The sequence below is a fragment of the Dietzia sp. NPDC055340 genome (assembly GCF_053645335.1).
In genome coordinates, this window is the sequence record NZ_JBSHML010000008.1 from 1 (window position 1) to 56,829 (window position 56,829).

The following is a 56,829-nucleotide window of genomic DNA, read 5'->3' on the forward strand; positions in this document are numbered from 1 at the left end:
CGCATGAGCCGGACCGACTCACGAAGGCGAGCGAAACGCTCCTTGAACGCCGGCCACTCACCCTGATGGCCCGTGGCGATCTCATTCAGGGCCTCACCCGTGCCCACGCCGAGGAAGACCCGGCCCGGGTACAGGCACGCCATGGTCGCGAACGCCTGCGCCAACACCGCCGGGTTGTAACGGAACGTCGGCGTGAGCACCGACGTGCCCAACTGCAGCCGCTCGGTGCGCTCACCGACCGCGGTCAGCCACGACAACGAAAACGGCGCATGCCCACCATCGTGACGCCACGGCTGGAAATGATCCGACACCGTCGCCGAATCCATCCCCGCCCGCTCAGCCAGAACCGCAAACTCCACCAGATCACGCGGACCGAACTGCTCGGCCGAGGCCTTATAACCGAGCTTGAGGGGTGCGTTGTCAGTCATTCGGGACTCCTGAGGGGCGATAGTTGTGAGTGTTGATCAGGGTCAGGCGGTGATGTACTTCTCGCCGAAGCGGGCGAGGGACTCGCGCTTGACCTCGAGGGGAGCGTCGTACCCGTGGCCCTCGATCAGCCAGGGGATGACGATGACGTCCGTGACGCCCGCGTCGGCGAGCTCGGCAAATCCACGGGTGCCGTACTTGTCGATGCACGCCACCTGGATGGCGAACGGCTGGCCGTCGCCACGGTCCGCCAGCGAGCGCCCGTCGGCCTCGAGCAGCTCACCGAGGCGCCCGATCGTGCTGACGATGTCGTCGAACTTCATCATCGCCGACGTCCACCCCTGGCCGACGCGGACGGCGCGGCGAAGCGCCGGCGCGGTGTGGCCGCCCACGTAGAAGGGCACTTGGGTGAGCGGAGGCGGGTCGAGCGTGAGGCGGTCGAAGTCGAAGTGCTCGCCGTGGTACTCGAACCAGCCGCCGTCGCCGGCCAGGCGGAGGATCTCGAGCATCTCGTCCACCCGCTTGCCGCGACCCGGGTAGGGGACGCCGCACCAGGCGAACTCGTTGGGATCCCACCCGATCCCGACGCCCAGGTCCACACGACCGCCGGTCAGGTGGGACACCGTGGACAGCTGCCGGGCCAGCAGGAGGGGCTGACGAGGGCCGAACTTGAGCACCTGTGGGCAGAACCGGATGGTCGAGGTGACCGCGCCCATGGCTGCGATCGCCGTCAGCGGTTCGACCCACGGGGTGTTCTCGTCCCACATCCGCGACCCGTCAGGGGTGTACGGGTAGTCGGTGTCCTGCCGGTGCGGCAGGAACAGCGAATCAGGGAGCGTGATTCGCGCGAAACCGGCATCCTCTGCCGCACGGGCGAGGTCGAGGATCTGGTCGATCGGGCTGAACGCGATCGGGGTGGAGAACTGCATGGGGCTACCTCTGCTGTCGGGGTCGGGGACGGTGCGGTTCTCAGCCCCGACACGGCGGCCCGACACCGTCACTGTAGTCAAGTGTGTACATACGCTGTAGTCACATGTGTACACCACGGTAGGGTCGGCGCGTAACCCCCGCCCCGGTTGGCCACACCGGCAAACGGATCGACACCGTCGCCACCGTCGGCGGGTTGACTGCGCACACCGCAACTCACCATGGCAACGTGCGCACTTCCCGGAATCAATCTGAGCGAATCCGGGCCAGCCGGTCGTGCCGTCGGCCAGTGTGGAATCACCCCCGGTTCCTCACAGACGACAAGGCCAGCCGATGAAGCCCGCCCCGCTCGACGAGTTCCCCGTTCACCAGACCCCGCTGTCGATGGCGCAGGTGTCGACGAGTGACCGGAACTTCTACGACCGCAACTACTTCAACGCCCACGACCGCTCCGGCGAGGTGTTCCTGGTGACCGGGTTCGGGGTGTATCCGAACCTCGGCGTGGTGGATGCGTTTGCCACGGTCCGCCACGGGGACACGCAGCGGTCGGTGCGATTCTCGGATGCGCTCGAGGCCCGGTCCACCGAGCCGAAGGTCGGCGGCTACCAGATCGAAGTGATCGAGCCGCTGCGGTCGCTGCGGGTGGTGTGCGAGCACGAGGACCTGTCCATGGATCTGCGGTGGGAGGGCTCGTTCGAGGCGGTGCTCGAGGAGCGACACATCCTCATGGACGGGCCGCGCACGATGTTGGATGCCAGCCGGTTCGCGCAGGTGGGGAGCTGGTCGGGGATGTTGAACGTCGACGGCGAGGACTTCGCGGTGGACCCGGCCGTGTGGCTCGGCACCCGCGACCGATCCTGGGGCATCCGCCCCAGTGGCGCGCCGGATCCGCAGGAGCGCTTCGCCGAGGAGCCGCGGGACGGGTTCTGGTGGACGTACATCCCGCTGCGGTTCGACGACTTCGCGCTGGTGATCATCCTGCAGGAGAGTCCCGACGGTCACCGCAGCCTCAACCACGCGAGTCGGGTGTTTGCCGACGGCCGCATCGAGCAGCTGGGATGGCCGCGGATGGAGGTCGACTACCGCGCCGGCACCCGCCACCCCGAGCACGTTCGCGTGCACCTGACCACGCCCCGGGGCGAACCGCTATTGCTGGAGATCGACACGCTGCTCGGCATCCCGCTCAGCATGGGCTCGGGCTACGTGGGTGACCCGGCCTGGTCGCACGGCCGCTGGATGGGCCGCGACTGGAGCGAGTCCGTCTCCTATGACATGACCTCCACGGACGTCACAGGGATGCTCCCGTACAACGTCGTGGACCATGTGGCGCGCGCGAGGTGCAACGGCGCCGAGGGCTGGGGCATGTTCGAGCACGCCAATATGGGCCGCCACGATCCGTCGGGGTTCAAGGACTGGGTGGATATGGCGAAGTGATGTCGGAGGCTCCCGATATGGTCAAGGTCTGTTCATCAAGGCTGGGAATCATAGGGAGCTCCATTGCGGCGTCTTGAGGTCGTTGCGGCAGTATTTGTTTGCGACGGCACCGTTCTTGCCTGCCGCCGCGCGCCCGGCAAGACTGCTGCGGGTTGGTGGGAGTTTCCGGGCGGGAAGGTCGACGAAGACGAGACTCCCGAGGCCGCCTTAGTTCGCGAGATCCGGGAAGAACTTGGGATCTCCATCTCGGTCGACGCCCTCATCGACAGGTCCGTCACCACAGTCGGCGACAACGACATTGATCTGTCCTGCTATCTCGTGACGTCCGCAGACGTGCCAACGCACAGCACTGACCACGACGAGCTGCGGTGGGTCTCCATTGGCTCGCTGCCCGCCCTCGATTGGGCCGCTCCAGACCTCCCGGCTGTAGCAATCCTCACGTCCTCCGAGTACCGGGTTCAGTTGGAGCAGCATCAGTGAGTGCACCGCTGCCTGACGGCCTCTACGAGTCGGTCCTTACTCCTCGGATCCAACGCCGGCTGGCGGTTACTGAACGTGCTCACAGCGTCGTCGATCTCGATCCCACACTGGCTCCCGAGATACTTGGTCGCCATGTTGGCGATGCAGTTCGGCGGCATCTCGAAACCCTCGAAACTGACAAGCGAATGGCGTTCGTCGAGCGTCTCGTCGAGGCGCTTGATTCCGATGATGACCTCGCCGGCGGCTCGATCCTTCAATCCATCTATCCCACTGGCAAGTCTCAGCCACGACGTCCCTCCACGCCGCTATCGGAGGGCGCGCTTCTCACCAACGCCCGCGACGAACCCGGTCTCGGCAACGAGCTCGCCCTCGAAATGGAGTCTGCAGATGAGGTTGATCTCCTCTGCGCCTTCGTAAAGTTCACCGGCGTGACGGTGCTTGCTCCGCAGTTCGAGCTACTCGCCGAACGTGGAATCACTCCGCGCGTTCTCACCACGACGTACATGGGCGCAACGGATCGGAGAGCCCTCGACGTACTCGTGCGGGATTACGGGGCGCATGTCAAAGTGCGCTTCGAGAAGGCCTCCACGCGACTCCACGCCAAGGCCTGGCTCTTTCGCCGACACTCGGGATTCGACACTGCCTATAAGGGCAGCTCAAACCTGTCCCGTTCGGCGCTCGTAGACGGCCTGGAATGGAACGTGCGACTTTCGTCCGTGATCCACACTGCTCAGATCGCCAAGTTCCGAACGGTCTTTGACTCGTACTGGAATCTGCCGGACTTCGAGCCATACGACCCAGAGCGCGACGCTGACAAGATAGACCAGGCGCTAGAGGAGGCCGGTGGTCGCAAGAGCGGCTCCGTCCTGGTCACACTCGCTGGGCTCGAAGTGCGTCCGTTCGGCCACCAGCAGCTGATGCTCGACGCGCTTGCCACTGAGCGCGAGGTCTTCGGGCATCACCGAAACCTTCTGGTCGCCGCTACTGGCACGGGAAAGACCGTCGTCGCGGCGCTCGACTACCGCAGGTTGGTCGAAGAAGCCGGCGGCACGCAGCCTTCACTGCTCTTTGTCGCGCACCGCAAAGAAATCCTCGTCCAGGCGCTACGGACATACCGAGCGGTGCTCGGCGATGGTTCCTTCGGCGAACTCTTCGTCGGTGGCGACCGACCACGCAAGTGGAAGCACGTCTTCGCCAGCATCCAGTCCCTCGATCGCGATTCCGATGCATCGGATCACTGGGATGTACTTGTCATTGACGAGTTTCATCACGCAGAGGCCTCTAGCTACCGGAGGCTCCTCTCGAAGTTCCACGCCGGCGAAGTGTTGGGACTGACTGCCACACCTGAACCCGCTGACGGCGTCGACGTTCGTGAGTTCTTTGATGGCCGCACAGCGTACGAGCTGCGGTTGTGGGATGCGCTCGAGCAGGATCTGTTGTGCCCGTTCCACTATTACGGGATCTCCGACAACACCGATCTGCGCGATGTCGAATGGACCGCTGGTCAATACAGTCCAGTAGCGCTCTCTGCGTTGTACACCGGCAACGATGCTCGGACACTGCTCATCCTCAAGGCGCTCCGCGAGAAGGTCCTAGACCCCTCACGGATGCGGGCTCTCGGCTTTTGTGTCTCAGTTGACCATGCCAACTACATGGCCGAAACGTTCACCGCCCGGGGTCTTCCGTCTGCCGCCATAGTCGGCACCACGGCCCCCGACGAGCGCCGCGCCCTGGTCGAGCAACTGAAGGCGGGCGAGCTGCGATGCATCTTCACCGTCGATGTCTTCAACGAGGGCGTCGATATCCCGTCTGTGGATGTTGTTCTCATGTTGCGTCCGACCGCCAGCTCGACGATCTTCATTCAGCAACTCGGCCGCGGCTTGCGTCGCTCCCCGGGCAAAGCGGTTCTCATCGTCTTGGACTTTGTGGGCCAACATCGTGCCGACTTCAACCTCGCTGGCAGGTTCCACGCAATGACCGGGTTGTCGCGCCGCCGCCTCAAGTCTGACCTCGATGTGGGATTCCCGTCCCTTCCCGGCGCCTCGCGGATCGTTCTCGACGAGGTATCTCGAGAAGAGGTCCTCCAGTCGATAAGGATGGCAGTCAATGCCAATACCAAGAACGCTCTAGCAAAGGACCTGTCATCACTAGGAGAAGTCCCCAAGCTGGCCGAATTCCTCGATGAAACCAATCGCGACCTGGACGACGTATACCGCACAGATCGTTCCTGGACGACGATCGTGACTATCGCGACGGGGCAGGCCGAGCCAGAAGGCGAAGAAAAGAAGCTCCTCAAAAAGCTCCAACGCTTGAGGACAGTTGACGACATCGACCGCATTCGAGAATACGCCCGCGTAGCCGAAACCATCTTGGCCGGCGACGCGCTCACCCGCGACGATCTTTGGGCGTCAATGCTCGTGGACTACCTGGTCCCTTCACAAGCCACGCCTGACTTTGCTCGCACCGTCACCGAACTCGCTGCGTTCCCCCGGCTCTTCGAGGAACTGATACAGCTCATGGAAGCTGCGACCCGGAACATCCACCACGTTCCGCTTCCACTCGAGGGCAACCTCGTTGACCTCCCCCTGCGATCACATGCGAGCTACAGCCGCGAGGAACTCCTTTCAGCGCTCGACTGGCGCGGCAAGGACGGAAGACCGCAGGGATCCCGCGAAGGCGTCGCTTGGTCTGAAGCCCACCAGACCGACATCTTCTTTATCAATCTCCACAAGGACGAGGCCATCTTCAGCCCGTCGACGATGTACCGCGACGTCCCTGTTTCGCCAACGTTGTTTGACTGGGAATCGCAGTCGGGCACCTCGCAGTCATCGAAGACCGGCCGTCGATACCTCAGTCAGCGTGAGATCGGGACCAACGTCCTACTCGCGGTCCGGAACTCACCGAAAGATGACGTAGCGACTGCGCCCTTCATGCTGTTGGGCAACGCTGACTACGTCTCGCACTCCGGCGAACGACCGATCCAGATTCGCTGGGAACTTCGGCGTCCAATGCCTGCCGATGTCCTCGCTCACGCATCAGCACTGAGTGTTTAATTTGGATGATTGGGGCTACCCAGTCACGGAATCCTCCCTCGGAGCCTCCCCTGACACTTCGGACCAAAGAACAGCTGAAGACCAGGATGGCAACTCGACCGACGCGAAAACAACACCCAGCGAGCAATAGCTGCGGTCGCGAGGACGAGTGACGTCTTGAGCATCCCGTCGGGCGGGGAATCGCTGAGAACACAGAGCCTCCCCGGCCACACTGCAGATCCGCCGTCAACCCCGAGCATTGTGCGCGCCGGGGCCGGGACACCTGCGACCGGCTCCGACGCGTGGACTACACCCGCTTCTCGACCGGGCGAATCGCGGCCTTCCAGATCTCGATCGAGCGAGCCACCGCGGTGTCGAGCGAGAGCCTGCCGTCGGCAATCAACGGCGCCAGGCTCTTGTTGAGACCCAGGCCCATCCGGGTGACGAACTCGGGTTCAGTGACGGGATCAATCAGCCCGCTGTCTCGGGCATGTGTGATGAAACTCGCCGTTCTGTCAATCACCTCCTGCTGGATCTGATCCCACCGCTGTTTGACCGCCTCGTCGGCAATGGACTGGTGGTCCATGACGACCAGGAACGAGCGGTAACGGACCTCCACCTCCAGCGTCGTACCGATTGTTCGACGCAGTATGCCCAGGACATCGGTCTCGCCCTCTCTTCGCACCCGTTGAGCTTCGAGATACGCGTCACCGACCTCGCGCGCGAGCACCTCGAACACCTCCTCCTTGGATGAGAAGTACACGTAGAAGGTGGCACGACTCACGCCGGCGGCCTCGGTGATGTCAGCAACGGTCGTGGCGGCGTACCCCAGTCGCTCGAACACCCCCCTGGCCGCATGTACCAACTGCAGGCGCCGTGGAGAACCTTCCCGATCGCGGGCGGAGCGCACAGACCATCCATTGTCAGCCATGCCGCCAGCCTATCCCGCTTCCTCACGGATATTGACATTAACGTCAACGTCAATCACGATCAGTGTGACGCAGACAACAGCGCAACGACTTTCAACCGTCTAGGAGCATCGATGAAGGTCCTGATCGCCAACCGTGGCGAAATCGCCGTGCGGATCGCCGAGTCCGTGACCGCACTGGGGTGGACCACTCAGCACGTACACGCCAGGGGTGAGCAGCCGCTGAGCGAGGACTCCGTCCAGCTCCCCCTGACCGGAGTCGGCGCCTACCTCTCGCCCGAGGACCTGGTCCGGACCGCAGCCGCCACCGGATGCGACATGGTCCATCCGGGCTACGGGTTCCTCTCCGAGTCGGACGAGCTCGCGACCGCCTGCGCGAATGCCGGCCTCGCCTTCATCGGCCCCTGCCCTGAACTACTCGCACTGTTCGGTGACAAGGTCCGGAGCCGGGCCCACGCGCAGGCCACCGGTGTCCCCGTCCTCGAATCCACTTCGTCGCCCGCCGACGTGAGCGAGATCCGCGCACTGTTGGATCGCCACCCGGCCGGTGTCATGGTCAAGTCCGCGGTCGGCGGCGGCGGACGCGGCATGCGTGCCGTGACCGACCCCGCCGAGATCGAGGAAGCCGTCGCCCGCTGCTCCTCCGAGTCGCTCCGCGCCTTCGGCCAGAGCGACCTGTACGCCGAGCGCTACGTCCCGCTCGCGCGCCACATCGAGATCCAGGTCGTCGCCGACGGAACAGGGTCCGCCATCGCCCTCACTGAGCGGGACTGCTCCATTCAGCGCCGCAACCAGAAGATCATAGAGGTCACGCCGAGCCCCGCCCTCGCACCCGAGCACCGCGAGCGGCTGATCTACGACGCACGGCGACTCATGCAGGGGATCGGCTACCGCGGACTAGCGACGGTCGAGTTCCTGGTCGATGAGGGCACGCTGCGCGAGACCGGCTGGCTCGATCACATCTTCATCGAGGTCAACCCCCGTCTCCAGGTGGAGCACACCATCACCGAGGAACTCCTGGGCATCGACCTAATCGGACTCCAGCTCCGCATCGCGACCGGGCAGACCTTCGCCGACCTCCCCGAGATCGTCGGCCTAGACCAGCGCAGCATCAGCTCCATCGCGTCCCCGCCGCAGAAGTACGCGATGCAGAGCCGGGTGAACGCCGAGCATTTCTCGAACGGGATCTGGGCCCCCGCCACCGGCACGGTGGACCGACTGACACGTCCCGACGGCGTGCGGGTCGACACCTACCTGCGGAGCGGCACGGTCATCGACGGCACCTTCGACTCGCTGGTGGCCAAAGTCGTCACGGTTACCGAGGGCGACTTCGCCGACGCCACCTCCGCAGCCTCGGATGCCCTCCGCGCCCTGACGGTCGACGGGGTGGCCACCAACCGCGCGTTGATCGAAGAGATCCTGTCCGACGCGGCCTTCCGTCGCGGCGAGTTCTCCACCCGACTGCTGGACGACCATCTCGCCGAGCAGTCGACCCCAGAGACCAACTCACCTGCTGACCCCGGTGCCTCCAACCCTCACGACGGCCGCACCACCACCCCGGTCTCCGGGGCCGTCGTCGGCGTGAACGTGCAGGTCGGCCAGACGGTCGGGCCACGCGACACGCTCGTCGTGGTCGAAGCCATGAAGATGGAACACGCGATCACACCCCTGGCCAAGGGGATCGTGACCGCAGTCAACGCCGAGGTCGGGCAGCAGGTCACCGCGGGCGATGTGGTCGCCGTGGTGGATTACACATCCGGCCTGGTTGACGACGACGACGACGTCGACCAGGGCCCCGACCTGGAACACATCCGCCCGGATCTCGCGGAGTACCTCTCCCGACGGCACCGGACGATCGATGAGAATCGCCCGCAAGCTGTGGAGAAGCGCCACGCCAGGGGTCATCTGACCGCACGCGAGTCCATCGACAGACTCGTCGACGAGGGCTCGTTCCTCGAATTCGGGACCTTCCCCGTCGCCGCGCAGCGCCTACGACGCGACATCGACGACCTCATCGACAACACCCCCGGTGACGGCATCATCACCGGTCTCGCCATCATCAACGGCACCGAGGTCGCGGTCCTGGCCTACGACTACACGGTGCTGGCCGGCACGCAGGGCCACTTCAATCACGCCAAGACCGACCGGATGCTGCAGATCGCAGCCGAACGCAAGGTCCCGGTCGTGCTGTTCGCCGAGGGCGGTGGTGGCCGCCCGGGAGACGTGGACATCAATGTCATCCGGGCCGCCGGCCTCAACCTGACGACATTCGCCGCGATGGGTGCGCTCAGCGGTTCGGTGCCGACCATCGGCGTGGTCACCGGCAGGTGCTTCGCCGGCAACGCCGCCCTCTTGGGCTGTTGTGACGTCATCATCGGCACCGAGGACGCCACGCTCGGCATGGCGGGCCCCGCGATGATCGAGGGCGGCGGGCTCGGCACCTTCACACCTGAGGAAGTCGGCCCGATGTCGGTCCAGTCCCGCAACGGCGTCGTCGACATCCTCGTCGAGGACGACGCCCGGGCGATCGACGCCGCCCGCGGCTACCTCGCCTACTTCGACCGCGAGGCGACCCCGTGGACGGCCGCGGACCAGCGGCTGCTCCGCCACTCGATCGGAGAGAACCGCAAGCAAGTCTACTCCGTCCGCGACCTCATCCGGACCCTGGTCGACGAGGGTTCGTTCACAGAGCTTCGCCGCGAGTTCGGCGCCGGCATGATCACCGGACTCGCCCGGGTCGAGGGCGAGTCGATCGGCCTGATCGCGAACGACCCCGCGCACCTGGGCGGAGCGATAGACGCCGACGGGGCGGACAAGATGGCCCGCTTCCTCCAACTCTGTGAGGCTCACGGGCTGCCGGTCCTTTCGTTGTGCGACACCCCCGGCTTCATGGTCGGCCCGGAGTCGGAGAAGACCGCGACCGTGCGTCACTTCTCACGACTGTTCGTGATCGGCGCCCACCTGAGCATCCCCACCATGACGATCATCCTGCGCAAGGGCTACGGCCTCGGAGCCCAGGCGATGGCGTTGGGCAGCTTCGTGAGCACGCACGCCACCGTCGCCTGGCCCACCGGTGAGATCGGGGGAATGGGACTCGAGGGTGCCGTCACCCTCGGGTTCGCCAAGGAACTCGAGGCGATCACCGATCCCGAGGAACAGAAGAAACAGTACGAGCGACGTGTTGACGAACTCTACGAGGAGGGCAAGGCGATCAATGCCGCGATGAAGCACGAATTCGACGAGGTCATCGATCCGGCCGCCTCTCGCCAGTGGGTGCGACGGATCCTGCTCGACCAGAAGAACCGGGACCGGGACGCGGACCGTGCCCGCAACTACATCGACACGTGGTGAGGACAAACATGCTCGACCTGACAGAACTCAACAGCTACATCAGCGATCTCAAACGACTGCAGGACTCCACCCGCCCGGCCGGACTCCCCTCAGAGGTCCACTACCCGGCCGGTGAGATCAGCATTCCCGCGCATATCTCGCACTGGGCCGACGTCCGAGGCGCCGAGACCGCCCTGGTGTTCGACGGCCGCGAGTACACCTTTGCCGAGGTGGACGACCTCCACAGGCGGATCGCCGGATGGATGAGCTCCACCGGCGTGACGAAGGGAGACCGGGTCGCCCTCCACATGGGCAACTGCGCCGAGTTCTACCTCTGTTTCCTCGCCGTGTTGCGACTCGGCGCGGTGCACGTCCCGGTCAACCCGATGTTCGCCCAAGCCGAACTCAACCACGAGCTCAGCGACGCGGGGCCGTCCCTGATCCTCTGCACCTCCGCGCTCAAGCATCTATCGGAGAACGCCGGGGACGCCCGCGGGGACGCGGTGATAGCCGCGGTCGACGAGGATTGGGACCGGATCATCGGGGCCGCGCCGTACCGCGACGACGACGGAGACCTCGATTCACTGGCGGCGTTGAACTACACAGGCGGCACCACCGGTCTCCCCAAGGGATGTACGCACACGCAGCGGGACATGCTCTACACCGCGGCCAGTACCGCGACGGCCACCGAACTCCCACGGGACGGGTCGTTCACCAGCCTCTGTTATCTTCCCGTCTTCTGGATCGCCGGCGAGGACCTCGGACTCCTGCTCCCGATCGTCCTCGGCGGTACCTCTGTCCTGTTGGCCCGGTGGAACGCGGCTGAGGTCGTGGATGCGATCGAGAAGTACGGCGTCTCCGTGATGATCGGCACCGTCGAGAACTATCTCGAGATCATGGCGATGCCCGACGTTGCGGACCGGGACTTCTCCTCGATGACCGATCCGCAGGCTGTCTCCTTCGTCCGCAAGATGTCCCCCGAGGTCCGGCACGACTGGGCGCGGAGCACCAACTGCACCGGTGTTCTCCGCGAGGCGGCCTACGGCATGACCGAGACCCACACCCTGGACGCGATCCCCTACGGGATGGCGGAGAATGACTTCGATCTCAACGCCGAACCCGTGTTCTGCGGCCTCCCGGTACCGGGGACCGACATCGCGGTGGTCGAGTTCGGAACCCAGCAGCCGGTCGCGCTCGACGAGGTCGGCGAGATCATCGTCCGCAGCCCCTCTGTGACCAGCGGCTACTGGCGGAACGAGGAGGCCACCGCCGCGCAGATCGTCGATGGGTGGCTCCACACCGGGGACACCGGACGCATCGACTCCGACGGCTACCTGCACTTCCTCGGCCGGCAGAAGGAGATGATCAAGGTCAACGGGATGAGTGTCTTCCCGGCCGAAGTCGAGCTCCTCGTCTCACGCCACCCGGACGTCCTGGCCGTCGCCGTGGTCCCCATGGCCGACCCCGAGACCGAACAGCGTCCGCTGGCCTTCGTCCAGCCGCACGCCGGCTCGTCCCTCACCGCGACCGAACTCGAGGCGTGGTGCCGCGAGAACATGTCGCGCTACAAGCTCCCCCTGATCGAGATCGTCGAATCCATGCCGATGACGGCTACGGGGAAGATCCGGAAAACCGCCCTCACAGAACGCGCGTCGCGCGGCTGATCCCTCAAGAGAGAGAAGAAATCGTGCACAGAGAGAAAATCTCCAGGAGAGACCTGGGGCTCCTGATAGGCATCGCGGTCTACTTCTGTGTGGCCATCATGCCCTGGTCTCACGAGCTCTACCTTCTGAACATCAGCTTGACCGCCTGGATGCTCACCTCGCTCATGTTCCTCGCCCCGCTCCTCTCGATGCTCGCGGGCAGCCTCGACGACAGGGAGGACGCGGTATGAGTGTCCTCATCGTTCTCGTCTACTTCGCGATCCTCATCGCGATCGGACTCCTTGCCCGACGCAGGGTGGCCGGCTCCACGGAGGAGTTCTTCATCGCCGGCCGGAGTCTGGGCACATTCGTCAACTCGTGGGCGTTCCTCGCCTCCCTCGCCAGCGGCGGCTCGATCCTCGCGGCCACGGGCACTGCGGTCGCCCTCGGCCTCCCCTACTTCACCGCGCTGGTCGCCGGCGCACCTGTCGGGTTCGTCGTGGCCGCGATCCTTGTGGCGCGGCCGCTGCGCCGCACCGGAAAGTTCACCGTTCCGGACTACTTCCGGCTGCGCTACAACAACGCCTTCATGAGGTGGGCGGTGCCCATCATCGTGGTGCTCGCCAGCGGCGCCTATCTCGTTGCACAGCTCAAGGGTGCCAGCATCGTCGGCAGCTACCTGCTGGGATGGGACATCACCGCCAGCCTGTGGGCCACCGGAATCGTCTTCATCCTGTATGTGTCGATCGGCGGCTTTCTCTCGGTGACCTGGAACGACATCTTCCAGGGCATCCTCATGTTCTCCATGGTCGCGGGCCTGTCCGTAGTGGTCATCAACGCGGTCGGCGATCCGCTCATCGCGTTCGAGTCCGCCACGACTCAGTTCCCCACACTCGGCGCCGTCTCCGAGGGCGTGCCCGTCATCTCCTATGTCGGGGCCTTCCTCACCTTCGCCACTGCGATGTCCGTTCTCCCACACGTGATCATGCGGGTGTTCTCCGCCAAGAACGAGAAGTCGGCCCGAAAGTCACTGAACTACGCCACGCTCATCTACGGAACGATGATGTTCCTGGTGCTGTTCGTCATCTCGGTCGGCGCGGCCGTCCTGCTCGACGACATCGACACCGCCAACCCCGATGCCGCGTTCCTCGAGCTCACGGACCAGCTCCTCCCCTCGATCTGGCAGGGCTTCGTGGTAGCCGCGATCCTCGCCGCCGTCATGTCGACGACCGCCGGACTTCTCCACGCATGTAGTGCCGCTATCGGCCATGACCTCTACCACCGCATCATCCGGCCACAGGCATCGGAGCGCGAGGTCGTGCGGGTCTCGTTCGTGGCGACCTGGGTCATCGGGCTCGTGTGCATCATTCTGACGCTCAACCCGCCGGACCTTCTGATCGTCCTGTACACCGCGGCCGTCGGGCTCCTCGCATCTGCGTTTTTCGCACCCATGGTCCTGGGAATCTGGTGGACGCGAGCCAACAGTGCCGGGGCCACAGCCGGCATGTCCGCCGGTGCGATCGCCTTCGGACTGGCCTATTTCCTGCTCGACCTCGGCCCTTCCACCGAGATCCTCTTCGGGCTCCCGGTCTCCTTCCTGGTCACGATCGTGGTCAGCCTCCTCACCCAGAGGGAGACGCTCGGAGACACCCAGTTCGATCACGCGGAACCTGCCGAGGAGAAGGACTCGGCACCCAGCGTCGATCGGCCCGACACCGCACCCGCATCGAGCGCTCCGTAGCAAGAACACCGTCGGGGAGTCCTCTCCGGTCTACACACGGCGGGACAGCATAGCCAGCCCATCTCGTCGGAAAACGCAAGAGCCGCCGCCCGGTACGAGCACCGGGTGGCGGCTCTCGTTCGTGACGGCACACGCTTCGTCGTCATCATCGTCGTTGTCGTCATTCCCCTGCGCGGCCCCTCGCGACCAACTACCCCTTCGGACGGCAGCTCACCATCAAGTCGATCCGGCCGCTCTGCACCAGCTGGCCATCCGCGCCGAACAGCTCGAAGCGTCGCTCCAGGACGCCGGTCTCCCCCGACGACGTGAGACGAGTCCCCGTGATGGTGATCTCCGCACGCACCGTGTCACCGGCGCGGATCGGCAGATGGAACCGCCAGCCGTCGATCCCGAGCAACGCCACCGAACAGCCGTCGAACACACCCACCCGCGACGCGAGCCCGAGGAGGACGGACAGCCCCAGCATCCCGTGCGCGATCGGGCCCCCGAAGCGCCCCTCCGCGGTGGAGACGGCGTCCGTATGCACGGGATTGGTGTCCCAACTCCAGCCGGCGAACGTCACCAGGTCGGCCTCGGTGATCGTGCGCCCCTGGGTCCGGAACACCTGCCCCTCGAAGAAGTCCTCGAAGTACCAGTCGGTGGGCATCTTCGGCGTTGTGGTCATCGGTTGCGCACCTCTGCTCTGCCCGGCGCCTCGGCTGTCGCGGACGCGAGCGTCGTCGATTGGTTTGGCCGCGAGTGTTCCACGGCGCGCCGCCCGTTACCGCGAAAGTGGTGGCGGCACCTGCTCCCGGGGCTGCGGTGACTCCGTACCCGCGGGGCACGCGCCCAGGGCGGCCGGGGGCATCGGACCGGTCGCAAACCCACTGGCGGGCTCCTAGCGTGGCTGGTGTTTGATCCGGCTACTTAGGGAGTCCGTCATGATCGACAAGGAACTACTCGATCGTTTCTATGGCGCGGTCGTCTACGACAGTTCGGGAGACAAGATCGGCAAGATCAGCACCGTCTATCTCGACGACCGCACCGATGAACCCACGTTCGCCACCGTCTCGACCAGCCTCCTCGGAACGTCCGAGAGCTTCGTGCCGTTGCGGGACGCCCGCTTCGACGGCAGCGATATCCGCGTGGAGTTCACCAAGGATCAGATCAAGGACGCGCCGAGCGTGGAAGCCGGCCGCGATCTCACGCCCGACGAAGCGGACCGCCTGTACGAGTACTACCAACTCGACGGCGGCGGCACGGACGCGGCCGGATCAGCCCGGCCGGCCGGGCCGGCGCTGGAGGCCGAACGCGCGAGGCTGCGCAAACACGACCACCGGCGCGGAGACGGCTGAGGGCCCGGATGGCCGGCCCGTCTCATCGCGGGCTCATCCACGTAGCAAGAACTCCCGTGCCTGGCGCTCGAAGGCCTCCTTCTGCTCGATCATCACCCAGTGCCCGCAGTTCGGCAGAATGTGCACCTCCGAGTCCGGCATGAGGCGCATCGGCATGATCGACATGTCCACCGGGGAGACGCGATCGTCGCGGCCCCAGAACAGCAGCGTCGGCGCGGTGACGTCGGCCAGGTCGAAGGAGACCTCGCCACGGGAGACCTTGGCGATCGCCGCCGGGTTGTAGAGGGACTTCATCGACTCGATCACGCCCGGCTCGTTGACCTGCGCCCACCGCTCCTCCAGCAACTGCTCGGTGACCAACGCCTGATCGAAGACCATCGACCGCAGCCACCTGTGCAGCGCCGGCTTGTCCGGCTCGGCCAGGAAGTCCATGAGCAGGCGGATCCCCTCCGCCGGGCCCGGGCTGAACAACGTGGTGCCCACGCCGCCGATGCAGATGAGTCGATCCACGCGGTCGGGTTGCTTGGCCGCCAGTCCGGCGCCGACGATGCCGCCCATCGAGTTCCCCACGATGCTCGCCCTGTCGATACCCAGGTGGTCGAGGATCTCCACGCAACTGTTCCGGGCGTCGACCACGGGGTGGCCGCCGCGCACGTCACTGATGCCGAAACCGGGAAACTCGAGAACGATGCAGCGGAACTCGTCAACGAACGCGCCGACGGTCTCCGAGTAGTTCCGCCAACCCGTGACCCCCGGCCCCGAGCCGTGCAGGAACAGCACTGGCCGGCCATCAGGATTGCCGAGGTCACGGAATCCGAGACGGCCCCCACGGATATCTGCGAATTGGACGTCAACGTTGTTCATCAGTACTCCAGGATCGAGGGCCCGGTGCGGGATTCGGAACCGGTGCGTGACATTCTCGCCGCCGTCAGGGCCGCCCTCGTCCCGAACTCCCGGTCAGCGGAACACCCAGTTCTTCTCGGCGTCCGCGGCGGTCAGTGGCATCGCGATGTCCTCCAGATTCGCCCGCTCCGCCTTCACGCCGAAGAACACCTCGATCACGCCGACAAGCGTGATCACACCGGTACCCACGAAGAACGCGATGGACACCGGAGCTCGGTCCCCGGACTTGACGAGATTGTCGAACAACAGCGAGCCACTGATCCCTCCAACCGCGGTTCCGATCGCGTAGAAGAACGCGATCGCCAACGCGCGGGTCTCCATGGGGGAAGTCAAATAGGCGGCGTTGGCCCCCCGCAGAGGCGATGAAGAAGGTCACGACAAGCAGAATTCGAACAACCACAGACTGTCCGACCCGGTCAACATCACCACCTCCATAACGGCGGCCAGTAGGCCCGAACCAACGTAGGTCGCCGTGATCATGAGTTTGCGACTCACCGAGTCGAAGAAGTGACCCAACACCACCGGCCGCGCGAAGTTGGACACCGCCCAGATCGCCGTGAAGTACGGCACGTGCCGGACAGCCCGCGCGAGCTCGATTCCCGACCCGGCTTCGGTCGGCCGGGAGGCCACGTTGCCGACCATCGTGACCTCGAGCCCATCCAACACCCAGACACCGCCCAGGCCCAGCACCACCCGCCAGTGGAACCTCGACCACGGCAACCGGTCAAGACGCGACGGCACCTTGGTGGTGAGCGTGCCCAATTCCACGCTCTGAGAGCTCATGACGACCTCTTTGCCTCGGGGCGGGGGGCCTGCGCCACAATCGCAGTGGCTCCAGTCCGATCAGCAGGGCTCGTTGTCCCGGATCCCGGGTGTCGCGGCGATCAAAGGCGCGGGAGAAGCGCGCCGCCTCCGCCGCGCTGGAATACGTCTTCTCCCCGCCGTCTCCGCAGCCGCGATCGCAAGCCCAGCGCATCACCTCGGCGTCCGCGGTGAAGCGGTAATCGTGGCCGAAGACCGCGCACACACGGGCGACGGACGAAAGTCGCCGTACCCATGTCAGACACCCGTCGCACCGTGTGCCAAACCAGTTAACAGATCACACATATGCGCACCCTTAGACGGAGGGTGGCATGCGCAGCCGGTCCGGCGGGCGGGGGCGTCAGGCCGGTGTCCCTCCGCGACGCTTCTGGCTGATCTCCACCTCGAGAGCACCGTGATCGCTCTCCACCTCGAACTCGGCCTTGCCGCCCGAGTCGTCACGGAACTCGATCTCCACCGAACTCGACGACTCGTCCCGCGAGGTCACCGTCCAGCCCTCGCGGGGCGTCACCTCGCCCATCGTCACCGCGTCGGCCGCACCGGAGAACGAGACTTCGCCAGCGTCGCCCACCTCGAAGATGCCGGCGTCCGCATCAGTGAGGGTGAACTCCTTCGAGATCTCCATTCCTTCGGAATCGAGATCGACCTCGAACTTCCACCGCGCGGCACCGTTGGCGAAGTGCACGGTGAGCTCGTCGTCCTGCTCGTCGCCGACCCGATGCTGCCAGCCGTCAGCCCCGGTGATCGCGCCCAGCGACAGACGACCGTCGGCGTAGGTGAACTCCACCGTTCCCGCATCGCCGATCTGCCACTCACCGTCCCGGATCTCGTCGACGCCCCCGTCCGAGGACGCTGCCGGACCCGCGGATGTCCGCTCCCCCGATGCGCCGGCGTCAGGATCAGCGGATTCCTGGGTGGCGAGAACGGTGCTCGTCGACACGGGGACCGAGGGGGCGTCCTCGCCGGCCGTGCTGCAGCCTGACAAGACCATCAAGCTTGCCGCCAGGGTGACCGCGGCACCACTAGTGACCCTCATGATCCACTCCATTCGTCATCGGTCTTGCCGCCGATCTTCCGATACGTGGTCGAGTTGTCCACCGGAGGATCGGCGCGCGCGGGATCCCTTGGGGCACACGCCTGTGAAATGCCGAACGGGCGCTCCTGCGCGACAGATTCGCAGAGAAGCGCCCGAACGATCAGGCTTCGCGTCAGCGCCGGTTGAGCGTCTCTCGCTTGACGAAACCCCACACGGCGGTGACGACGAACAGTACGGCGCCGATGGCCGCGAGCCAGACCAGGCCCTTGACGGCAATCCCGATGATGCCGAGGGCCAGCCAGATAACGAGTAGGACGATGAGGAGTTTGAGCATGGGCGGAAACCTACCACCATGGAAAACGTTCCGCCCCGCCCAAGTGGGGGACAGTCAGGACTTGCGACTGTAGGCGATCCCGCCGCCGATGTATGCAGATCGCCGGCCCGCGCCGCGGCCGGCTCCGGCGTGGTGGTGGTGCTGCACGATCTCAGGCTGGCGGCCGCCTACTCGGACAGAGTCGCGATTCTGGGCGGTGGCGAGATCATCGCGTGCGGCCGTCCGGATGACGTCCTCACCGCAGGACTCCTGTCCGAGGTGTATCGGTATCCCGTCGAGGTATTCCGCCGCCCGGAGACAGGCGCGTTCACTCGATCACAGCCTCGCTGAACTCCGGGGGCGCACCCAAGAACGGCCGATGGGACGGCGGCTGCTTGCCATCGATGTCACGCAGGCCGAACTCCTCCGCCAGTTCGGCGGCCACCAACACCCGTCCGGAGCGCTCCATCAATCCCGGGTCGCGAAAGAGCGCATCGATCACGCGGCCGGGGAACTCGGCGGACTCCGCGGTGGCCACAAAGCTCTGGTATTGCTCCGACTCGGCGGCGCCCTCGAAGAGCGCCTCCGTCCGCTCCGTCCGGAGCATGCCCATCCACAACGAGATCGCGGCCACCCCGAACGGGCGGAAATCGTGGGCCATGTCGTGCGCCATCTTGTCCACGGCAGCCTTGCCCGCGCCGTAGGCCGGCCCGTGCATGTAGCACCGCCCGCCGAAGGATGAGGTGTTAACCACCAGGCCGCCGCCACCCGCCACGAGCAGCGGAGCCGCGAACCAACTGGCCGCATAGCTCGACCGGGTCCCGACGTCCAGGACGACCTGGAGCGAGAGCGGCTTCTCCCAGAAGGGGCCGGGCCGGGTCAGGTCGTCGTGAACGACCAGTGCGTTGTTGACCAGCACGTCCAGCCGACCGTGCTCCCGTCGCACCCGCTCGAAGAGTTCGCCGACCTGGTCGTCGTCGGCATGATCACACACCACGGGGATGCCGACCCCACCCCGAGCGGTGATCTCCTCGGCGGTGGCCGCGACCGTGCCCGGCAGGGCCGCGTCCCCCTCCCGCTGCGTCCGACCCGTCACGTAGATCGTCGTGCCCGGGCCCGCGAGGCCCAGGGCGATGCCCTTGCCCGCCCCTCGGCTCGCACCGGTCACCACGATCACGCGATCGCGTTCCACATCTGGCATGAGTTCTCCTCCAGGGTTCAGTTCGGTGATCACGGGGCGGTGATGGTGATCGGCATGTTGTCCGCGAGCGCCATGACCTCACCGAGCGGACGCGTGAGAGACCACAGCGGCATCGACCGACTGTGCGAGATTCTCCACTCACCGTCCTCGATGACGTAGCGGTCCCAATACTCCATCGCGGCGACGGTCTCCGTCGACGCGGTCAGGTCGATCTGACGGAACCGCAGGCTCCATCGCCCCTGCGCCGTGTCAGCACCGGAGATCTCGATGTCCGGGTGCACCGCGTGGTGCATGTCGAGGATCGTGTGCGCGCCGTCGTTTTTATGCAGCGCCACCTGCTCATACACCGCGGCGATCCCGTCGGCGTCCGGAAAGCTGCCCATGGGCCCGAAGTCGATCGTCGCTCCGTGCCGGATGAACGCCGCCCGGAATCCCTCGGGATCCTTGTTGTCGCACGCGCGCAGGTACCGGTGCTTGAGTGCCGTGATCTGCTGCACGGCCTCCAGCCGCGCAAGGCGCTGGTCCATCGTCAGTTCGTCCATCTGCGTTGTCATGCCATCCCTCTTATCGTGTGACACACACCACGCTAGCCCTGCCGCACGAGCGCGCGCGGCACCATTCCCAGTGGCCGGAAAGTTGCAAACCGTCCCCGGCTGGCGCAAGCACCTTCCACTGAGTGGGATACGGTGAGGGCAGTCACACCGCGGCTCCGGTCCCAACGGCGCCGCGAAAGCGCTCAGCGCACTCAACCCGAATACCCGCTCCCTCTCGCCGATTGGAGTCACCTGTGGCCACCCCTCACGATGCCCCGGATTCCCTCTCCGGCATTCTCGACCGAGTCGATTTGATCCTCGACGCCATCGCCACCGAGGGGTCGATGAACCTCACCCAGATCTCGCGCACGACCTTGCTACCGCGAACGACCGTCCATCGACTGCTCGAACAGATGACGCGTCGGCGTTGGGTCACCCGCATCCGCAACGACTACGAGATCGGGGTACGCCCCTTCCACCTGGGCACCATCGCCCGGCAGGGGCACTGGTTCTTCCGCATCGCCCGCCCACACCTGGAAACAGTGCGCGAACGCACCCGGCTCGTCGTCCACCTGGGATACTTGGACGGGACCGACGTCGTGTGGTGGGACAAGGTCGGGGACGCGAGGCCGAGCGTGGTACCCACCTACGTCGGCGGCCGCCATCCCGCGTTCCGCACCGCGGCCGGCAGGGCCCTCCTGGCCACCGAGCCGGACGACTACCTCACCGACCATTTCCCGCTGCAACTCGATCGGACGACCCGCGAGAGTCTGCAGACGCGGGATCAGTTGACCGAGGCAGTGCGTACCGCGCGCGACGAGGGCCTCGCTCGCGTCCACGGGGAACTCTTTCCCCATCTGTCCGACGTCGCGATCCCCGTCACCGTCCGACCGGTGGCCACCAGTGACGGACACCAGACCACCGTCGCCGTCTCGGTGTTCGGCCCCACGGAGCGGCTCCGTGTGGACTCCACGCTGCCCCAGGCACTCCGGACCTGCGCACTCGACATCCTGGCCGACATCGCCCACTCTCCCAGAGCGCCACGGGACTAGGAACTTCCCGACCACCGGAAACCGGCCCCCGTGACGACGATCACGCTCCCTACGGTGTGTGCACGGTCACAGCCACGAAGGGAGCCCCTGATGACCCCCACACACACTGACACCCCTGTTCGCGAGATCGAGAGCGGCAGCAACCCGAGCCGCTTCGCCCGCGGATGGCACTGCCTCGGCCTGGCCGAGGACTTCGATGACGGCAAGCCCCACATGGTCAAGATCTTCGGTACCAGCCTCGTGGTCTTCCGCACCTCCGACGGGGTGAAGATCCTCGACGGCTACTGCCGACACATGGGCGGCAACCTCGCCAAGGGCACCGTCAAGGGCGACTCCATCGCGTGCCCGTTCCACGACTGGCGTTGGGGCGGAGACGGCAAGTGCACGGGCATCCCGTACGCCAAGCGCGTGCCGGTGGCCGCCAAGACGCGCGCCTGGCCCTCGATGGTGCGCAACGGACAACTCTTCGTCTGGAACGACCCTCAGCGTTCGCAGCCCACCGAGGAGGTCACGATCCCCGTCCTCGAGGGATGGGACGATGGCGAATGGACCGAGTGGTCCTGGCAGACGTTCCTCGTCGAGGGTGCACACTGCCGGGAGATGATCGACAACGTCGTCGACATGGCCCACTTCTTCTACGTGCACCTGGCGTTCCCGCACTACTTCCGGAACGTCTTCGAGGGGCACGTGGCCACCCAGTACATGCACAGCCGCCCCCGCACGGACGTCGACCCCGACAACGCCTACGGGGACGAGGGGTCCGAGTTGCGGTCCGAGGCGTCGTACTTCGGCCCGTCCTACATGGTGAACCCGCAGCAGCTGGTAGTGGGCGACAAAACCGTCGAGGCCGTGCTCATCAACAGCCACTACCCGATCGACGAGAAGTCCTTCCTCATCAACTTCGGGGTGGCTGCCAGGAAACAACCCGGCGTCGACCCCGATGAGGCCCGCCAGGCCGCCGCGTCGCTGACCAACGCGCTCGCCTACGGGTTCGGTCAGGACGTCGAGATCTGGCGTGACAAGGCCCGGATCGACAACCCGCTGCTCACCGAGCAAGACGGCCCCGTGTACCAATTGCGCCGCTGGTACGAGCAGTTCTACGTGGACGTCGAGGACATCGAGCCGGACATGGTCGAGCGCGTCGAGGTGGAGATCGACACCGACCACGCCGTGGCCACCTGGAAACAGGAGGTCGCCGAGAATCTCGTGGCGATGGGCAGGGCCTGATGCTGGACGCCACCGCCCTCGCCTGTCCGCGCTGCGACTCGTGCGTCGAGGTGACCAAGTACTCGCGCGAACACACGATCACGCGGTGGGCCGACGGGCACGCCTCGTGCCCCGAGCTCGGGGTCGAGCCCGCCCGGTTCGCCACCGGCCGCTGCGAGACCCTCACCGCAGCCGTGCGCGCCGCCTTTGACGACGGGCTGATCGACGCCCGCGAGCGCGTGCCCGGTACCTGACCACCGACGACAGACGCCCCTGCCGACCACTCGGCAGGGGCGTCTCGCGTCCGCGCCCGTCAGAACCAGGTATCAGCACCGGTCGCGGTGAGCAGACCGGACAGGTCCGCGGCCACCGGCAGGACCGACTCGTCCAGCAGCGAGGCGTACCGGCTGTCGTGGAACATCAACGGCCTGCGGTCGCTGACGGCCGGGCCCGCCTCTACGACGCGGCCAATGAGCAGTTCGTGGTCGCCGGCCTCGACCCAGGCCTCGAGACCGCAGACGAACCACGCCGGGGCGCCGTCGATGACCCGGTGCCCACCCTCCGTCGGACACAGCGGGACATGATCGAACTTGTCCGGCGCCTTGCTCCCGGCCATCGCCGAGATGGCCTCATCACCCTCGCCCAGCACGCTCACCGCGAAGCCAGACGACGTCTTGAGGTGCGGCAACGTCCGCGATGTCTTCATCACCGAGATCAGCACCAGTGGAGGATCCAGCGACACGCCCATGAAGGACTGGCAGGTCATGCCCACCGTGTTGCCGTCGTCGTCCCGCCCGGTCACCACGCAGACGCCTGTGCCAAAACGCCCCAGGACGTCGCGCAATGCGCGGTTGTCGGTCAGATCAATCGTGTCATTCATGCTCTCCAGGGTGACCCTCACCACGTCGCGGAGCGGACTCGGTTCCCACTCACCGGAAACTCGACGTGATACAGAACACACCATGGGCCACAGTGGAGGCAATCCACCCGGCGACCCACGGCCGCCACGTTCGAAAGGCTTCCCGATGACCGGAACCCTCACCACCCCTGGCACGGTCCTTGCCCAGGTCACCGCTGACCGCGACGCCCTCTTCGCGGAAGGCCTGGAGGCCGATCAGCTCGGCAAGCTGGCCGATGCCACCGTCGCGCGCATGAAGGACGCAGGCGTGATCCGCATGCTCCAGCCCGTCCGGTACGGCGGCATGGAGGCCACTCCCCGCCAATTCGCCGAGACGGTCATGGGCATCGCCGCGGTCAACCCGAGCGCCGGCTGGGTGGCCGGCATCGTCGGCGTCCACCCGTGGCAGCTCGCCATGGCGGACACAAGCGTCCAGGACGACGTCTGGGGTAGCGACGCGGACACGTGGATGGCGTCCCCCTACATGCCCAACGGCGCCGCCATCCCCGTCGAAGGCGGCTACCGGATGTCCGGACGGTGGAGCTTCTCCTCCGGCACCGACCACTGCACCTGGGCGTTCCTCGGCGCCATGGCGCACGAGGCCGACGGATCGATGAGCCTTCCGCCCCGCATGCTGCACGTCATCATCCCCCGCACGGACTACGAGATCGTCGAGGACTCCTGGGACGTGGTGGGCCTGCGCGGGACAGGCTCCAAGGATCTCATCGTGGAGGACGCGTTCATCCCCACCGAGCGCGTCATGGAGTACGACCATCTCATCGACGGCACCCAGATCGCGAAGGCCGGTCTCGAGCAGACCGTCTACCGCATGCCGTGGTCCTGCATGTTCCCACTGGGCATCTCGTCGGCCACGATCGGCATCTGCGAGGGCTTTCTCGACACGGCACGCGAATATCTCGAGGATCGCATCGGCGCGCAGGGCACCGCCATCAAGGATGACCCCTACGTCCTGTACCAACTGGGCGACGCCGAGGCCAAGGTGTATCAGGCGCGCCAGGCGCTCATCGCCAATGCGGAGGAGATATGGGAGATCGTGGACCGCGGGGACGAGGTCGGCTTCGACCGCCGCGCCCAGGGCCGCCGCACCCAGGTCGACGTCGCCTGGACCGCCGTCCGCGCCATCGACAATGTCTACGACCGCTGCGGCGGCACGGCCCTGCGCATGGACAAGCCGATGCAGCGGTTCTGGCGAGACGCGCACGCCGGGCTCCACCACGCCATCCACGTCCCCAGCACCGTCTACCACGCCTCCGCCCTCTCCGGCCTCGGAGTGGATCCCGAGGGTCCGCTACGCGCCATGATCTGACGGTCCGGGTATCGCCGTCTGCGCGGCACACCCGGCCGTACCCGAGGCACCACCCCACCACCACTTCACGAAAGGCCTCTTCCCATGGGAGACATCCGAGCTCTCGGCTACCTCACGATCGACACCACCGAACTCGATCGCTGGCGCACACTCGCCTTTGACGTCCTCGACCTGGGCGAAGGCGCCCTGTCCACCGACGACGCCCTCTACCTGCGACTCGACGAGCGCTCCTACCGACTGGTCATCCGCCGCGGCGAGACCGACAAGCTCACCGCGATGGGCTGGGAGGTCCGCGACGAGATCGCCCTGGACCGGGTCCGCGCCTCACTGCGCGAGCACGGTGTGCAGTACCGCGACCTGTCCTACGACGAGGCGCGCGCCCGCGACGTGGACGAGCTCATCGCGCTCGAGGACCCCACCGGCCAGCCCCTCGAGATCTTCCACGGCGCCGGCCTCGACCACTCCGCCGTATCCACGAAGTTCCGTACCGAATTCGTCAGTGACGAACTGGGCCTGGGCCACATCGTCGTGCCGTCGACCGACCACGAGGCCACCATCGCGTTTTACCGCGACGTGCTGGGCTTCCACACTCGCGGCGCCTTCCCGTTCCCCCCGGCGCCCGGCATGCCTCCCCTGCGGATCCAGTTCATGGGCGTCAACCCGCGTCACCACAGCTTCGCCGTGATGCCGGCCCCGCAGATGGGCCCCGGGATCGTGCACATCATGCTCGAAGTGGCCGAGATGGACCAGGTCGCCCAGGCCATGGAGCGCACGCTCGAGCACGGGTTCACGATCTCTTCCACCCTCGGCAGGCATACCAACGACAAGATGGTGTCCTACTACCTCCGCGCCCCCGGTGGGTGGGACATCGAGTACGGCTACGACGGCCTCACGGTGGACGAGAACAGCTACCTACCGCAGCTCATCTCCGCCGACAGTTACTGGGGCCACGACTGGTCCGGCAGTGAGCCGCTCGCCTGCACCATCCCGCTCGACGACGCCACTGCCGAGACCGTGGCTGACGACCTCGCCGAGCCCGTGGTCGAGAACGCCTGACCCGGCTCCGGGCGACTGCTCGGCCCGGCCCCCTCGCCAGCCGCGTCACTCCAGAGCGCTGATGCTGACGAGCTCCCACTGCGTGACCGGGCCGGCCGAGCGGGCCTGGCACATGGTGAAGATCGGCTCGGAGAAGGTCTCCCGCAGTCGCACCCCGATAGGCCCGAGCGGGCCCTCGAGGGTGACGACGACGTGGCCGGCGTCGTCGACGTCGGTCACGTCCAGCGGGGCCAAGGCGTCGATGCGGTCGTCGCCGAGCAACGGCCGGGCGCGGTGCTGCGCGACCTGCACCGCCGCCGGGTAGCTGCTGCGACCCCGGAGGTGGCGCGGGTCGACCCGGCCCTCGGTGTACCGGGTGATGATGTCGGCCGGATCCGCCGCCATATCGACGCGGCCGTAGAAAAGACCGTGCGGCAGCACGATCATCGTCGCGGCGAACCGGTCTCCGCCCAGATGCGAGCACTCCCACGTCGCCTCCGGGTACCGCTCGGCGATCAGCGTCGTGGCGCGTCGGCCACGGACGGCGCAGCACTGGTCGTGCTTGCCGTGCGCGCAGATCGCGACCAGGGGCTCGTCGGACGGTGAGCCCGCGGAGCCGTCGAGGGGAATCTCCGCGAAACCGTCGGGACCGTCCACCTCGCCCCACCGCAGGGACTCCTGTCCGGGCCGGGCATCGGCCAGTGCCCACCGCCAACGCCGCTGTCCGGAGCGCTTACCCGGACGGCGGATCGCCGCCACCCGGATGTCCTCCGACTGGGCACGCCGAGCGATGCGGCGGCCCAGTTCGGGCGAGAGAACCCCGGGCGATTCCAGCAACGCCGAATGCCCCCACGGGCCGGCGAGCTCGAGCATGAGCCACCGCATCCCGCGCGACCCCGATCCCTCGAGGGGATCGCCGCGGCGCAGCGCGGAGTCACTGCACGGCTCCCAGTCCGCAGGCCTGCTCACAGTGCCACCAGTACTGCCTCCCGCAACAGGCGGCGGAGCACCACGAGGCCGTCGTCCACATCCAGACCCGGTAGCGAGCCGGCGTTGACGGGACCGCCGTCGAGCACCGCGCGCAGAGCGGGGGCGCACTCCGCCGGGAAGGTGATCGACTTGGCGGGCAGCCGCAGGACGACCGTGGCCGCGTCGGCGGCGGCGTGAGCGTCGGCCGCGACGTCAGAGCCGGCGGGAGCGGGGTCGATCGAGCCGTGGAGGCCGTCACGCCACCGAAGAACGGTGTCGGCATCGAGCGCGGCTAGGGCGTCGAGGGTGGCCAGCGGACGTACCGCGGCGGGTCGCGTCAGATCAAAGTACTGCGTGACGAGCGTGTCGCCGGCGAGCGCTCCGAGTTCTTCCTGCTTCTCGGCGATCAGCCCGGCCAGTACATCGAGGACCCGGCGGGTGTGCTCCTCGGTCCGTGCGGCGTCGACCGGGGCCAGGCCGAGCGGCAGCGACGCGCGCAACTCCTCCTCCGAGGCCAGTGCCTCGATCACCGCCGTGGCGACGTCGTGCCCGGTGAAGGGGGACACACCCACGGTGAGGTGAATAGAGGTGTCACCCTGCGCCTCGGCCGAATGGACCCAGCCGCGCGGCAGGTAGAGGCAGTCCCCCGGCTCGAGCACCGCGTCGATGACCGGGGCCCGCACCGCACGAGCGGCGATCGCCTCGCGGTGATCGGTCCACGGCTGGTCGGGAAGCGGGTGGCGATGGACGGGCTCGTGCACCCGCCAGCGCTTGATGCCGGAAATCTGGAGGACAAACACGTCGTGCACGTCGTAGTGCGGATCGAATCCCCGGTTGGCGGGCGGGGTGATGTACGCGTTGGTCTGCACCGGGTGGCCGACATCCGAGGTCATGCCGCGGACGAAGTCGATGATCGGCGGCCAGAACCGGTGCAGACCCTGCAACACGATCGTCGCCCCGGCGGCGAACTCCGTGAGTACGCCGTCGGGGTCGACCTGGTCGGGCATCAGTGCGCCGAACCCGCCGGTCCGGGTGAAGCATGCCCGGTCGACGAGCGTGCCCTCCCGCGCCATCCGGATGAACGGCGTGCGCAACCCACGTTCGGCGATGATCTCGTCGACCATCGCCGGCGTGAGCAGGTCGGAGAAGTCGCGTGGCAGACGGGCCGCCGGACTCAGCAGGGGCTGCTGACCCCAGTAGTCCGCCGCGAACTCATCCCGGCCGCGTGCGACGCACCGCTCGAGCACCTTCGCTCAGGCCGCGCCGTCAGCGCCGCCGTCGTGCCCGTCCGGGTTGGAACCGCCGTCAGCAGTGCCCTCGCCGGCCGAGCCGTCAGCGCCACCGTCGTGGCCGCCGGGGTTCGAGCCGCCGTCGGCAGTGCCCTCGCCCGCTGAAGCGGAACCGTCAGCGCCGCCGTCATGCCCGCCCGGGTTGGAGCCGCCGTCCGCGGTGCCCTCTCCCTTCGCGCCGGAGGTGGTGATGTCGTCGTCGTTGATAGCCATCTGCATTCCTCTCTTCGGTGCAGGCCCCGACCCGCACGGGGTCGAGCTGCGCGATGTCGTGCGATGTGGCCACCTGTCGAGGCTGTAAGCCCGGACACGATGGGACGTGCGATTCCCACTATGGCACCGGCCCGGCATCGGCACGACCGGTCCGGCCGCGGTGGACATCTCCTCCCAGGCAGAGTAGGGACGAGCCATGGTGAACACATCGGCACAAGACACTGATCCCGCCGACGGACACTCGGCGATCGAACACGACGTGGTGATCGTGGGTGCCGGATTCGCCGGCCTCTACGCCGCCAAGCAACTGGGACGCTCCGGCGTGGACGTGCTGTTGCTCGACCAGAACAACTATCACCAGTTCCAGCCCCTGCTCTACCAGGCGGCGACCGCGCAGATCGCGATCTCCACCGTGGCGCGCCCGCTGCGCGGCATACTGCATCGCCAACGGGAGCACGTGACCATCCGGACCGCGCGCGTGGCCTCCGTCGACGCCGCCGCCAAAACCGTCACCACCGACGACGGGCTGACGTACCGCGGCCGGATCCTCGTGCTGGCCAGCGGGTCCGAACCCAACTTCTTCGACACCCCGGGAGCGCGCGAGCTGGCGTACCCGCTGTACTCCGTCGACGACGCCACCAGCCTGTCCTCGGCGATGCTCGGCGCGCTCGAGAGAGCCGCCGCCACCCGCGACGCCGCGGAGCGCCGGGGCACATTCGCGGTGGTCGTGGTGGGGGCGGGCCCAAACGGGGTCGAGACCGCCGGCGCGATCGCGGAGAACATCAAGTTCGTGGTGTCGGAGTACTACTCGGACGAGTTCGCCGCCGCGCAGTGCGAGGTGCACCTGGTCGACATGGTCGACACGGTCCTGCCGCCTTTCTCGAAGCGCTCGCAGAAGTACACCCGCCGCAGCCTCGAAGAACTCGGCGTCCGGATCCACCTGGGCAGAGCGGTCTCCTCGGTCTCCACCAGCGGCGTGGCGCTCGAGGACGGCACCGAGCTGCCGGCTGCCATCGTCGTCTGGACGGCCGGGCTCAAGGCCTCCGGACTGCTCGAGCCCGCCGGCCTGACGACCGGCCGCGGCGGGCGCGTGGACGTCGAACCCGACCTCACCGCCCCCGGGCTGCCCGGCGTGTACGTCCTCGGCGACGCCGCGAACATCACCGATGCCAAGGGCCGCGCACTGCCTCAACTGGGCTCGGTGGCCAAACAGTCCGGCACCTGGGCGGCCGACAACATCTGCGCGGACCTCCAAGGCCGGGCACGGAAGCCGTTCCGCTTCCGCGACATGGGCGTGATGGCCATGGTCGGCCGCGGCCACGCGATCGCGGAGATGGGCCCGCGCCGGTTCCAGATCCAGGGCATGCTCGCCTTCCTGGCCTGGCTCGGAGTGCACCTCGTCCTGCTGTCGGGCTGGTCCCAGCGTGCCGCCGCACTCGTGTCGTGGTTCCGCGACTACCTCACCCGGAGGCGCACACAGGTCGTGGTGCACCAGCCGGACGAGTACGCGCGCGCCCGACGGCAGGGCCCCACCGAGCCCGCCACCACACCAACCACCGGCACCGGCGCCGAATCCGCGACCAGCACCACGACAGGCCCCGGGGGCGCCACCCCGGGCGAGAGGAGTCAGTCATGACGGACATCACGAACGTCACCGTGTTCGGAACCGGTGTACTCGGTTCCCAGATCATCATGCAGGCGGCCTACCACGGGAAAACCGTGACCGGCTACGACATCTCCGACGAGCTCCTGGCCAAGCTTCCGGAGCGGTGGGAATGGATGCGCGACTACTACAGGCGCGACCTGCCGGACTTCGACGAGAAGCGCTTCGACGAGGCCGTCGCCTCCATCCGCACCACCACCGACATCCCCGAGGCCGTCGCCGACGCCGACCTGGTGATCGAGGCCGTACCGGAGAACCTCGACCTCAAGAAGGACGTGTGGACGAAGATCGGCCGGAGCGCGCCCGAGAAGACCATCTTCGCCACCAACACCTCCACGCTCCGCCCCAGCGACTTCGCGGCCGAGACCGGACGGCCCGAGAAGTTCCTCGCCCTGCATTTCGCCAACCTCGTCTGGCGCTACAACACCGGCGAGGTGATGGTCGCGCAGCAGACCGACCGGAAATACTTCGAGATCGTCCTCGAGTTCGCCGCCGAGATCGGACTCGTGCCGGTGCCCGTCCTCAAGGAGACGCCCGGATACCTGCTCAACGGCCTGCTCGTCCCCTGGCTGAACGCGGGCGCCGAGCTCTACGTCAACGGCATCGCCAACCCCGCCGACATCGACAACGTCTGGCGCACCGCCACCGGCGCGCCCGCCGGCCCGTTCCAGGTCTACGACACCGTCGGCTTCAACGTCGCCGCCAACATCGCCCGCGCCTCCGGCGACCCGGCGCGGATCAAGTTCGCCGACCTGCTCCAGAAGGGCATCGACGCCGGTAAGGCCGGCCTCGGCGACGGAGAGGGCTTCTACACCTACGACTCCGACGGCAACGTGCAGGAGCCGGTCACCAGCTGGAACCACCCCTGAGCCGACGCGGGCCGCGACGCGGGAGAGCTTGGCCACATTTCTTTGCACGGCCGTGCAATCGTGCAGTGTTCCTGCAAAACTCCACGGGTCAGCACATCCCCCGACCCGAGGATCCTGCAGCATGGCGACATTTCTCTACCGCATCGGACGATCGGCCTATCTGCACAGGTGGAGGTTCATCGCCGCCTGGCTGCTGCTGATCATCGGCATGGGCACCGCCGCAGCCACCCTGTCGCAGCAGACGAGCACCACCTTCTCGATCCCCGGACTCGAATCCATCGAGACCCAGGAGGCCATGCAGGAGCGGTTCGCCGGCTCGGAGGATCAACTGCAGGCGCCCACGGGCACCGTCGTGATCCAGGCGCCCGAGGGCACGACGCTCACCGACCCCGCGGTGAGCGAGGACGTCGACGCCTTCCTCGCCGACGTCCGTGAACTCGACTACCTCACCGCGACGGACGCGATCGTCAACCCGGTCCTGGCGGCCGAGGGTATGACGCAGCAGATGACGGAGGCCAAGGCCGCGCAGGGGCTCCCGCCCGAGCAGATCGACGCCGACATCGCGGCCCTGAGCCCGTTGAGCGAGGACGAGACGACCGGCACCGTCCAGGTCGAGTTCGCGGCCGAGAGCACGATGGAAGTCGAGGCCGCCGACCAGGAGGCCTTCGCCGATCTCGTCGCCGAGTACCAGGACACGCTGACCATCGCCTACTCCGGCAACGCGTTCCAGATGAACGAGATCAGCGCGACCGGCGAGATCATCGGCATCGCCGTCGCCGCGATCATCCTCACCCTGACCTTCGGCTCTCTGATCGCCGCCGGCATGCCGCTGCTCACCGGAGTGATCGGTGTGGGGATCGGCATCGCGGGCATCTTCGCGGCCACCCGGTTCACCGACACCATCAACACCATGACGCCGACGCTGGCGTCCATGATCGGTCTCGCGGTGGGCATCGACTACGCCCTGTTCATCGTCTCGCGCTACCGCACGGAACTCGTCAAGTACATCGGTGGCAACGACCTCGAGCCGCGGGAACTGGCCGCCAAACTCAAGGAGATCGACTTCCGTCAGCGGGCCCACCTGGCCGGACTCGCCGTGGGTAAGGCCGGTTCCGCGGTGGTCTTCGCCGGGCTGACCGTCCTCATCGCGCTGGCCGCGCTGTCGATCATCAACATCCCGTTCCTCACCGCGATGGCGCTCTCCGCCGCCGCCACCGTCGCGATCGCGGTTCTCGTCGCGATCACGCTGCTACCGGCCATCCTCGGCGCAGTCGGCACCAAGGTGTTCGGCGCCCGCATCGGGGGCGTCAAGGCCCCGGACCCGGAGGACGAGAAGCCGACGATGGGCCTGACGTGGGTCCGCCGGGTGCGCGCGCACCCGATCCTCTTCGGCGCGGCGAGCATCCTCCTGCTGATCCTGCTGGCGCTGCCCGCCGTGAACCTGCGACTGGCCATGCCCTCGGACGGCACCATGGCCCCCGACACCCCCAACCGGATCGCCTACGACATCACCGCGGAGAAGTTCGGCCCCGGGCGCAACGCCCCGATGATCGCCTTCGTCGACACCCTCGCGGTCCCCGAGGAGGAGCGGCCCGCGGCGTGGGCCACCGCGGCAACGGACATCCAGTCGATCGACGGCGTACGGAACGCCCAGATCATCGAGCCGAACGAGGCCGGCGACGCGGCACAGGTGCTCATCACCCCCGAGTACGGCGCCACCGACGAACGCGCCGCGGACGTGTTGGAGAGCATCCGCGGCGGGGTCGGTAATTTCGAGGCGCAGACCGGTGGCACCTACTCGGTCACCGGCGTCACCCCGATCTACGAGGATATCTCCGAACGACTCTCCGAGGTCCTGCTCCCCTACGTCGGCATCGTGCTCGCACTCGCGTTCCTGCTGCTCATGCTCGTCTTCCGGTCCATCTGGGTGCCGTTGATCGCCGCGCTGGGCTTCGCCCTGTCGGTGGCTGCCACCTTCGGGCTCACGGTGGCGATCTGGCAGGAGGGCTGGCTCGGGATCATCTCCGATCCGCAGCCGGTCATCAGCTTCCTGCCGATCATGCTCATCGGCATCGTGTTCGGCCTGGCCATGGACTACCAGGTCTTCCTGGTCACCCGGATGCGCGAGGGCTGGGTCCACGGCAAGACCGCGCACAACGCGGTCTCCAACGGGTTCAAGCACGGCGCCCGCGTGGTCACCGCCGCCGCACTGATCATGATGAGCGTCTTCGCCGCCTTCATGACGATCGACGAGCAGTTCATCAAGGTGATGGGCTTCGCCCTGGCGGTCGCGGTGTTCTTCGACGCCTTCATCGTCCGCATGACCATCATCCCGGCCGTGATGTTCCTGCTCGGCGAGAACGCCTGGAAGATCCCGCACTGGCTCGATCGGATCCTGCCTTCCGTCGACGTCGAGGGCTCCGCCCTGGAAGAGAAGGACGACGACGACAACGTCGCCGGTGGACCGCACGAGTCCCGGGACGCCGTCGCCGCCGGACGCCACTCCTCGATGACGGTGGCCGACCAGTCTCCCGCCGCCGGGAAGCACGAGGACCGTGGCGAGACCTCCGACGGGGGTGCCGGGAGCGGGCAGCGTGACTAGTCTGCGCGAGCGCAAGAAGGCCGACACCCGGACACGGCTCTCGGTGGCGGCGGTGGAACTCCTCGTCAGCCATGGCGTGGAGGGGGCCACCGTCGCCGCCATCGCCGAACGGGCCGGCGTCTCCACTCGGACGTTCCACAACTACTTCGCCCGCCGCGAGGACGCGTTCCTGTACTTCGTCCGCGAACAGGTCGCGCGGTGGGCGAAGCAGGTGGAGAACGCGCCCTCTGACATGTCCGCACTGCGCATCCTCCACGGCATCCTCAAGGAGGCCTACACCCGGCCCGAGGACGACATCGTCGCCCTCGGAAACCTCGCCGTACTCGGTGAGCGGATCGGGTTCGTCCTGGGTCCGGAGAGGCGACCCGACATCGAGGACATCCTCGGCCCTCTGTACGAATCGGTCCGTCAGCGCATACAGAACGGAACCGAGTTCCGCGCCCGACTCACGGTGGATCTGAGCATGGCCGCGTGCGGCGCCGCGCTGAGGAAGCACGCGACACGGCAACGCGAGGGCGACTCCTCCCTGGCGGGTCTGCTCGACGAGGCCTTCGAGGTGCTCGCTCACGGCTTCGATGGTTAGCCCCGAGGAGGCCCGGGCGTCCGGCAGCGAGACGCCGGGCTCGTGATCACGTGAGAGCCGCCGCCCGGTGTGCGATACCGAGCGGCGGCTCTCGTCGTGCGGCCGAATCCGTGTTACCCCGCTTCTCCTTCCGAGCTCTGCCGAAGCGCCTCGGTGACGGAACTGAACATCGTGGCCTTGATGGCCCCGAGGGTTTTGCGGTCCTTGCCGAGGATCGGCCGCAGACGCTCCACCGCAGCCGTGATGACCTCCGACTCCGGCGCCGTCGCGTCCACGAGTCCGGCCTCGCTGGCCTCCGGGCCGGGGTAGCGGTGTCCCGTGCTCATCGCGGCGATGGCGGTCTGCGGGGTGGTCTTGGCCTGGATGAGCGCGGCCATACCGACGGTGAACGGGATGTTGATGTCGACCTCCGGGAAGCAGAAGTAGCCCCGGTCGGCCCGCATCACCCGGAAGTCGTGGGCCATGGCGAGCATGGCGCCGGCCCCGAAGGAATGCCCGTTGACGGCGGCGACCGTCGGCAGGGAGAACGTCAGGACGCGGCTGAACAACTGCTGGACCCGGTCGACGTACCAGTCGAGTCGATCCGGGTTGGCCATGAGCCACTCCAGGTCCAGACCGTTCGAGAAGAACTTGCCGGAACCGGCCGTGACCAGTCCTCTCGCGGAGGTCTCCACCTCGTCCAGTCGGGCGTTCACGGCGTCGAGGAAGTCCGGGGACAGACGATTCTCGTCGTGTCCGAGCGTCAGGACGGCGACGTCCTCGTGCCAGCTCAGTGTGGGGGTCATTGGTGGTGGTCCTCTCTGTCGATGAAATCGGGGGATCCGGCCGGGTCTGCCGGTCCGCGTGCGTCGAGTGGCGGTCCCAGGGCGAGCACGGCGCGCACGCAGGCGGCGATCCGCTGGCGGGCCGACGTGTCCGGGTCCCGGCGTCCGCGGAGCAGCAGTGCGGTCGGTAGTTCCACGACGCAGTCCCTCACGACGTCAACGCAGGCCCGGTCGCCTCGGCCCCACAGATCGCTGGACAGCGCCACGAACAGGTCGGTGAGCTCCTCGTCGAGACCGTCGAGTTCCGCAGCCAGGTCGTTGGGCAGGTCGGCGGACCCGAGGAGCTCCGTCCGGCTGACCGCGAGCAGGAACCGCCCCGATTCCGGGCGCTCCGTGAGGAACCGTGCGGGGGCATCCGCTGCAGCGACCACGGCGTCGATTGCCGCGTCGACCACCGCGCCGACCGCGGCCGTCGACCCCGGGTCCGGCTCTTGGCTGCGCGTTAGGCCAGGCGCCCGGGCGGCCCGCACCATGTCCTGCTGCAGGGCGAGAAACCGCCGGGCCGCGCGGAGCCAGACACGCCCGACCAGACCCGCTCGTGAGCCGAACGCGTTGTAGATGGCGCCGTTGGAGACCGACGTCAGATCGGAAATGGCGCGAACCGTGACCGCAGCGGGGCCGGACTCCACGGCCAGCCGCTCCGTGGCGTCGAGCAGCCGGTCGAGGTCGTGGACCCGTGGGCGAGGCATGCGTCAGACAGTAACAGAGCGACCGCTCTCAAACGGTCGGTGGCCGGGCTACCGACCGGTCCCCCGGCACGGCGCGGACACCGCCCCGCGGACAGACGAGAGAGCCGCCGCCCGGTACGGATACCGGGCGGCGGCTCTCTTCACGTGGGGACGGGGCGGGCCTCGTCGTCGTCCCCTCGGCCCCTCGCTTCCCCCGTCCAGCTCCTTCGCCACCACATACCCCGATGCAGCCAGGGTGTTGTACTAGCTCCCTGAGACCGCCCTCGGGCGATGTGCGCGGAACGCTCTCGGCGACGCTCGAAACGCTACTTGACCAGCAGCTCCGCGATCTGGATGGTGTTCAGCGCCGCACCCTTACGCAGGTTGTCGCCCGAGACCACCAGGTTGAGCCCCTTGTTGCCCTCGATCGACTGGTCCTGACGGATGCGACCGACCAGCGACTCGTCGATGCCCACGGCCTCGAGCGGCGTCGGCACGTCCACGACCTTCACGCCCGGCGCCTTCGACAGCAGCTCGCGCGCCTGCTCCGGCGTGATGTCCTCGGCGAACTCGGCGTTGATGGTCAGCGTGTGGCCCGTGTACACCGGCACGCGCACGCAGGTGCCCGCCACGGGCAGCCCCGGGATGTCGAGGATCTTGCGCGACTCGTTGCGCAGCTTCTGCTCCTCGTCGGTCTCCTCGGAACCGTCGTCGACGATCGCACCCGCCAGCGGCAGCACGTTGAACGCGATCGGCGCCACGTACGGCCCCGTCTCGCCGGCCTGCAGCGCGCCGCCGTCGTGCACCAGCTCGTGCCCGGCCGCCACGTTGTTGGTCACCTGGTCGTTGAGCGTGTCCACGCCGGCCAGCCCCGAACCCGACACCGCCTGGTACGTCGACACCACAAGCCGCTTCAGCCCCGCCGCGTCGTGCAGCACCTTGAGCACCGGCATCGCGGCCATGGTGGTGCAGTTGGGGTTGGCGATGATGCCCTTGGGAGGGTTCTTGGCCGCGCCCGGGTTCACCTCGGAGACCACCAGGGGAACGTCCGGGTCCTTGCGCCAGGCGCTGGAATTGTCGACGACGACGGCGCCGGCAGCCGCGAACCGGGGCGCCTGCTCCTTGGACATCGTGCCGCCAGCCGAGAAGAGGGCGATGTCGATGCCCTGGAGCTCCTCATCGGTGGTGGCCGCGGTGTCCTCCACGACGATGTCCTCGCCCCGGAACGGCAGCGTGGTCCCGGCCGAACGTGCGGACGCGAAGAACCGGACCTTGTCGGCCGGGAAGTCCCGCTCCTCGAGCAGGGCACGCATGACGCGCCCCACCTGGCCCGTGGCTCCGACTACGGCGACAGTGGTCATCTGCGAGGTCAACTCCTGAAAGTCTTGTCGTCCCGGCCCGTCGCGGACGGGTGCTCCGCCCTGCGCTCGACCGACCGGCGAGCCACCATCCTACCGACCCCGCACCTGCCGATCCGAGGCGTGCGTCACAGGTCCCGACGGGGGCGCCGAGCAGCTCCCGTCAAGAAGGCGCCGAGCAGCCCCCGTCAAGAAGCGGGTTCGGCCCGCATCGCGCGAGAAGGTGGTGTGCCGAACTCTCTTGACGTCGGAGGGGCGTCGTGCGGAATGACGGGAGTTCGTCCCGCGGACCGAATCATCCACAGGCCCTGCACTCTCCACAGACAATGCCCGTTCGGGCCAGCGTGGACGGGGTGGTGGCGTTGTCGTCGTCGATCCTTGTCCCATGCGCGACTTTCGGCCACCCCAACGGACCCGCGACCTCATCCCCGACCTCGGGCGGCGGCTCGGCACGAGCGGCTACAACCGACTCCACCGGGGACTCTGGATCCCGCACGGGATCGACGAGACGGATCCGATGGTGCGGATCGCCGCGATCTCGGCGCTCTACCCCGACGCGGTGGTGACCGGCTGGCTGGCCGCCGAAGCTCACGGACACAGGGGCGCACCGCGCGATTACATCGACGAGTTCGCCTGTGGCACAGGGCGTGTCGAGAGACCCGGGATGATCGGACGCCAGTACACGATTCCGCGCGAGCACACCGGGACACTGACGTTCGGCCCCGACAGGGTCGGCCGGATAGCCACGCCGGCGTGGGCCTTGTTCGACATCGCACGGCGGGACGATCGGACCAACGCGGTCGTCGCACTCGACGGATCGCCGAGAGTCGGCGTCGATCCCGAGCGAGATGTCAGACCGCTCGCAGAGACCCCGCGACGCCTGCCGGGCAAGCGGCGGGCCCTCGCTGCGCTCGAGCTCTGTGACACCGGGGCCATGGACTCTCCCTGGGAGACCCGCACCCGACTCTTCTTGCACAATCACGGATTCGAGGGTTTCGAGACTCAGGTGTCGATTCCCGGGCTCCCTTACAGGCTCGACCTGGGGAATCGGCGACTGAAGATCGCGGTCGAGTACGACGGCGAGTATCACCGGGCGCCCGACCAGCACGCCAGGGATCTGACGCGATGGAATCGGATCCGCAGGTTCGGCTGGCTGCACTACCCGGTGACCACCACGATGATCACCCGCGACGAGCATCAGACCGCCGCCGACATCCGGCAGGGCGTCCGAGCTCGCGAGGGCAATCCGCCGGGCGCGACGGGGTGAGCTACCCGGGCTACCAGGCCGGGGCAGCCGACTCAGACCCGGCCACACCAACGAGCAGAGGGTTCGGCACACACGCACTCGGGCGATGTGGGCCGAACCCTCTGCTCGACGGGCCGCCGGGCCTGGCGCCGCCCGGCGCGGGGCGCGCGGCGGCGGCCCGGCAAACACCCAGGTCAGCGGCCGGTGCCGGCGTAGACCTGCGCCTCCTCCTCGCCACCGAGCTCGAAGGCGTCGTGCAGCGCGCGCACGCAGTCGTTGAGTTCCTCCTCGCGGACGAGCGCCGAGATCCGGATCTCCGAGGTGGAGATGAGCTCGATGTTGACGCCCGCCGCGGAGATGGCCTCACAGAACGTCGCGGTGACGCCCGGGTGCGACTTCATCCCGGCGCCGACGAGGGACACCTTGCCCACGTTGTCGTCGTAGAGCACCTGGTCGATGCCCAGCTCGTCCTTGGCCTTGGTCAGCACCTCGGTGGCCTTGGCGCCCACCTCGAGCGGGCAGGTGAAGGTGATGTCGGTTTTACCGGAGGAGCGCGACACGTTCTGCAGGACCATGTCGATGTTGATCTCTGCGTCGGCGACCATGCGGAACACCTTGGCGGCGTAGCCGGGCTGGTCGGGGATGCCGACCACCGTGATCTTGGCCTCCGAGGCGTCGTGTGCGACTCCGGTCAGCAATGCGTCTTCCACGGGGATGTCCTCCACATTTCCCGCCACGAGCGTGCCGGGGTCGTTCGAATACGAAGAGCGGACGCGCAGCGGCACCTGGTTGCGGCGCGCGAACTCGACGCTGCGCAGGTTGAGGATCTTGGACCCGACGGCCGCCATCTCCTGCATCTCCTCGTACGAGATGGTGTCGAGCTTGCGGGCGTTGGGCACGATCCGCGGGTCGGCGGTGTAGATGCCGTCGACGTCCGAGTAGATCTCGCACACGTCCGCGCCGAGCGAGGCGGCCAGGGCCACCGCGGTGGTGTCGGAGCCGCCGCGTCCCAGCGTCGTGACGTCGCGGGTCTCCCTCGACACTCCCTGGAAGCCGGCGACGAGCGTGATCTTGCCCTCGTCGAGCGCCTCGCGGACGCGGCCCGGGGTGATGTCGATGATCCGGCTGTTGCCGTGCCGGGTGGTGGTGATGATCCCGGCCTGCGACCCGGTGAACGAGTACGCCTCCATCCCGAACGAGCTGATGGCCATCGCGAGCAGCGCGTTGGAGATCCGCTCACCCGAGGTGAGCAGCATGTCCATCTCGCGCTGCGGCGGCGACGGGCAGACCTGGTCCGCCAGGTCCAGCAGCTCGTCGGTGGTGTCTCCCATCGCCGAGGCGACCACCACTACGTCGTTCCCGGCCTTCTTCGTATCCACGATCCGTTCGGCCACCCGTCGGATCCGTTCTGCGGACTCCACGGAGGAGCCGCCGTACTTCTGCACTACCAGTGCCACGCGGTCACACCCTTCCGGTGCTGATCGGCTTTTTCCGGTGTTGTTCGGCCTAACGCGTGCCCACTTTACGGGAGGTGTTTACTCGTCATAGATGACGGAAACCTGGGCGGCAGTTCTCCTGGCCCTCGCGTCCGCCCTCAGCCAGGCCCTCGGGACGGTGATGCGCCACCGGACGATGGACCGCGCGGGGGGCCGACTCGAGGGCCGGTTCGGCGTTCTCGCCAGCCGTTATTGGTGGTCCGGAATGCTCATCAGCCTGGCCGGTTTCGCCTTCCAGGGCCTGGCGCTGGCGTTCGGTTCGCTGATCCTCGTCCAGACGATCTCGGTCACCTCACTCATCTTCGCGTTGCCGCTGGGCGCGTGGATGAACCACCGCCAGGTGTCCAAGACGGAGTTGTTCTGGGGCCACGTGCTGACGGCGTGCGTGATGGTGTTGGTGATCTTCGGCCGCCCGACCGGGGGTGAGGCGCATCCGACCTTCTGGGAGTGGGTGCTGGCGTGTGTGGGTGGTCTCGTCGTCGTCGGGATCCTCCTGCGCTTCGCGCGGCGCCGGCACTCCAACGGGGGCCGCGCGGTGCTGTTCGGCGTGGCGGGCGGCGCGGCGTTCGCGTACGTGGCGCTGTTCACCAAGGGCGTGACGCAGCGCTGGCACGAGGGTGGCGCGTGGGAGGTGGCCACGACGGGCGAGGTGTACGCGCTGGGGGTCGCGGCGGTGGCGGCGTTGACGTTGCAGCAGATGTCGTTCGAGGCGGGCGCGGTGCACCAGGCGGTGCCGGCGTCGACCGTCACGACGCCGGTGATCTCGCTGGTGTTGGGCGTGCTGGTATTGGGCGAACGTTTCCAGGTGGACGGCGCGCACCTGGTACTGCTGGCGGCGACCCTGGCGGTGATGACCGTGGCGACGGTCGCGCTGGCGCGCAAGGAGGTCGGCCCGGGGCCGCCCGGGGCCGGCCATGTCGCCGTGGCGGGTGGTCAACGCGGCGCCGACGTGGGCGGAGACGGCGCCGTGGGCGGAGACGGTCCCGCGGCGGGTGGCGACCTTCACGACCACGACGACGACAACGCCGCCACCGCCTGAACACGCACTGAGCAGATCGCCGAGGCGGGACTGAACGGTCCCTGCCACCTGCATCGCTCACATACACTAATTTTTATGCGCCTCACACGCCCCAGTGGCACCGCAAGCACCACGAGTCACACACGCCCCGCACGTCTGGGCCGGCTTGCCGCTGCAGCCTCGGCCGTCGGCGCTGTCGTCGCCGGCCCCCTCGTCGCGCCCGTCGCCATCACGGCCCCCACCGCCGGCGCAGTGGTGGGCGGCACGACCTCCGGCCCCGCGGCGTGGGCCGTCCAGATCACCACCTTCCACAACATCCCCGGAACGCCCTGTTCAGGCGTGGTGATCGACCCGTTCTGGGTGGCCACCGCCGCGCACTGCGGCCCGGCCGACCCGCGCGCGTTCACCCTCGGCTTCGGAAACATGGGCACCGTCGCGGGCGGCTTCGCCGAGACCGCCTCGCTCGCGAGCCCGACGATCGTCGGCGGGTTCGGATCCCTGGACACCGGCAGCCTCGGCCGACACACCCCGATGGCCGCCTACCACGCGCCCGCCGGCGACCTGATGCTCCTCAAGCTCCGCCACCCAGCACCCTCCCCGGCCGTGCTGCGCGCCGGCGCCGACCCCGCGCCCGGCGCGATCCTGCGATTCCACGGCTTCGGCGGCGTCGCGCCCGGTCCGCAGGCGCCGCGCTCGGCCGAGGTACTCACTGGCCTGACCCGTCTCGAGCGGATGGAACCCCGCGGCGGTTCGTGGATCGGCCGCTCCCACACCATCCAGGGAGGCTTCAGCTTCGGCGACTCCGGCGGGCCCGTCTTCCACGGGGACCGCCTGGTGGGCATCCACTCCGGCTCCGACCACGCGAGTCGCCGGGCGGACGGCACCAACCCCGCCTGGTACGAGTCGATCCCCGCGCAGAACGGCTGGATCAACTGGATGATCGCCCATCGCTGATGCCGTTCACAGGAGCCGGCGGAGCCCGCCCACCCGCGCCCACAACAACATCGCCATGTCGAACCGCCGCGGTTTTTGTCACACTGAGCAGATGACCCTGCCGGAGCTCGTGATCCGTCGCGCCTCGCGCGCCGACGTCGACCTCGTGCTGTCCGCCGGCGACCTGCTCGCCACGCCGCCCACCGCCGAGTGGACCCAGGACTTCCTCGACCGCGGCTCGAACATGCTGATCCTGGCCGTGTACGAGGATGTTCCGGTGGGGATGCTCGTGGGCGTGGAGACCGGACACCTGGGCGAGAGCCCCGACCTGTTCGTCTACGGGATCAGGGTGCGCGAGGACCTCCGCCACCAGGGGCTGGCTCACCGGCTCGTCGACAAGGCGGTCGAGATCGCCGAGGAGGCCGGTTGCACCCGCGTGTGGGGGTCGGTGCACCGCTCGGACGCGGAGAACGAGCGTGACCTCGGTCCCGGGTCCCCGTTCCACGCGACCGAAGAGGACGCCGATCCGAGCGCGCGGCCGGAAAGCACCTCCAGCCAGTCCACGACCTTCGTCATCCCGATACCGTGACGGACACCGAAACTGTGTATCGTGACGGTCATGCAGCGCGTGCTCCTTCTTGGGTGCCGCGGCGGGGCCCGCTGAGGCGGACCGGCTCCCCGTCGCGGGATCTTTTCGCGCCGGTCCGTGTTCCACTGATCGCACCTCTAGGGAAGTTGAGCCCCCGAAATGAATCCCGCTGACGCTTTCGTGTCGTCGTCGTCGACCATCACTCCCCCCTCCAAGCCGGGTCGCCCCGGCCAGCCCGCCTGGAACACCCAGCGCGGTTCGTCCATGCCGTGGCACCGCTACCGGCCGTTCGCCGAGGAGGTCGAGGACGTCTCGCTGCCCGACCGCACGTGGCCGGACAAGGTCATCACCCACGCCCCACAGTGGTGCGCCGTGGATCTGCGCGACGGCAACCAGGCGCTGATCGACCCCATGAGCCCCGCCCGCAAGCGCCGGATGTTCGAGCTGCTGGTGCGGATGGGCTACAAGGAGATCGAGGTCGGGTTCCCGTCGGCGTCGCAGACGGACTACGACTTCGTGCGGGAGATCATCGAGGACGACGCGATCCCCGACGACGTAACCATCCAGGTGCTGGTCCAGTGCCGGGAGGACCTCATCCGCCGCACGTTCGAGGCCTGCGAGGGCGCGACGAACGTGATCGTGCACTTCTACAACTCCACGTCGATCCTGCAGCGCCGCGTGGTGTTCCGTAAGGACCGCGACGCGATCAAGAAGATCGCCACCGACGCCGCCGAGCTGGTCAGCGAGATCGCGCGCGACTACCCCGACACCAACTGGCGCTGGCAGTACTCGCCCGAGTCGTTCACCGGCACCGAACTGGCGTTCTCCAAGGAGATCTGCGACGCCGTGACCGAGGTCGTGGGCGCGACCCGTGAGAACCCGATCATCATCAACCTGCCGGCCACGGTCGAGATGGCCACGCCCAACGTGTACGCCGACCAGATCGAGTGGATGCACCGGAACCTGGCGCACCGCGACGCCACCATCCTCTCGCTGCACCCGCACAACGACCGCGGCACCGGCGTGGCCGCCGCCGAGCTGGGCTTCCAGGCCGGCGCGGACCGCATCGAGGGCTGCCTGTTCGGCAACGGCGAGCGCACCGGCAACGTCTGCCTGGTGACGCTGGGCATGAACATGCTGACCCGCGGAGTCGACCCGCAGATCAACTTCTCCGACATGGACGAGATTCGTCGCACCGTCGAGTACGCCAACCAGCTGCGCGTGCCCGAGCGGCACCCGTACGGCGGCGACCTGGTCTTCACCGCGTTCTCCGGCTCGCACCAGGACGCCATCAACAAGGGCTTCGACGCCCTGCAGGCCGAGGCCGCCTCGCGCGGCGAGGATGTCGAGGACGTCACCTGGGAGGTCCCGTACCTGCCCGTCGACCCGAAGGACGAGGGCCGCACGTACGAGGCCGTCATCCGCGTGAACTCGCAGTCCGGCAAGGGCGGCGTCGCCTACATCATGAAGAGCGACTACGGCCTGCAACTGCCGCGGCGCCTGCAGGTGGAGTTCTCGCAGATCGTGCAGAACGTCACCGACTCCGAGGGTGGTGAGGTCACGCCCAAGGCGATGTGGGACATCTTCTCGCTCGAGTACCTGGACCGCGTCTCGCCCATGGAGCGCATGTCGCAGGTCCTGGTGCCCGCCGAGACCGACGACGGCGAGGACTCGATCGAGGCCGTCGTGAAGTGGAAGGGCGAGACCCGCGAGCTGCTCGGCTCGGGTAACGGTCCGCTGGCCGCGTTCGTGACCGCGCTCAACGAGATGTTCGACGACGAGGTACGCATCCTCGACTACACCGAGCACGCAATGACCGCCGGCGACGACGCCACCGCGGCCGCCTACGTCGAGGTGCAGTTCGGCAACCGCGTGTTCTGGGGGGTCGGCCGGGCCGGCTCCATCACCACCGCGTCGCTGCGGGCCGTGGTCTCCGCCGTGAACCGCGCCTACGCCGACGAGGCCGACGCGGATCCGGCGACCATCGGCAGCACCGAGGGCGCGCGCACCTGGGCGCCCTGACGGGCCGCTGGGGAGCCCGCGGAGGGCCCGAGGGGAGTCCCTTGCGCCTCATTAGTCACATGTCTCACTTCGGTAACAGAGGTCTCGATTTGGTTACGCCAAGCGCGTAATGTGGCGGCCGTTCGCGCCGATATGCATGGCGTCTGGTCAACGCAACCCGTCTGGAGTTCCTCATATGCCCGTGTCTCGCCGTGGCTTTCTCACCGCCGCATCGGTCGGGGTCGGTGCGGCGGTCGCCTCGACCGTCCGCGGCCCCCTCGCCGGAGCCAACCCGTTCGCCACCGGCTCACTCGGCGCCGCCCAGGACCTGATGCAGTCGATCTCCACCGGCAGCGGCATGGTCCAGCCCAACGGCCCGCTCGGGTACGTGGGTGTCACCTTCCCCAGCCCCGAGGACATCGCCGGACGCATCCGGTTCGCGTTCCCCGACGGCTCGGTGGGCGACTGGCAGCCGCTCGAGTTGCTGGACTCCGCCCCGGACAGCGGCAGTGTGCCGGCCTCCGAGCTCGTCGCCGCCCCGAGGGGCGCAGTGGGCTACGAGGTGGACGCGGCAGAGGGGGCCGAGGCCACCGTCTTCAGTGACGGCTCGGACCAGCGGCGCGACTACAGCCTCGGCAGCGTCGGTGCGCTCGGGCTGCCGATCATTCCGCGCGCCGCCTGGGGAGCCGGCGACGTCTCCGGCAACCGCTGGTCGCCGACCTACTTCCCCGCGCAGTCGATCACCATCCACCACACCGTCTCCGCACTGTTCGCCGACCATTCGGCCAGCGTGCGGGCGGTCTACAACTACCACGCCGACACTCTGGGCTGGGGCGACGTGGGCTATCACCTGCTCATCGACCCCAACGGCCGGATCTACCAGGGCCGCGGCGGCACTCCACTGGGCACCCCGGTCTTCCAGGTCCCGCCGGTCGCGGGCATCGCTCCGCCTGTCGTGACCGCCGGGCACGTCGGTGGGTTCAACAACGGCAATATCGGCATCGGTCTGCTCGGCAACTTCACCAGCACCCCGCCGACCGCGGCCGCCGTGGGCGCCACCATCGACTGTGTCCGCGCCCTGTGCAACGCCACTGGCATCAACCCGCGCGGCGGCATCACCTACCGCAACCCGCAGGGCGGGGCCACGCGTCCGATGCCCGCGGTCTCGGGACACCGCGACTGGGGCGGGACCGCCTGCCCGGGCAACGCCTTCTACCCGCAGATGCAGTTCATCCGCGACCACGCCGCCAACGGCTGGACCCCCCGGGCCGTCTCCTCGGCCGCGTTCGGGTCCTAAGGCACCGCTGGCGTCACCGTCGGTCCGGGGGTCGTGCCAGCGTAGTCCGTCACGCGTCTCGGCCGCTCCCCTGCAGGATCACCCAACCCGCCCGGTTGCGAATCCTGCAGGGGAGCAGTCGATTTCAACGAGGCGGATCCAGTCCTCAGTCGACATCTCGTGTTCACTCCACCGAGAACAACCCGTAGGGGACGCCGCATACTGTCGCATCGGTAAGCGGTACCCGGGCCCGCCGGTGTGCCGATCCGTCTACCGACGAGGTCCCCCACATGCGCAGTACTCGCGCCCTCTTCACGGTCGGAGCCACCGTGCTCGGCTGCCTCCTCACCGCCTCCTCACTCCCCGTCGCCGCAGCCTCGGTCGGCTCGCTCGGAGGCGGAGGCTCGCTGGGATCACTCGATGTGGGCGGCTCGCTCGGGAGCGACGAAATGCGTTTCGATCTGCAAGCTCACCGGGGCGGCCTGGGGCTCAACGTCGAGAGCTCTCCACAGGCCTTCGGTCATGCCCTCGAACTGGGCGTGACCACTCTCGAACTCGACACCCAGGTGACCGCCGACGGCGAGGTCGTGGTGACTCACGATCGCAAGCCCCGGACGGATGTCTGCCAAGACACCGAGCCCGTCGTGGCCGGCGACCCGATGTTCCCCTACACGGACCACTTCATCCACGACCTCACGCTGGAGCAGGTCCGGACCCTCGATTGTGGCTCCCTCCAGCGCCCCGGCCACCCCGATCAGCGCACGCATCCCGGGCAGCAGATGATGCTGCTGTCCGAGCTCTTCGACCTGGTCAAAGCCCATGGCGCCGACGGCCCGGACGGTGTGCGGATGAACATCGAGACGAAGGTCGAGGCCGGCGCCCCGGACGAGACCGCCCCGCGCGAGGAGTTCGTCTCGGCCGTCCACGAGGTGATCGTGGCCTCGGGCCTCGGGCAGCAGGTCACCATCCAGTCGTTCGACTGGGGCGCGTTGATGGCGATGCACGAGCTCGCTCCGTCGATCCCTCTCGTGGCCCTGACCAACCACGACTTCCTCGGAATCGGCGCCGCTGAGCCCTCACCGTGGCTGGGCGGGATCGATATCGCCGACTTCGACGGCGACGGAGTCGCAGCCGCGGCATCCATCGACGGTGTGGTCGCCTACTCGCCGGTCGCCACCCACCCCGATCAGAGCTGCACGATCGGTGCGGGCAGCTGCACGGCCTATGTGACCGCGGAGATGGTCGAGAACGCGCACGCGCGCGGTCTGAAGGTCATCCCGTGGACGGTCAACAATGCCCAGACCATGGAGTACCTCATGGACATCGGCGTGAACGGCATCATCACCGACCACCCGGACATGCTGCGCGAACTCCTCGCTGAGCGCGGCATGGAGCTGCCGCGGCAGTTCGCCCGCGAGGGCTGACGCGGCCGTCCGGGTCAGCCGCGGACGCTGAGGTCGGGTTCGCGCGTCACCCACCCCGGCCGGCTTCAGCCATACCGAGGCCCGATTTGGCACCCCACCTCGTCGAAAAGAGGATTTCGCACAGGACCACTCGGCCGTTACGGGCGAAATCCACTTATCGACGGGTGTCCGGGGGCCGGGGCGGCGGGGCGCGGGGGCCGGGCTGCGGGGGGCGGCTAGCGGTTTGGCAGCGGGCGGGGCGAGCCCGTCAGTCGCGGGCGCGGGTGGGCAGGAACATCCCGATCACCCAGTTGACCAGGCCGATCACAATGGCGCCGAAGAACGCCGCCCAGAACCCGCTGACCACGTACTCGGCGCCGAAGAGCTGGACCGCGCCGGTGATCCAGCTGGTCAGCATGAGCATCAGCGCGTTCACGACCAGCAGGAACAGGCCGAGCGTGAGGATGGTCAGCGGCAGCGAGAGGAGCTGCACGATCGGTTTGACCACCGCATTGACCAGCGTGAACACCACCGCCACGATCAGCAACGCCGTGACGGTGGGCACGCTGATCTGATCCTCGATCGCGCCGGCGCCCGGAGCGTAGATGACAGTGGTCTCGCGCAGGGAGATCCCCGGCACGATCAGCGTGGCCACCCACAGGGCGAGGGTGTTGACGATCAGTCTCAGCACCAGCACCATCGCCGGATCAGCTCCTCACATACGAGTCCGCCACGTCGAGTGCACGGTCGAAGATGTCCAGTCCCTCGTTCGCCTCGTCCGCGGTGATGATGCACGGCGGGACGACGTGGAAGCGGTTGTAGTTCATGAACAGCAGCAGGCCGTCCTTCTTGGCCGCACCGAAGGTCTTGGCCATGGCCTCTGAAGAACCACCGTACGGGGCGAGCGGCTCGCGGGTCTCGCGGTCCGCCACCATTTCGACGGCCCAGAACACACCCAGACCGCGGACCTCGCCGATCGACGGGTGCTTCTCGGCGAGCTCGCGCAGGCGCGGACCGATGACCTCCTCGCCGATGGTGCGCGCGTTCTCGACGATCTTCTCGTCGCGCATGAGGTTTATCGTCGCGACCACCGAGGCGCACGCCAGCGGGTGCCCGGCGTAGGTCAGGCCGCCGGTGTACGGGGTCTTCTCGAAGGAGGCGGCGATCCGGTCGTGCAGGATCACGCCACCGAGCGGCACGTAGCCCGAGTTGGATCCCTTGGCGAAGGTGATGAGGTCGGGCGCCCAGTCGTCGTCGCCGGACCGGAAGTTGTCCAGCGCGAGCCACTCGCCGGTGCGGCCGAAGCCGGACATGACCTCGTCGCAGATCATGACGATGCCGTACTTGTCGCAGATCTCGCGCACACCGCGCAGGTAGTCGGCGGGCGGCACCATGATGCCGACGGTGCCGGGAACGGACTCGATGATCAGCGCCGCGAAGTGGTCCGGCCCCTCGAGGCCGATGAGCGAGTCGAGGTGCTCGAGCGCGCGGTCGCACTCCTGCTTGTCGTTCTCCGCGTAGAACTGCGAGCGGTAGAGGAACGGCGCGTGGAAGTGGACGGCCCCGGTGTTACCCATGTCGTTGGCCCAGCGGCGGGTGTCGCCGGTGAGGTTCATCGAGGTGGTGGTGGCGCCGTGGTAGCTGCGGAACGCCGAGAGGGTCTTGTGGCGGCCCGTGTGGCGGCGGGCCATGCGGATCGCGTGCTCGACGGCCTCGGTACCGGCGTTGGTGAAGAACACGCGGTTCATACCGGCGGGCGCGACCTCGGCGACGAGGCGGGCGGCCTCGGCGCGGGCGCCGTTGGCGTGCGCCGGGTTGATGGTGCACAGCTCGGCGGCCTGATCCTGGATGGCCTTGACCACGACCGGGTGCTGGTGCCCGATGTTGGTGTTGACCAGCTGCGAGGTGAAGTCCAGCAGGCGGTTGTCGTCTCCGTCGGTGAGGTAGCAGCCCTCGGCGGCGGTGATGACCATCGGGTCGGAGGCGCCCCAGGCCGACCAGGGGGCCAGTACGTGGGCGCGCTCCTTGTCGTAGACCTCGCGGGCGGCGGCGTTCTGCGGAGCGGGCACGGGCATTCCTCTCGTTCGACAGCGATGGCGATTGCCCCCATCATGACAGCCCCGGGCCGTTCCCCCGTCCTCCCGGATCCACGATGCGGAAATGCAGGCCGCACGCGCAGGCTCGGGCGCCGAGCCGGACGCCGAGCCTGGCGTCGACCCGTGCGTCCTGTCAGAAGAGCGACTCCTGCGCGTCGTCGACGGGCCGCGCCGAACCGACGGGCTGCCCGGGCGCGACGTCCGCGAGCATCTCCACCAGCCGGGCCGAGCCCACCAGCTCGAGCCCCTTCTTGCGCGCGAACGCCGCGCGGCCCCGCACCGCGTTCGGGGCGTCGCACACCGCGAGTGAGGTGCGGGACGTGATCCGGTCGGCCAGGTAGAGACCGGAGTCGACGACGAGACCGACGATCTCTTCGGGATCGCGATCCACGTCCTGGGTGAACACCACCTCCATGCCCTGGACCAGCCTGCCACCGCGCTTCAGCCGCCCGGCCGGACGCCAGAGACGGGGCGCGGCCACCGCCTCCGCCCAGATGGTCGACACCAGGAAGCCGGTCTCGGGGTGCGCGACCATCGCCTCGAGTTGCCGCACGGACGGGGCCGCGCCCTTCTGGTCGGCCACCGTACGCAGGCCGGAGAACACGCCGGCCAGCACCAGCGCGTCGTCGTGCGCGTCGTGCGCGGACCGCTGCTCGACCCCGAAGTGCTCGGCGAGCGTCGCGAGTTTGAGGTCCCGGGTCGACAGGTGCAGGCGCCCGGCGAAGTCGAGCGTGCAGACGTACTGCGTCAGCGGCGGCTCCAGGCCCACCCGCCGGGCCTCGGCGGCCAGGAACGACGCGTCGAACGTGGCGTTGTGGGCCACGACCGTGCGGCCCTCCAGCACCCGGGTCAGCTCCGGCGCGATGTCCTCGAAGCGCGGTTTGCCGGCGAGCAGCGCCGGGGTGAGGCCGTGCACATGGACGGGCCCCGGATCGACTCCTGGGTTGAGCAGGCTCGTGAACTCTTCGACCACCTCGCCGTCGTCATCCACCACCACCGCCGCCACCGACAACACCCGGTCGACCGCGGGGGTCATCCCCGAGGTCTCGACGTCAACCACCACCCAGCCAGCCATGCGCTCCATCGTGGCACGCGCCACCGACATCCCCGCTTTCCCTGCGCCCGCCGTCCGGATCACTCCATGTCGGACGCGTTGGCTAGTCTCGACGCCGATCGATCAGCGCCGGCGGCCTCACGTCCGGCCCGGGCTCAGGAGGACGCCGTGTCGCGGTACCGGTCGAACACCCCTGCGGCCCTCCTGCGCGATGCCCCGGCACGGGCGCGCCGCCGCACCCGCAGCTGGATCGTCGGGGTGGTCGGCGCGTATCTGCTGGTGTGCCTGGCCGCCCTGCTGGGGGTCGCCGCGACCGCTCCCGGCGCCTCCTCGGGCTCGTCGCAGGCCGCACATCCGCGGGGGTCGGGCGTCGTTCCGGCCGCCGAGCGCGCCGCGCCGGACGGCAGGGTCGAGGACACCTCCCACGCCGTGCGGTGGCTGCCCGTCGGGTGGGCCGACGTGCGCCCGCTGCTGACCGGAACCGTCGCGCAGGCAAGCGACGAGGGCTTCGAACTGGCGGCGTGTGTGCTGGCCATCGACTCTGCCGACGAGCGGGTGGAGTGCGCCGGCAACGACGAGCCGCGCTACGCCGCCTCCGTCATCAAGGCGGCCTACGCGGTGGGCGCGCTCGAGGCGTGGGGCGGCGATCCCGAGGCCGAGACGCCATACGGCCGGCTGGGGGACCTGCTCGAGGACGCCATCACGGTCTCGGACAACGAGGCCGCCAACGTGTTGTACGAGCTGGCGGCCGAGGGACCCACGGCGCCCGACGTCGGCACCCCGATCGAGGCGATCAACGCCATCGCCGACCGCGTGGGGTTGGCCGACGAGTTCCACACCGGCGGCGCGTTCACCTACGAGTGGACCGGCGACTGGAGTCGGGTGAGCGCGCTCGGCAGCGTCGGCTACCTCAACGAGCTGGTCCGGGCCGCCGACGGTCGCGCCGAGACCGGCGAGTCCCTGACCACCCCGGCGGTGGCCCGGCAGGTGCTGGCGCTGATGCTCCAGCAGGAGCGGAACTGGAAGCTGCCGGACCGCCTGCCGTCGGGCTCGGTGGCCAACAAGACCGGCGAGACGGACACGGAGTCGCACGACGTCGCTGTCATCAACACCGCGAGTGGCCGGTACGCGGTCGCGGTGATCAGCACCTCGGACGGCATGTACTCCACCCCCGACCATCTGATGTCGCAGCTCGCCTACGACGTGGCGGACGCACTCGGCGGTGCGGCGAGGTTCTGAGCCGACTACCGGGGCGTCGAGAAATCCCGGACCCGGTCCGGCGGCCCGCACACCACCATCACGTCGCCCGGTGTGAGCACCGTGCCCTCGGCGGGCGCGGCGTATCCCCCGGCGTCTCGCTTGAGCGCCACCAGCCGCACCCCCTCGCGATCCTCCAGCGCGACCGTGTCGATCGGCGTCCCGAGCAGTCGGTCCGGTGGATGGGTCTTTGCCAGGGCCAGCTCGTCGTCGACCTGGGAGTAGTCCAACAGCGAGGCGGTGACCATGTTCCCCACCCGTCGGCCCATCTCCGCTTCGGGGAACACCACGTGCGTGGCCCCCACCCGGTCGAGGATCCGGCCGTGCGTGGCGGTGACCGCCTTGGCCCAGATGTCGGGGATGCCGAGCTCTGCGAGCAGAGTGGTGGTGAGGATGGACGCCTCGATGTCCGAGCCGATCGCCACGACGGCGTGCGTGTAGTCGGCTACGCCAGCCTGCCGCAGCGCCTCGTCATCGGTGGAGTCGGCCACCACGGCGTGGGTGAGCACGTCGGCCACGGCCTGCACCTGCTTCGGGTCGACGTCCATGGCCAGGACCTCGATGCCGCGCTCGGTAAGAGTGCGCGCCAGGGCCGTGCCGAACCGACCGAGACCCACCACCGCGACGCGACCGTGGTCGCCGCCGTGTCTGGGAAGTCCGAACATCATGTGCTCCTTCGTGCGGGACGGCCCGGGTCAACCGACCACGACCCGGTCCTCGGGGTAGTCGTAGTGGCGGTGGACGGTGCGCAGGGCCAGGCTCGTGGCCAGCGTGATGGGGCCGAGTCGGCCGATGTACATCAGCAGGATCACCAGCGCCTGCGCCTCCCCTGGGAGCGACGGGGTGATGCCGGTCGTCAGGCCGACCGTGCCGAATGCGGAGATCACCTCGAAGAGAATCTGGTCCAGCGAGTACTCGGTGATGATCGACAAGGCGAGAGTGGCGGCAAAGACCAGTCCGACGGACAGCAACGCCACGGTGACGGCCTGCCGCTGCACGTCGGGGGCGACGGACCGGCGCATGACGTGCACCTTCGCCTCCCCGCGTACCTCCGACCAGATCAGCACGGCGAGCAGCGCGAACGTGGTGACCTTGATGCCGCCCGCCGTACCGGCACTGCCGCCGCCGATGAACATGAGGACATCCGAGACCAACCAGCTCTGGGTGCGCATCTGGGCGATGTCGAGGGTGTTGAAACCGGCCGTGCGCACGGTGATCCCGTGGAAGCCCGCACCTGTGAGCTTGTCGATCACCGGCCACCCACCGATCGTCCGCTGATTGGTCCACTCCAACAGCACGAACGCCACGATTCCGACCACCATCAGCACGCCGTACGTGGCCAGGGTGAGCCGGGTGTGGACGGAGATCATGCGCCGCGCACCAGCGGTCTCGTACCGGCCGGCGAGCTGCCGACGGAGTTCGAGCAGCACCGGGAAGCCGAGGCCTCCCACGACGATCGCCGCGGCGATGGGCCAGATCACGAGCGGGTCCGTGGCGTAGGACATCAGATTGTCCGAGCGCAGGCCGAAGCCGGCATTGTTGAAGGCGGAGACCGCGTGGAACACGCCGAACCAGGCGGCCCGGCCCGGGTGCATGTCGTAGCTGAGGTGGAACCGCACGGCGAGCACGAGCGCAATGACCGCCTCCACCGCGAGCGCAGTGCGCAGGATGCCGAGGATCACGCGCCGCAGGTCGCCCAGTCGCTCGCCGCGGCGTTCGCTGAGGACCGTCAACCCCATCCGCAGGCCCAGGCGGTCGGACACGAGCATGCCCAGCAGCGTGGCCAGGGTCATCACGCCGAGTCCACCGACCTGGATGAGAAGGAGGATCACCACGTCGCCGACGATCGACCAGTGCACCGCCGTGTCGACCACCGTCAGGCCGGTCACGCAGACCGCGGAGGTGGCGGTGAAGAGCGCGGGAAGAGGCGCGGTCCAGGTGCCGTCCGCCGAGGAGACGGGCAGCATCAGCAGAAGTGTGCCCAGTACTGCGGCGGCGAGGAATCCCGCCACCACGAGGCGCGCCGGGCGTCGCGCGTCCAGCGCGGTGCCGGCTGGTCGGGGCGACGCGGTCATTCGCCGGGGGCCCGGCGTGTGTGGTGACACGAACGACGACTGTAGTCCTCCCACGACCGGTCGTAGAGTGATGCTGATCACTGCCGGTGGCGGGCACGGTGGAATGGTCATCCGTCTGTCGGCCGCGCCTGCCTAGACTCGTCGCATGAGTTCCCGCGCGCACCCCCGCCCGGCCTTGTCCGACGCGCCCCCCACGGCGCTGACCGCGCGCGGCCGGGCGGCCGTCGCGGCGAGCCGGCTGGCGACGTGGGCGTCGCGGGTGTCGGGCCGCGGGTCGGGCGGGATGATCGGCGGCCTGGTCGCGCTCAAGCTCGATCCGGGCCTCATGGCGCAGCTCGCCGCAGGGCGGCGGTCGGCGCTGGTCACGGGGACCAACGGCAAGTCGACGACGACGAGAATGCTCACCGCCGCGCTCGCCACCACCGGCCCGGTGGCGTCCAACGCCAATGGCGACAACATGGACGCCGGGATCGTGTCGGCACTGAGCGCCGACCGCACTGCCCGACTGGCGGCGATCGAGGTCGACGAGTTGCACACGCCGGCGGTCGCGGAGAACACGCGTCCCGAGGCGATCGTGCTGCTCAACCTGAGCCGCGACCAGCTGGACCGGGTCGGGGAGATCAACTCGATCGAGCGGCGGCTGCGGGCCGGGGTCGCGGCGCAGCCGCAGGCCACGCTGGTCGCGAACTGCGACGACGTGATGATCACCTCGATCGCCTACGACAATCCGTCGGTGGTGTGGGTGGCCGCTGGCGCTCCGTGGTCGGGCGACTCGGTGAGCTGCCCGCGGACCGGCGAGCCGATCACCCGCACCGTCGATGGGACTGGCGCGGTGCGCTGGCGGTCGACGGCGCCGCTGCCGGACGGGCGCGAGTTCGCGCGGCCGGAGCCGGACTGGTGGGTCGACGACGAGGCCATCCACGGGCCGGACGGGTTCTCGGCGCCGATGCGTCTGGCGATCCCGGGGCGGGCCAATCGCGGCAACGCGGCCCAGGCCGTGGCCGCGGCGGTGGCGATGGGTGCGGACCCGGCCGCCGCCGTGCGGGCGGTGGAGGGCGTCGACGACGTCGCGGGCCGCTACTCGACCGTGGACGTGGACGGGCGCGCCGCGCACCTGCTGTTGGCCAAGAATCCGGCCGGCTGGCAGGAGGCGCTCGGCATGATCGACACCTCCGCCGACGGTCTGGTGATCGCGGTGAACGGTCAGACCGGCGACGGCGTGGACTTGTCCTGGCTGTGGGACGTGCGCTTCGAGAGTTTCGAGGGCGTGTCCGTGTACGCCTCGGGTGAGCGCGCCGCCGATCTCTCGGTTCGGCTGACGTACGCCGGGATCGACCACGTGCTCGAACCGGATCCTCTGGCCGCGATCCGGCGGTGCCCGGCCGGCCGGGTCGAGGTGCTGGCCAACTACACGGCGTTCCGTGACCTGGGCCGGGCGATCGCCGCGGCGGGATTCGGCCCCGCCGCCTCTGACGCGAAGGAGCAGCAGCGATGACCGACGACCAGAGCATTCCCCGCCCGGCCGAAGCCCGCGGAGCTGACGCCGGCGCGGCCCCCTCGCCATCCACCGTCTCCCCGCTCGACACCGTCTCCCCCGCCTCGCAGCGGCCCACCGAGTCGACGGTACGGATCGGGCTGGTGTTGCCGGATGTCATGGGAACCTACGGCGACGACGGCAACTCCCTCGTCCTGCGCCAGCGTCTGCGGTGGCGGGGCTACGACGCCGAAATCGTGCGGATCACCCTCGACGACGAAGTCCCCGACTCCTGCGATCTCTACACGGTCGGCGGCGGAGAGGACTCTGCACAGAAGTTGGCCTCCCGGCACCTGACCGGGTCGCCCGGCCTGCAGCGTGCGGTCGAGCGTGGCGCTCCGGTGCTTGCGATCTGCGCCGGGATGCAGGTGTTCGGCGAGTGGTTCGTCGTCTCGGACGGCTCCCGCGCGCCCGGCCTCGGCTTGCTCGACATCACCACGTCGCCGCAGGCGAGCCGGTCGATCGGCGAACTGGCGGTCGAGCCGCAGCTCGACGGGCTGTCGCAGCCGTTGACGGGTTTCGAGAACCACATGGGCGCCACCGTCCTCGGCCCTTCAGCCAAGCCGCTCGGCCGCGTCATTTCCGGCGTCGGCAACGGCATCCCGGCCGACTCTTCCGACGTTGACGGTGCCGCCTCCGGCCGTGGCGCCGGCCAGCGGGTCGAGGGCGTGGTGCAGGGATCGATCATCGCGACCTACATGCACGGCCCCGCGCTCGCCCGGAACCCCGAGCTGGCGGATCTACTTCTGTGCCGGGCGCTGGGCGTGGACTCGCTGCCGTCCGTCGACATCGCCGCCGTGGAACAGTTGCGTCGCGAGCGCATGGCGGCCGCCCGGCGGTGATCTGCCGGCCCGCCCCGGCTCGAATCGACGACGGGGGTGAGCGGACGCTCCGGGTGACCGATCCCGGGTGCCGCTGAGCCGCGCTGACCTACCCTCTGGAACATGTGTGATCACCACGGCCCAGCATCCCTTACCGGCACCGTGACCCCTCCCGATCCCGCGGTCGAGGCAGCGCAGGTGCGCGCGCTGTGGGAGCCGCTGGGCCTGCCGGGCATCATCGACGTCCACACGCACTTCATGCCGAAGAACGTGATGGACAAGGTGTGGGATTACTTCAGTGCCGCCGGGCCGAAGATCGGCCGCCCGTGGCCGATCACCTACCGGGAGGCCGAGGACGCGCGTGTCGAGCGTTTGCGCTCCTACGGGGTGCTGGCGTTCTCGTCGATGCTCTACCCGCACAAGCCGGAGATGGGCGCGTGGCTCAATTCGTGGTCGGCGGAGTTCGCGTCCCGCCACCCCGACTGCCTGCACACGTCGACGTTCTTTCCCGAGCCGAGTGCCGGGGACTACGTCCGCGACGCGATCGACGCCGGCACGAGGGTGTTCAAGTCCCACATCCAGGTGGGCGAGTACGACCCTCGCGATCCGCTGCTCGACCCGGTGTGGGGGCAGCTGACCGAGGCGCAGGTGCCGACGGTCATCCACTGTGGCGGCGGCCCGGTGCCGGGGACGTTCACGGGGCCGGAGCCGATCGCCGCGGTGCTCGAGAGGTTCCCGACGCTGCCGCTGATCATCGCCCACATGGGGATGGGCGAGTACTCGGAGTTCCTGGATCTGACCGAGAAGTACCCGAACGTCTACCTGGACACGACCATGGCGTTCACCGACTTCGTCGAGGAGACCCTGCCGTTCCCTCCGGCGGAACGCGGACGGCTCGCGGACCTGGGTGACAAAATCCTGCTGGGGACGGACTTCCCGAATATCCCGTACCCGTACGCCGAGCAACTCGAGGCCCTGATCGGGCTCGGGCTGGGCGAGGACTGGCTACGGGCGGTGTGGCACGGAAACGCCGCCCGGCTGTTCGACCTCTGACGGGGCCCGGCCCGGGTAGCTGATGTCCGGGCCGGTCCCCGAATCCTCCTCGGATGCCTCCGCGGGAGCTGCCGACGACTCAGCCGACGACGCGACCGGCGACCGGGGCGGGGTGTCCATCTGTTCGGGCTGGAGGACACCGCCCGCGCGGGCGACGGCCTGGCCGGGGGTTCCGGAGAGGATGCGCCGCCCGGACAGCGCGCTGCCCAGGGTGAGCTCGTCGGCGAACTCGAGGTCCGCCCCCATCGGTAGGCCGGAGGCCAGGCGGGACACCACGAGATCGGGGAACGGACGCAGCAGCCGGGCGAGGTACGTGCTGGTCGCCTCGCCCGTGGTGT

General features: G+C 68.2%; 51 protein-coding genes and 3 pseudogenes (1 of these 54 only partly in view). 29 read left to right on the forward strand and 25 right to left on the reverse strand.

What is annotated here, in order from left to right:
* Both ACWIFB_RS07430 and ACWIFB_RS07435 read right to left on the reverse strand, forming a co-directional pair.
* Window positions 1-428, reverse strand: a 428-nt coding sequence (locus ACWIFB_RS07430; RefSeq protein WP_454057835.1) for an LLM class flavin-dependent oxidoreductase, incomplete at its 3' end; no start/stop codon positions are given.
* A 42-nt stretch (window positions 429-470) separates the two neighbouring features.
* Entirely contained in the window at window positions 471-1,355 is an 885-nt protein-coding gene (locus ACWIFB_RS07435; protein ID WP_454057836.1) for a TIGR03619 family F420-dependent LLM class oxidoreductase, read from the reverse strand.
* A gap of 331 nt (window positions 1,356-1,686) precedes the next feature.
* Here ACWIFB_RS07435 and ACWIFB_RS07440 point away from each other — a divergent pair, with 331 nt between their 5' ends.
* The 3 genes from ACWIFB_RS07440 to ACWIFB_RS07450 all read left to right on the forward strand — a co-directional run bounded on the left by ACWIFB_RS07440 (window position 1,687) and on the right by ACWIFB_RS07450 (window position 6,320).
* A complete protein-coding gene (locus tag ACWIFB_RS07440; protein ID WP_295648722.1) occupies window positions 1,687-2,787 on the forward strand; it encodes a DUF7064 domain-containing protein in 1,101 nt (366 codons plus the stop codon).
* 63 nt (window positions 2,788-2,850) lie between these two features.
* Entirely contained in the window at window positions 2,851-3,267 is a 417-nt protein-coding gene (locus ACWIFB_RS07445) for a (deoxy)nucleoside triphosphate pyrophosphohydrolase (RefSeq protein ID WP_454057837.1), read from the forward strand.
* Entirely contained in the window at window positions 3,264-6,320 is a 3,057-nt protein-coding gene (locus ACWIFB_RS07450) for a DUF3427 domain-containing protein (protein WP_454057838.1), read from the forward strand. Before ACWIFB_RS07445 ends, ACWIFB_RS07450 begins: the two co-directional genes overlap by 4 nt.
* 286 nt (window positions 6,321-6,606) lie before the next feature.
* Here ACWIFB_RS07450 and ACWIFB_RS07455 read toward each other — a convergent pair whose 3' ends face one another.
* On the reverse strand, window positions 6,607-7,209 hold the full coding sequence (locus tag ACWIFB_RS07455; RefSeq protein ID WP_454057839.1) for a TetR/AcrR family transcriptional regulator: 603 nt from the start codon (window positions 7,207-7,209) through the stop codon (window positions 6,607-6,609).
* A 132-nt stretch (window positions 7,210-7,341) separates the two neighbouring features.
* Between ACWIFB_RS07455 and ACWIFB_RS07460 the strand changes: the two genes are divergently transcribed.
* Genes ACWIFB_RS07460 through ACWIFB_RS07475 form a run of 4 tightly spaced genes read left to right on the forward strand, consistent with a single transcriptional unit; the run spans window position 7,342 to window position 13,941 of the window.
* On the forward strand, window positions 7,342-10,578 hold the full coding sequence (locus ACWIFB_RS07460) for a carboxyl transferase domain-containing protein (protein WP_454057840.1): 3,237 nt from the start codon (window positions 7,342-7,344) through the stop codon (window positions 10,576-10,578).
* Between the two features lie 8 nt (window positions 10,579-10,586).
* A complete protein-coding gene (locus ACWIFB_RS07465; protein WP_454057841.1) occupies window positions 10,587-12,221 on the forward strand; it encodes an AMP-binding protein in 1,635 nt (544 codons plus the stop codon).
* 23 nt (window positions 12,222-12,244) lie between these two features.
* Entirely contained in the window at window positions 12,245-12,451 is a 207-nt protein-coding gene (locus tag ACWIFB_RS07470; protein WP_295648735.1) for a hypothetical protein, read from the forward strand.
* Window positions 12,448-13,941 (forward strand): sodium:solute symporter family protein, encoded by a 1,494-nt coding sequence (locus ACWIFB_RS07475; protein WP_454057842.1) that lies wholly within the window; start codon window positions 12,448-12,450, stop codon window positions 13,939-13,941. Before ACWIFB_RS07470 ends, ACWIFB_RS07475 begins: the two co-directional genes overlap by 4 nt.
* A 190-nt stretch (window positions 13,942-14,131) precedes the next feature.
* On the opposite strand, the gene ACWIFB_RS07480 is transcribed toward ACWIFB_RS07475, so the two are convergent.
* A complete protein-coding gene (locus ACWIFB_RS07480; protein ID WP_454057843.1) occupies window positions 14,132-14,605 on the reverse strand; it encodes a MaoC/PaaZ C-terminal domain-containing protein in 474 nt (157 codons plus the stop codon).
* A 256-nt stretch (window positions 14,606-14,861) separates the two neighbouring features.
* Here ACWIFB_RS07480 and ACWIFB_RS07485 point away from each other — a divergent pair, with 256 nt between their 5' ends.
* On the forward strand, window positions 14,862-15,275 hold the full coding sequence (locus ACWIFB_RS07485; protein WP_454057844.1) for a PRC-barrel domain-containing protein: 414 nt from the start codon (window positions 14,862-14,864) through the stop codon (window positions 15,273-15,275).
* A gap of 33 nt (window positions 15,276-15,308) precedes the next feature.
* On the opposite strand, the gene ACWIFB_RS07490 is transcribed toward ACWIFB_RS07485, so the two are convergent.
* The 5 genes and pseudogenes from ACWIFB_RS07490 to ACWIFB_RS07510 form a co-directional block, all read right to left on the reverse strand.
* A complete protein-coding gene (locus tag ACWIFB_RS07490; protein ID WP_454057845.1) occupies window positions 15,309-16,139 on the reverse strand; it encodes an alpha/beta fold hydrolase in 831 nt (276 codons plus the stop codon).
* A gap of 93 nt (window positions 16,140-16,232) precedes the next feature.
* On the reverse strand, window positions 16,233-16,499 hold the full coding sequence (locus ACWIFB_RS07495; RefSeq protein WP_454057846.1) for a hypothetical protein: 267 nt from the start codon (window positions 16,497-16,499) through the stop codon (window positions 16,233-16,235).
* Window positions 16,500-16,766: 267 nt separating this feature from the next.
* Window positions 16,767-16,961, reverse strand: a pseudogene (locus ACWIFB_RS07500) (MFS transporter); the annotation flags it as partial.
* A 379-nt stretch (window positions 16,962-17,340) separates the two neighbouring features.
* Entirely contained in the window at window positions 17,341-18,036 is a 696-nt protein-coding gene (locus ACWIFB_RS07505) for a hypothetical protein (RefSeq protein ID WP_454057847.1), read from the reverse strand.
* 172 nt (window positions 18,037-18,208) lie between these two features.
* On the reverse strand, window positions 18,209-18,370 hold the full coding sequence (locus ACWIFB_RS07510; RefSeq protein ID WP_454057848.1) for a hypothetical protein: 162 nt from the start codon (window positions 18,368-18,370) through the stop codon (window positions 18,209-18,211).
* Between the two features lie 105 nt (window positions 18,371-18,475).
* On the opposite strand from ACWIFB_RS07510, the pseudogene ACWIFB_RS07515 reads away from it, so the two are divergent.
* Window positions 18,476-18,700, forward strand: a pseudogene (locus ACWIFB_RS07515) (hemin ABC transporter ATP-binding protein); the annotation flags it as partial.
* Here the strand turns inward: ACWIFB_RS07515 and ACWIFB_RS07520 are convergent.
* The gene (locus ACWIFB_RS07520) at window positions 18,678-19,550 is read right to left on the reverse strand and encodes an SDR family NAD(P)-dependent oxidoreductase (protein WP_454057849.1); all 873 of its coding nucleotides are present in this window, start codon (window positions 19,548-19,550) and stop codon (window positions 18,678-18,680) included. The pseudogene ACWIFB_RS07515 and the gene ACWIFB_RS07520 sit on opposite strands and share 23 nt — an antisense overlap.
* 29 nt (window positions 19,551-19,579) lie before the next feature.
* Window positions 19,580-20,092, reverse strand: coding sequence for a nuclear transport factor 2 family protein (locus tag ACWIFB_RS07525; RefSeq protein WP_454057945.1), 513 nt, complete (start codon window positions 20,090-20,092; stop codon window positions 19,580-19,582).
* 245 nt (window positions 20,093-20,337) lie between these two features.
* On the opposite strand from ACWIFB_RS07525, the gene ACWIFB_RS07530 reads away from it, so the two are divergent.
* The 3 genes from ACWIFB_RS07530 to ACWIFB_RS07540 all read left to right on the forward strand — a co-directional run bounded on the left by ACWIFB_RS07530 (window position 20,338) and on the right by ACWIFB_RS07540 (window position 22,595).
* Entirely contained in the window at window positions 20,338-21,135 is a 798-nt protein-coding gene (locus tag ACWIFB_RS07530; protein WP_454057850.1) for an IclR family transcriptional regulator, read from the forward strand.
* 90 nt (window positions 21,136-21,225) lie between these two features.
* Window positions 21,226-22,362 carry a Rieske 2Fe-2S domain-containing protein gene (locus ACWIFB_RS07535; protein ID WP_454057851.1) on the forward strand — a complete coding sequence of 379 codons (1,137 nt, stop codon included), beginning with the start codon at window positions 21,226-21,228 and terminating at the stop codon, window positions 22,360-22,362.
* On the forward strand, window positions 22,362-22,595 hold the full coding sequence (locus ACWIFB_RS07540; RefSeq protein ID WP_454057852.1) for a hypothetical protein: 234 nt from the start codon (window positions 22,362-22,364) through the stop codon (window positions 22,593-22,595). The genes ACWIFB_RS07535 and ACWIFB_RS07540 overlap by 1 nt, the downstream gene beginning before the upstream one ends.
* Window positions 22,596-22,654: 59 nt before the next feature.
* Here the strand turns inward: ACWIFB_RS07540 and ACWIFB_RS07545 are convergent, their stop codons facing one another.
* The gene (locus tag ACWIFB_RS07545) at window positions 22,655-23,221 is read right to left on the reverse strand and encodes a flavin reductase family protein (RefSeq protein WP_454057853.1); all 567 of its coding nucleotides are present in this window, start codon (window positions 23,219-23,221) and stop codon (window positions 22,655-22,657) included.
* 145 nt (window positions 23,222-23,366) lie between these two features.
* Between ACWIFB_RS07545 and ACWIFB_RS07550 the strand changes: the two genes are divergently transcribed.
* Entirely contained in the window at window positions 23,367-24,566 is a 1,200-nt protein-coding gene (locus ACWIFB_RS07550) for an acyl-CoA dehydrogenase family protein (protein WP_454057854.1), read from the forward strand.
* An 84-nt stretch (window positions 24,567-24,650) separates the two neighbouring features.
* A complete protein-coding gene (locus tag ACWIFB_RS07555; RefSeq protein ID WP_454057855.1) occupies window positions 24,651-25,622 on the forward strand; it encodes a VOC family protein in 972 nt (323 codons plus the stop codon).
* A gap of 45 nt (window positions 25,623-25,667) precedes the next feature.
* On the opposite strand, the gene ACWIFB_RS07560 is transcribed toward ACWIFB_RS07555, so the two are convergent.
* The 3 genes from ACWIFB_RS07560 to ACWIFB_RS07570 form a co-directional block, all read right to left on the reverse strand.
* The gene (locus ACWIFB_RS07560; protein WP_454057946.1) at window positions 25,668-26,486 is read right to left on the reverse strand and encodes a sucrase ferredoxin; all 819 of its coding nucleotides are present in this window, start codon (window positions 26,484-26,486) and stop codon (window positions 25,668-25,670) included.
* A gap of 80 nt (window positions 26,487-26,566) precedes the next feature.
* Entirely contained in the window at window positions 26,567-27,817 is a 1,251-nt protein-coding gene (locus ACWIFB_RS07565) for a cupin domain-containing protein (protein ID WP_454057856.1), read from the reverse strand.
* A 6-nt stretch (window positions 27,818-27,823) separates the two neighbouring features.
* Window positions 27,824-28,072, reverse strand: a complete 249-nt coding sequence (locus ACWIFB_RS07570; protein ID WP_454057857.1) for a BatC protein — start codon at window positions 28,070-28,072, stop codon at window positions 27,824-27,826.
* Between the two features lie 196 nt (window positions 28,073-28,268).
* Between ACWIFB_RS07570 and ACWIFB_RS07575 the strand changes: the two genes are divergently transcribed.
* The 4 genes from ACWIFB_RS07575 to ACWIFB_RS07590 all read left to right on the forward strand — a co-directional run bounded on the left by ACWIFB_RS07575 (window position 28,269) and on the right by ACWIFB_RS07590 (window position 33,789).
* Window positions 28,269-29,708: an NAD(P)/FAD-dependent oxidoreductase gene (locus tag ACWIFB_RS07575; RefSeq protein WP_454057858.1), complete on the forward strand. Its 1,440-nt coding sequence runs from the start codon at window positions 28,269-28,271 to the stop codon at window positions 29,706-29,708.
* Entirely contained in the window at window positions 29,705-30,604 is a 900-nt protein-coding gene (locus ACWIFB_RS07580; RefSeq protein ID WP_344992119.1) for a 3-hydroxyacyl-CoA dehydrogenase, read from the forward strand. Before ACWIFB_RS07575 ends, ACWIFB_RS07580 begins: the two co-directional genes overlap by 4 nt.
* Before the next feature lie 121 nt (window positions 30,605-30,725).
* Entirely contained in the window at window positions 30,726-33,206 is a 2,481-nt protein-coding gene (locus ACWIFB_RS07585) for an MMPL family transporter (protein WP_454057859.1), read from the forward strand.
* Window positions 33,199-33,789, forward strand: a complete 591-nt coding sequence (locus tag ACWIFB_RS07590) for a TetR/AcrR family transcriptional regulator (RefSeq protein ID WP_454057860.1) — start codon at window positions 33,199-33,201, stop codon at window positions 33,787-33,789. Before ACWIFB_RS07585 ends, ACWIFB_RS07590 begins: the two co-directional genes overlap by 8 nt.
* 113 nt (window positions 33,790-33,902) lie before the next feature.
* Here ACWIFB_RS07590 and ACWIFB_RS07595 read toward each other — a convergent pair whose 3' ends face one another.
* From ACWIFB_RS07595 to ACWIFB_RS07605, 3 genes are all read right to left on the reverse strand, one after another.
* A complete protein-coding gene (locus ACWIFB_RS07595) occupies window positions 33,903-34,574 on the reverse strand; it encodes an enoyl-CoA hydratase/isomerase family protein (RefSeq protein WP_452100077.1) in 672 nt (223 codons plus the stop codon).
* Complete coding sequence (locus ACWIFB_RS07600; protein ID WP_454057861.1) at window positions 34,571-35,302, reverse strand: TetR/AcrR family transcriptional regulator; 732 nt, start codon at window positions 35,300-35,302, stop codon at window positions 34,571-34,573. Before ACWIFB_RS07600 ends, ACWIFB_RS07595 begins: the two co-directional genes overlap by 4 nt.
* A 305-nt stretch (window positions 35,303-35,607) precedes the next feature.
* The gene (locus ACWIFB_RS07605) at window positions 35,608-36,642 is read right to left on the reverse strand and encodes an aspartate-semialdehyde dehydrogenase (protein ID WP_454057862.1); all 1,035 of its coding nucleotides are present in this window, start codon (window positions 36,640-36,642) and stop codon (window positions 35,608-35,610) included.
* Between the two features lie 382 nt (window positions 36,643-37,024).
* On the opposite strand from ACWIFB_RS07605, the gene ACWIFB_RS07610 reads away from it, so the two are divergent.
* Window positions 37,025-37,906 (forward strand): endonuclease domain-containing protein, encoded by an 882-nt coding sequence (locus ACWIFB_RS07610; RefSeq protein ID WP_454057863.1) that lies wholly within the window; start codon window positions 37,025-37,027, stop codon window positions 37,904-37,906.
* Window positions 37,907-38,079: 173 nt separating this feature from the next.
* Here the strand turns inward: ACWIFB_RS07610 and ACWIFB_RS07615 are convergent, their stop codons facing one another.
* Window positions 38,080-39,342, reverse strand: coding sequence for an aspartate kinase (locus ACWIFB_RS07615; RefSeq protein WP_452100081.1), 1,263 nt, complete (start codon window positions 39,340-39,342; stop codon window positions 38,080-38,082).
* A 91-nt stretch (window positions 39,343-39,433) separates the two neighbouring features.
* Between ACWIFB_RS07615 and ACWIFB_RS07620 the strand changes: the two genes are divergently transcribed.
* From ACWIFB_RS07620 to ACWIFB_RS07645, 6 genes are all read left to right on the forward strand, one after another.
* Complete coding sequence (locus tag ACWIFB_RS07620; RefSeq protein ID WP_454057864.1) at window positions 39,434-40,420, forward strand: DMT family transporter; 987 nt, start codon at window positions 39,434-39,436, stop codon at window positions 40,418-40,420.
* Window positions 40,421-40,495: 75 nt separating this feature from the next.
* Window positions 40,496-41,353, forward strand: coding sequence for a trypsin-like serine protease (locus ACWIFB_RS07625; RefSeq protein ID WP_454057865.1), 858 nt, complete (start codon window positions 40,496-40,498; stop codon window positions 41,351-41,353).
* A gap of 91 nt (window positions 41,354-41,444) precedes the next feature.
* On the forward strand, window positions 41,445-41,921 hold the full coding sequence (locus ACWIFB_RS07630; RefSeq protein ID WP_454057866.1) for a GNAT family N-acetyltransferase: 477 nt from the start codon (window positions 41,445-41,447) through the stop codon (window positions 41,919-41,921).
* 159 nt (window positions 41,922-42,080) lie between these two features.
* Complete coding sequence (leuA, locus tag ACWIFB_RS07635) at window positions 42,081-43,943, forward strand: 2-isopropylmalate synthase (protein WP_452100085.1); 1,863 nt, start codon at window positions 42,081-42,083, stop codon at window positions 43,941-43,943.
* Between the two features lie 175 nt (window positions 43,944-44,118).
* Window positions 44,119-45,219, forward strand: a complete 1,101-nt coding sequence (locus tag ACWIFB_RS07640; protein ID WP_452100086.1) for a peptidoglycan recognition protein family protein — start codon at window positions 44,119-44,121, stop codon at window positions 45,217-45,219.
* Window positions 45,220-45,488: 269 nt separating this feature from the next.
* Window positions 45,489-46,622: a glycerophosphodiester phosphodiesterase family protein gene (locus ACWIFB_RS07645; RefSeq protein ID WP_454057867.1), complete on the forward strand. Its 1,134-nt coding sequence runs from the start codon at window positions 45,489-45,491 to the stop codon at window positions 46,620-46,622.
* A 247-nt stretch (window positions 46,623-46,869) separates the two neighbouring features.
* Here the strand turns inward: ACWIFB_RS07645 and ACWIFB_RS07650 are convergent, their stop codons facing one another.
* The 3 genes from ACWIFB_RS07650 to ACWIFB_RS07660 all read right to left on the reverse strand — a co-directional run bounded on the left by ACWIFB_RS07650 (window position 46,870) and on the right by ACWIFB_RS07660 (window position 49,802).
* Window positions 46,870-47,301: a phage holin family protein gene (locus ACWIFB_RS07650; protein WP_452100088.1), complete on the reverse strand. Its 432-nt coding sequence runs from the start codon at window positions 47,299-47,301 to the stop codon at window positions 46,870-46,872.
* A gap of 7 nt (window positions 47,302-47,308) precedes the next feature.
* Entirely contained in the window at window positions 47,309-48,676 is a 1,368-nt protein-coding gene (locus tag ACWIFB_RS07655) for an aminotransferase class III-fold pyridoxal phosphate-dependent enzyme (RefSeq protein ID WP_452100089.1), read from the reverse strand.
* 154 nt (window positions 48,677-48,830) lie between these two features.
* Complete coding sequence (locus ACWIFB_RS07660) at window positions 48,831-49,802, reverse strand: exonuclease domain-containing protein (RefSeq protein WP_454057868.1); 972 nt, start codon at window positions 49,800-49,802, stop codon at window positions 48,831-48,833.
* A 117-nt stretch (window positions 49,803-49,919) separates the two neighbouring features.
* Here ACWIFB_RS07660 and ACWIFB_RS07665 point away from each other — a divergent pair, with 117 nt between their 5' ends.
* Window positions 49,920-50,990 carry a serine hydrolase gene (locus ACWIFB_RS07665; protein WP_454057869.1) on the forward strand — a complete coding sequence of 357 codons (1,071 nt, stop codon included), beginning with the start codon at window positions 49,920-49,922 and terminating at the stop codon, window positions 50,988-50,990.
* A gap of 5 nt (window positions 50,991-50,995) precedes the next feature.
* Here ACWIFB_RS07665 and ACWIFB_RS07670 read toward each other — a convergent pair whose 3' ends face one another.
* Window positions 50,996-51,673, reverse strand: coding sequence for a potassium channel family protein (locus ACWIFB_RS07670; RefSeq protein ID WP_454057870.1), 678 nt, complete (start codon window positions 51,671-51,673; stop codon window positions 50,996-50,998).
* Window positions 51,674-51,703: 30 nt separating this feature from the next.
* Entirely contained in the window at window positions 51,704-53,113 is a 1,410-nt protein-coding gene (locus ACWIFB_RS07675) for a TrkH family potassium uptake protein (protein WP_454057871.1), read from the reverse strand.
* Between the two features lie 115 nt (window positions 53,114-53,228).
* Between ACWIFB_RS07675 and ACWIFB_RS07680 the strand changes: the two genes are divergently transcribed.
* The 3 genes from ACWIFB_RS07680 to ACWIFB_RS07690 all read left to right on the forward strand — a co-directional run bounded on the left by ACWIFB_RS07680 (window position 53,229) and on the right by ACWIFB_RS07690 (window position 56,491).
* A complete protein-coding gene (locus ACWIFB_RS07680) occupies window positions 53,229-54,578 on the forward strand; it encodes a MurT ligase domain-containing protein (RefSeq protein ID WP_452100094.1) in 1,350 nt (449 codons plus the stop codon).
* On the forward strand, window positions 54,575-55,459 hold the full coding sequence (locus tag ACWIFB_RS07685) for a type 1 glutamine amidotransferase (protein ID WP_452100095.1): 885 nt from the start codon (window positions 54,575-54,577) through the stop codon (window positions 55,457-55,459). Before ACWIFB_RS07680 ends, ACWIFB_RS07685 begins: the two co-directional genes overlap by 4 nt.
* Window positions 55,460-55,561: 102 nt before the next feature.
* Entirely contained in the window at window positions 55,562-56,491 is a 930-nt protein-coding gene (locus tag ACWIFB_RS07690) for an amidohydrolase family protein (RefSeq protein WP_452100096.1), read from the forward strand.
* A gap of 177 nt (window positions 56,492-56,668) precedes the next feature.
* Here the strand turns inward: ACWIFB_RS07690 and recR are convergent.
* A pseudogene (gene recR / locus ACWIFB_RS07695) lies at window positions 56,669-56,829 on the reverse strand (recombination mediator RecR) (its annotated part continues 445 nt past the right edge of the window); the annotation flags it as partial.

Excerpts from the sequence above, each read along its gene's own strand:
- ACWIFB_RS07680 (WP_452100094.1), top strand. The coding sequence starts at position 53,229 with ATGAGTTCCCGCGCGCACCCCCGCCCGGCCTTGTCCGACGCGCCCCCC.
- ACWIFB_RS07610 (WP_454057863.1), top strand. The coding sequence starts at position 37,025 with ATGCGCGACTTTCGGCCACCCCAACGGACCCGCGACCTCATCCCCGAC.
- ACWIFB_RS07560 (WP_454057946.1), bottom strand. The coding sequence starts at position 26,486 with ATGCGGTGGCTCATGCTCGAGCTCGCCGGCCCGTGGGGGCATTCGGCG.
- ACWIFB_RS07650 (WP_452100088.1), bottom strand. The coding sequence starts at position 47,301 with ATGGTGCTGGTGCTGAGACTGATCGTCAACACCCTCGCCCTGTGGGTG.
- ACWIFB_RS07535 (WP_454057851.1), top strand. The coding sequence starts at position 21,226 with ATGACCCCCACACACACTGACACCCCTGTTCGCGAGATCGAGAGCGGC.
- ACWIFB_RS07465 (WP_454057841.1), top strand. The coding sequence starts at position 10,587 with ATGCTCGACCTGACAGAACTCAACAGCTACATCAGCGATCTCAAACGA.
- ACWIFB_RS07485 (WP_454057844.1), top strand. The coding sequence starts at position 14,862 with ATGATCGACAAGGAACTACTCGATCGTTTCTATGGCGCGGTCGTCTAC.
- ACWIFB_RS07575 (WP_454057858.1), top strand. The coding sequence starts at position 28,269 with ATGGTGAACACATCGGCACAAGACACTGATCCCGCCGACGGACACTCG.
- ACWIFB_RS07510 (WP_454057848.1), bottom strand. The coding sequence starts at position 18,370 with ATGCTCAAACTCCTCATCGTCCTACTCGTTATCTGGCTGGCCCTCGGC.
- ACWIFB_RS07475 (WP_454057842.1), top strand. The coding sequence starts at position 12,448 with ATGAGTGTCCTCATCGTTCTCGTCTACTTCGCGATCCTCATCGCGATC.
- ACWIFB_RS07460 (WP_454057840.1), top strand. The coding sequence starts at position 7,342 with ATGAAGGTCCTGATCGCCAACCGTGGCGAAATCGCCGTGCGGATCGCC.
- ACWIFB_RS07625 (WP_454057865.1), top strand. The coding sequence starts at position 40,496 with ATGCGCCTCACACGCCCCAGTGGCACCGCAAGCACCACGAGTCACACA.
- ACWIFB_RS07585 (WP_454057859.1), top strand. The coding sequence starts at position 30,726 with ATGGCGACATTTCTCTACCGCATCGGACGATCGGCCTATCTGCACAGG.
- ACWIFB_RS07595 (WP_452100077.1), bottom strand. The coding sequence starts at position 34,574 with ATGACCCCCACACTGAGCTGGCACGAGGACGTCGCCGTCCTGACGCTC.
- ACWIFB_RS07440 (WP_295648722.1), top strand. The coding sequence starts at position 1,687 with ATGAAGCCCGCCCCGCTCGACGAGTTCCCCGTTCACCAGACCCCGCTG.
- ACWIFB_RS07545 (WP_454057853.1), bottom strand. The coding sequence starts at position 23,221 with ATGAATGACACGATTGATCTGACCGACAACCGCGCATTGCGCGACGTC.
- ACWIFB_RS07645 (WP_454057867.1), top strand. The coding sequence starts at position 45,489 with ATGCGCAGTACTCGCGCCCTCTTCACGGTCGGAGCCACCGTGCTCGGC.
- ACWIFB_RS07640 (WP_452100086.1), top strand. The coding sequence starts at position 44,119 with ATGCCCGTGTCTCGCCGTGGCTTTCTCACCGCCGCATCGGTCGGGGTC.
- ACWIFB_RS07660 (WP_454057868.1), bottom strand. The coding sequence starts at position 49,802 with ATGTCGGTGGCGCGTGCCACGATGGAGCGCATGGCTGGCTGGGTGGTG.
- ACWIFB_RS07490 (WP_454057845.1), bottom strand. The coding sequence starts at position 16,139 with ATGAACAACGTTGACGTCCAATTCGCAGATATCCGTGGGGGCCGTCTC.
- ACWIFB_RS07605 (WP_454057862.1), bottom strand. The coding sequence starts at position 36,642 with ATGACCACTGTCGCCGTAGTCGGAGCCACGGGCCAGGTGGGGCGCGTC.
- ACWIFB_RS07505 (WP_454057847.1), bottom strand. The coding sequence starts at position 18,036 with ATGAGGGTCACTAGTGGTGCCGCGGTCACCCTGGCGGCAAGCTTGATG.
- ACWIFB_RS07620 (WP_454057864.1), top strand. The coding sequence starts at position 39,434 with ATGACGGAAACCTGGGCGGCAGTTCTCCTGGCCCTCGCGTCCGCCCTC.
- leuA (WP_452100085.1), top strand. The coding sequence starts at position 42,081 with ATGAATCCCGCTGACGCTTTCGTGTCGTCGTCGTCGACCATCACTCCC.
- ACWIFB_RS07670 (WP_454057870.1), bottom strand. The coding sequence starts at position 51,673 with ATGTTCGGACTTCCCAGACACGGCGGCGACCACGGTCGCGTCGCGGTG.
- ACWIFB_RS07480 (WP_454057843.1), bottom strand. The coding sequence starts at position 14,605 with ATGACCACAACGCCGAAGATGCCCACCGACTGGTACTTCGAGGACTTC.
- ACWIFB_RS07520 (WP_454057849.1), bottom strand. The coding sequence starts at position 19,550 with ATGCCAGATGTGGAACGCGATCGCGTGATCGTGGTGACCGGTGCGAGC.
- ACWIFB_RS07570 (WP_454057857.1), bottom strand. The coding sequence starts at position 28,072 with ATGGCTATCAACGACGACGACATCACCACCTCCGGCGCGAAGGGAGAG.
- ACWIFB_RS07550 (WP_454057854.1), top strand. The coding sequence starts at position 23,367 with ATGACCGGAACCCTCACCACCCCTGGCACGGTCCTTGCCCAGGTCACC.
- ACWIFB_RS07600 (WP_454057861.1), bottom strand. The coding sequence starts at position 35,302 with ATGCCTCGCCCACGGGTCCACGACCTCGACCGGCTGCTCGACGCCACG.
- ACWIFB_RS07435 (WP_454057836.1), bottom strand. The coding sequence starts at position 1,355 with ATGCAGTTCTCCACCCCGATCGCGTTCAGCCCGATCGACCAGATCCTC.
- ACWIFB_RS07690 (WP_452100096.1), top strand. The coding sequence starts at position 55,562 with ATGTGTGATCACCACGGCCCAGCATCCCTTACCGGCACCGTGACCCCT.
- ACWIFB_RS07580 (WP_344992119.1), top strand. The coding sequence starts at position 29,705 with ATGACGGACATCACGAACGTCACCGTGTTCGGAACCGGTGTACTCGGT.
- ACWIFB_RS07540 (WP_454057852.1), top strand. The coding sequence starts at position 22,362 with ATGCTGGACGCCACCGCCCTCGCCTGTCCGCGCTGCGACTCGTGCGTC.
- ACWIFB_RS07495 (WP_454057846.1), bottom strand. The coding sequence starts at position 16,499 with ATGGAGACCCGCGCGTTGGCGATCGCGTTCTTCTACGCGATCGGAACC.
- ACWIFB_RS07555 (WP_454057855.1), top strand. The coding sequence starts at position 24,651 with ATGGGAGACATCCGAGCTCTCGGCTACCTCACGATCGACACCACCGAA.
- ACWIFB_RS07655 (WP_452100089.1), bottom strand. The coding sequence starts at position 48,676 with ATGCCCGTGCCCGCTCCGCAGAACGCCGCCGCCCGCGAGGTCTACGAC.
- ACWIFB_RS07630 (WP_454057866.1), top strand. The coding sequence starts at position 41,445 with ATGACCCTGCCGGAGCTCGTGATCCGTCGCGCCTCGCGCGCCGACGTC.
- ACWIFB_RS07525 (WP_454057945.1), bottom strand. The coding sequence starts at position 20,092 with ATGGACGAACTGACGATGGACCAGCGCCTTGCGCGGCTGGAGGCCGTG.
- ACWIFB_RS07685 (WP_452100095.1), top strand. The coding sequence starts at position 54,575 with ATGACCGACGACCAGAGCATTCCCCGCCCGGCCGAAGCCCGCGGAGCT.